General features: G+C 59.7%; 48 protein-coding genes and 2 pseudogenes (2 of these 50 cut by a window edge). 30 read left to right on the forward strand and 20 right to left on the reverse strand.

Annotated elements, in window-relative coordinates; genetic code table 11:
- The 5 genes from IC37_RS09680 to gpmI form a co-directional block, all read right to left on the reverse strand.
- On the reverse strand, positions 1 to 198 hold the beginning of the coding sequence (locus IC37_RS09680) for a serine protease (protein ID WP_030129282.1). The gene continues 1,041 nt to the left of window position 1, outside the view; only the first 198 of its 1,239 coding nucleotides appear in the window; it begins with the start codon at positions 196 to 198; the stop codon falls past the left edge of the window.
- A 90-nt stretch (positions 199 to 288) separates the two neighbouring features.
- Complete coding sequence (locus IC37_RS09685) at positions 289 to 1,086, reverse strand: divergent polysaccharide deacetylase family protein (protein ID WP_030129281.1); 798 nt, start codon at positions 1,084 to 1,086, stop codon at positions 289 to 291.
- Position 1,087: 1 nt separating this feature from the next.
- Complete coding sequence (locus IC37_RS09690; RefSeq protein WP_030129280.1) at positions 1,088 to 2,407, reverse strand: S41 family peptidase; 1,320 nt, start codon at positions 2,405 to 2,407, stop codon at positions 1,088 to 1,090.
- A 31-nt stretch (positions 2,408 to 2,438) separates the two neighbouring features.
- Positions 2,439 to 3,731, reverse strand: a complete 1,293-nt coding sequence (locus tag IC37_RS09695; protein ID WP_030129279.1) for a murein hydrolase activator EnvC — start codon at positions 3,729 to 3,731, stop codon at positions 2,439 to 2,441.
- A gap of 270 nt (positions 3,732 to 4,001) precedes the next feature.
- The gene (gene gpmI, locus IC37_RS09700; protein WP_030129278.1) at positions 4,002 to 5,531 is read right to left on the reverse strand and encodes a 2,3-bisphosphoglycerate-independent phosphoglycerate mutase; all 1,530 of its coding nucleotides are present in this window, start codon (positions 5,529 to 5,531) and stop codon (positions 4,002 to 4,004) included.
- Between the two features lie 153 nt (positions 5,532 to 5,684).
- Between gpmI and IC37_RS09705 the strand changes: the two genes are divergently transcribed.
- Genes IC37_RS09705 through secB form a run of 3 tightly spaced genes read left to right on the forward strand, consistent with a single transcriptional unit; the run spans position 5,685 to position 6,896 of the window.
- Positions 5,685 to 6,098: a rhodanese-like domain-containing protein gene (locus IC37_RS09705; protein WP_030129277.1), complete on the forward strand. Its 414-nt coding sequence runs from the start codon at positions 5,685 to 5,687 to the stop codon at positions 6,096 to 6,098.
- Between the two features lies 1 nt (position 6,099).
- A complete protein-coding gene (grxC, locus tag IC37_RS09710) occupies positions 6,100 to 6,354 on the forward strand; it encodes a glutaredoxin 3 (protein WP_007939440.1) in 255 nt (84 codons plus the stop codon).
- Positions 6,355 to 6,410: 56 nt separating this feature from the next.
- Positions 6,411 to 6,896: a protein-export chaperone SecB gene (gene secB / locus IC37_RS09715; RefSeq protein WP_030129276.1), complete on the forward strand. Its 486-nt coding sequence runs from the start codon at positions 6,411 to 6,413 to the stop codon at positions 6,894 to 6,896.
- Positions 6,897 to 7,068: 172 nt separating this feature from the next.
- Here secB and IC37_RS09720 read toward each other — a convergent pair whose 3' ends face one another.
- Positions 7,069 to 7,524, reverse strand: coding sequence for a tRNA (cytidine(34)-2'-O)-methyltransferase (locus IC37_RS09720; protein ID WP_007949025.1), 456 nt, complete (start codon positions 7,522 to 7,524; stop codon positions 7,069 to 7,071).
- On the opposite strand from IC37_RS09720, the gene IC37_RS09725 reads away from it, so the two are divergent.
- Complete coding sequence (locus IC37_RS09725) at positions 7,523 to 7,963, forward strand: hypothetical protein (protein WP_030129275.1); 441 nt, start codon at positions 7,523 to 7,525, stop codon at positions 7,961 to 7,963. The genes IC37_RS09720 and IC37_RS09725 overlap by 2 nt on opposite strands.
- A 646-nt stretch (positions 7,964 to 8,609) precedes the next feature.
- Here the strand turns inward: IC37_RS09725 and ntrC are convergent.
- The 6 genes from ntrC to glnA form a co-directional block, all read right to left on the reverse strand.
- Positions 8,610 to 10,046, reverse strand: a complete 1,437-nt coding sequence (gene ntrC / locus IC37_RS09730; RefSeq protein WP_030129274.1) for a nitrogen regulation protein NR(I) — start codon at positions 10,044 to 10,046, stop codon at positions 8,610 to 8,612.
- Positions 10,043 to 11,128: a nitrogen regulation protein NR(II) gene (glnL, locus tag IC37_RS09735; protein WP_030129273.1), complete on the reverse strand. Its 1,086-nt coding sequence runs from the start codon at positions 11,126 to 11,128 to the stop codon at positions 10,043 to 10,045. The genes ntrC and glnL overlap by 4 nt, the downstream gene beginning before the upstream one ends.
- A 383-nt stretch (positions 11,129 to 11,511) precedes the next feature.
- Entirely contained in the window at positions 11,512 to 12,111 is a 600-nt protein-coding gene (locus tag IC37_RS09740) for a DUF4124 domain-containing protein (protein ID WP_030129272.1), read from the reverse strand.
- A complete protein-coding gene (locus IC37_RS09745; protein WP_030129271.1) occupies positions 12,108 to 12,623 on the reverse strand; it encodes a DUF4124 domain-containing protein in 516 nt (171 codons plus the stop codon). Before IC37_RS09745 ends, IC37_RS09740 begins: the two co-directional genes overlap by 4 nt.
- Before the next feature lie 101 nt (positions 12,624 to 12,724).
- Positions 12,725 to 13,273 carry a chorismate mutase gene (locus IC37_RS09750; RefSeq protein ID WP_030129270.1) on the reverse strand — a complete coding sequence of 183 codons (549 nt, stop codon included), beginning with the start codon at positions 13,271 to 13,273 and terminating at the stop codon, positions 12,725 to 12,727.
- A 133-nt stretch (positions 13,274 to 13,406) separates the two neighbouring features.
- The gene (glnA, locus tag IC37_RS09755) at positions 13,407 to 14,813 is read right to left on the reverse strand and encodes a glutamate--ammonia ligase (protein ID WP_007907861.1); all 1,407 of its coding nucleotides are present in this window, start codon (positions 14,811 to 14,813) and stop codon (positions 13,407 to 13,409) included.
- A gap of 328 nt (positions 14,814 to 15,141) precedes the next feature.
- On the opposite strand from glnA, the gene thiI reads away from it, so the two are divergent.
- Positions 15,142 to 16,596, forward strand: a complete 1,455-nt coding sequence (gene thiI, locus IC37_RS09765; protein ID WP_030129269.1) for a tRNA uracil 4-sulfurtransferase ThiI — start codon at positions 15,142 to 15,144, stop codon at positions 16,594 to 16,596.
- Positions 16,597 to 16,733: 137 nt separating this feature from the next.
- Positions 16,734 to 18,554 carry a translational GTPase TypA gene (typA, locus tag IC37_RS09770; RefSeq protein WP_030129268.1) on the forward strand — a complete coding sequence of 607 codons (1,821 nt, stop codon included), beginning with the start codon at positions 16,734 to 16,736 and terminating at the stop codon, positions 18,552 to 18,554.
- A 225-nt stretch (positions 18,555 to 18,779) separates the two neighbouring features.
- Here the strand turns inward: typA and IC37_RS09775 are convergent, their stop codons facing one another.
- On the reverse strand, positions 18,780 to 19,217 hold the full coding sequence (locus IC37_RS09775) for a YkgJ family cysteine cluster protein (protein WP_030129267.1): 438 nt from the start codon (positions 19,215 to 19,217) through the stop codon (positions 18,780 to 18,782).
- A 256-nt stretch (positions 19,218 to 19,473) separates the two neighbouring features.
- On the opposite strand from IC37_RS09775, the gene IC37_RS09780 reads away from it, so the two are divergent.
- From IC37_RS09780 to IC37_RS09800, 5 genes are all read left to right on the forward strand, one after another.
- Complete coding sequence (locus IC37_RS09780; protein WP_030129266.1) at positions 19,474 to 21,924, forward strand: glycogen/starch/alpha-glucan phosphorylase; 2,451 nt, start codon at positions 19,474 to 19,476, stop codon at positions 21,922 to 21,924.
- Between the two features lie 304 nt (positions 21,925 to 22,228).
- Positions 22,229 to 25,816: a DUF2339 domain-containing protein gene (locus IC37_RS09785; protein WP_030129265.1), complete on the forward strand. Its 3,588-nt coding sequence runs from the start codon at positions 22,229 to 22,231 to the stop codon at positions 25,814 to 25,816.
- Complete coding sequence (locus tag IC37_RS09790; RefSeq protein WP_030129264.1) at positions 25,813 to 27,180, forward strand: DUF3999 domain-containing protein; 1,368 nt, start codon at positions 25,813 to 25,815, stop codon at positions 27,178 to 27,180. Before IC37_RS09785 ends, IC37_RS09790 begins: the two co-directional genes overlap by 4 nt.
- A 304-nt stretch (positions 27,181 to 27,484) precedes the next feature.
- On the forward strand, positions 27,485 to 28,495 hold the full coding sequence (locus IC37_RS09795) for a class 1 fructose-bisphosphatase (protein ID WP_030129263.1): 1,011 nt from the start codon (positions 27,485 to 27,487) through the stop codon (positions 28,493 to 28,495).
- A 3-nt stretch (positions 28,496 to 28,498) separates the two neighbouring features.
- Positions 28,499 to 29,101, forward strand: a complete 603-nt coding sequence (locus tag IC37_RS09800) for a DUF924 family protein (protein ID WP_030129262.1) — start codon at positions 28,499 to 28,501, stop codon at positions 29,099 to 29,101.
- A gap of 12 nt (positions 29,102 to 29,113) precedes the next feature.
- On the opposite strand, the gene IC37_RS09805 is transcribed toward IC37_RS09800, so the two are convergent.
- From IC37_RS09805 to IC37_RS30935, 4 genes and pseudogenes are all read right to left on the reverse strand, one after another.
- Positions 29,114 to 29,446 carry a type II toxin-antitoxin system RelE/ParE family toxin gene (locus IC37_RS09805; RefSeq protein ID WP_030129261.1) on the reverse strand — a complete coding sequence of 111 codons (333 nt, stop codon included), beginning with the start codon at positions 29,444 to 29,446 and terminating at the stop codon, positions 29,114 to 29,116.
- The gene (locus IC37_RS09810; RefSeq protein ID WP_030129260.1) at positions 29,443 to 29,715 is read right to left on the reverse strand and encodes a type II toxin-antitoxin system Phd/YefM family antitoxin; all 273 of its coding nucleotides are present in this window, start codon (positions 29,713 to 29,715) and stop codon (positions 29,443 to 29,445) included. Before IC37_RS09810 ends, IC37_RS09805 begins: the two co-directional genes overlap by 4 nt.
- Positions 29,716 to 29,944: 229 nt before the next feature.
- Complete coding sequence (locus IC37_RS30930; protein ID WP_371916317.1) at positions 29,945 to 30,709, reverse strand: methyl-accepting chemotaxis protein; 765 nt, start codon at positions 30,707 to 30,709, stop codon at positions 29,945 to 29,947.
- Positions 30,710 to 30,802: 93 nt separating this feature from the next.
- Positions 30,803 to 31,837 (reverse strand): annotated as a pseudogene (locus tag IC37_RS30935) (cache domain-containing protein); the annotation flags it as partial.
- Between the two features lie 280 nt (positions 31,838 to 32,117).
- Between IC37_RS30935 and IC37_RS09820 the strand changes: the two are divergent.
- Both IC37_RS09820 and IC37_RS09825 read left to right on the forward strand, forming a co-directional pair.
- A complete protein-coding gene (locus IC37_RS09820) occupies positions 32,118 to 32,372 on the forward strand; it encodes a hypothetical protein (RefSeq protein ID WP_008068804.1) in 255 nt (84 codons plus the stop codon).
- Between the two features lie 33 nt (positions 32,373 to 32,405).
- Positions 32,406 to 32,975, forward strand: a complete 570-nt coding sequence (locus tag IC37_RS09825) for a lipocalin family protein (RefSeq protein WP_030129258.1) — start codon at positions 32,406 to 32,408, stop codon at positions 32,973 to 32,975.
- A gap of 148 nt (positions 32,976 to 33,123) precedes the next feature.
- Here IC37_RS09825 and IC37_RS09835 read toward each other — a convergent pair whose 3' ends face one another.
- Positions 33,124 to 34,488 carry a formimidoylglutamate deiminase gene (locus tag IC37_RS09835; protein WP_030129257.1) on the reverse strand — a complete coding sequence of 455 codons (1,365 nt, stop codon included), beginning with the start codon at positions 34,486 to 34,488 and terminating at the stop codon, positions 33,124 to 33,126.
- Positions 34,489 to 34,634: 146 nt separating this feature from the next.
- On the opposite strand from IC37_RS09835, the gene hutC reads away from it, so the two are divergent.
- From hutC to mdoH, 17 genes are all read left to right on the forward strand, one after another.
- Complete coding sequence (hutC, locus tag IC37_RS09840) at positions 34,635 to 35,345, forward strand: histidine utilization repressor (RefSeq protein ID WP_177409387.1); 711 nt, start codon at positions 34,635 to 34,637, stop codon at positions 35,343 to 35,345.
- Positions 35,346 to 35,368: 23 nt separating this feature from the next.
- Positions 35,369 to 35,941 carry a HutD family protein gene (locus IC37_RS09845; protein WP_030129255.1) on the forward strand — a complete coding sequence of 191 codons (573 nt, stop codon included), beginning with the start codon at positions 35,369 to 35,371 and terminating at the stop codon, positions 35,939 to 35,941.
- Positions 35,942 to 36,439: 498 nt separating this feature from the next.
- Positions 36,440 to 38,128, forward strand: a complete 1,689-nt coding sequence (gene hutU, locus IC37_RS09850) for a urocanate hydratase (RefSeq protein ID WP_030129254.1) — start codon at positions 36,440 to 36,442, stop codon at positions 38,126 to 38,128.
- A gap of 121 nt (positions 38,129 to 38,249) precedes the next feature.
- Positions 38,250 to 39,218 (forward strand): ABC transporter substrate-binding protein, encoded by a 969-nt coding sequence (locus IC37_RS09855; protein WP_010464521.1) that lies wholly within the window; start codon positions 38,250 to 38,252, stop codon positions 39,216 to 39,218.
- Positions 39,219 to 39,289: 71 nt separating this feature from the next.
- Positions 39,290 to 40,141, forward strand: a complete 852-nt coding sequence (locus IC37_RS09860) for a proline/glycine betaine ABC transporter permease (protein ID WP_030129253.1) — start codon at positions 39,290 to 39,292, stop codon at positions 40,139 to 40,141.
- Complete coding sequence (locus tag IC37_RS09865) at positions 40,138 to 40,968, forward strand: glycine betaine/L-proline ABC transporter ATP-binding protein (protein ID WP_051414811.1); 831 nt, start codon at positions 40,138 to 40,140, stop codon at positions 40,966 to 40,968. The genes IC37_RS09860 and IC37_RS09865 overlap by 4 nt, the downstream gene beginning before the upstream one ends.
- Positions 40,969 to 41,137: 169 nt before the next feature.
- On the forward strand, positions 41,138 to 42,661 hold the full coding sequence (gene hutH / locus IC37_RS09870) for a histidine ammonia-lyase (protein WP_030129251.1): 1,524 nt from the start codon (positions 41,138 to 41,140) through the stop codon (positions 42,659 to 42,661).
- 131 nt (positions 42,662 to 42,792) lie between these two features.
- Entirely contained in the window at positions 42,793 to 44,325 is a 1,533-nt protein-coding gene (gene hutH, locus IC37_RS09875; protein WP_030129250.1) for a histidine ammonia-lyase, read from the forward strand.
- 149 nt (positions 44,326 to 44,474) lie between these two features.
- Entirely contained in the window at positions 44,475 to 45,884 is a 1,410-nt protein-coding gene (locus tag IC37_RS09880) for an amino acid permease (RefSeq protein WP_030129249.1), read from the forward strand.
- A gap of 17 nt (positions 45,885 to 45,901) precedes the next feature.
- Positions 45,902 to 47,107 carry an imidazolonepropionase gene (gene hutI, locus IC37_RS09885; RefSeq protein WP_030129248.1) on the forward strand — a complete coding sequence of 402 codons (1,206 nt, stop codon included), beginning with the start codon at positions 45,902 to 45,904 and terminating at the stop codon, positions 47,105 to 47,107.
- A gap of 10 nt (positions 47,108 to 47,117) precedes the next feature.
- Positions 47,118 to 47,921 carry an N-formylglutamate deformylase gene (gene hutG, locus IC37_RS09890; RefSeq protein WP_030129247.1) on the forward strand — a complete coding sequence of 268 codons (804 nt, stop codon included), beginning with the start codon at positions 47,118 to 47,120 and terminating at the stop codon, positions 47,919 to 47,921.
- Positions 47,922 to 48,233: 312 nt separating this feature from the next.
- On the forward strand, positions 48,234 to 49,181 hold the full coding sequence (locus IC37_RS09895; protein WP_030129246.1) for a choline ABC transporter substrate-binding protein: 948 nt from the start codon (positions 48,234 to 48,236) through the stop codon (positions 49,179 to 49,181).
- A 186-nt stretch (positions 49,182 to 49,367) separates the two neighbouring features.
- A complete protein-coding gene (locus tag IC37_RS09900; RefSeq protein WP_030129245.1) occupies positions 49,368 to 50,288 on the forward strand; it encodes an alpha/beta hydrolase in 921 nt (306 codons plus the stop codon).
- A 114-nt stretch (positions 50,289 to 50,402) separates the two neighbouring features.
- Positions 50,403 to 51,374 (forward strand): prolyl aminopeptidase, encoded by a 972-nt coding sequence (gene pip, locus IC37_RS09905; protein WP_030129244.1) that lies wholly within the window; start codon positions 50,403 to 50,405, stop codon positions 51,372 to 51,374.
- A complete protein-coding gene (gene dtd, locus IC37_RS09910; RefSeq protein WP_030129243.1) occupies positions 51,371 to 51,808 on the forward strand; it encodes a D-aminoacyl-tRNA deacylase in 438 nt (145 codons plus the stop codon). Before pip ends, dtd begins: the two co-directional genes overlap by 4 nt.
- Before the next feature lie 320 nt (positions 51,809 to 52,128).
- Positions 52,129 to 53,934: a glucan biosynthesis protein G gene (locus tag IC37_RS09915; RefSeq protein ID WP_030129242.1), complete on the forward strand. Its 1,806-nt coding sequence runs from the start codon at positions 52,129 to 52,131 to the stop codon at positions 53,932 to 53,934.
- The gene (mdoH, locus tag IC37_RS09920; protein WP_030129241.1) at positions 53,927 to 56,497 is read left to right on the forward strand and encodes a glucans biosynthesis glucosyltransferase MdoH; all 2,571 of its coding nucleotides are present in this window, start codon (positions 53,927 to 53,929) and stop codon (positions 56,495 to 56,497) included. Before IC37_RS09915 ends, mdoH begins: the two co-directional genes overlap by 8 nt.
- Before the next feature lie 182 nt (positions 56,498 to 56,679).
- On the opposite strand, the gene IC37_RS30940 is transcribed toward mdoH, so the two are convergent.
- Positions 56,680 to 57,552, reverse strand: coding sequence for a methyl-accepting chemotaxis protein (locus IC37_RS30940; RefSeq protein ID WP_371916318.1), 873 nt, complete (start codon positions 57,550 to 57,552; stop codon positions 56,680 to 56,682).
- Positions 57,538 to 57,671 (reverse strand): annotated as a pseudogene (locus IC37_RS30945) (methyl-accepting chemotaxis protein); its annotated part runs 925 nt beyond the window's last position; the annotation flags it as partial. The gene IC37_RS30940 and the pseudogene IC37_RS30945, both read right to left, overlap by 15 nt.

Genomic DNA, 57,671 nt, shown 5'->3' on the forward strand with positions numbered 1-57,671 from the left:
AACGGCGCTACAGGTTTCTCCCGATTGCAGGCTCAGGCGTCCGATGCCGCTCCAGAGTTCATAATGGTGCTCGCTGTTTTGCAGCGCTCTCGAAGTCGCGCCGTTGACGGCGCCTTCTCCAAGGTCGCGCGCCTGTACTGTGGTATTTGTTGCCAGGCCGATCAGGGCCGCCAGGTAAAAGTAGCTGAGGTATTTCATGGCCATTCCTTGGTGATGAAATTCAGGGTGCGCACTATCGTGGCACGGCGCTGAATACCAAGAGGCATAAATAGTTATCGAGAGTGTTGATTATTTGCCGGGCGGGAGACGGTATTGCCCGTCCTTGCCGTGAGCAGCTGTTGCGCGATTGCCGCGCACGCTGATCATCTGTTCGATGTCGATCCAGTCAATCCCCTGCGCCTTGAGTTTGGGCAGCTCACGCTCCAGCACGGCCAGCGTCTGCGGATACGGATGCCCGATCATCACCGCCGAACCCTGCTTGCGCGCCAGGCTTATTGCCGTCTGTAGTTGAGTGAAGATCGCCGTTTCAGTGGGCTCGTCATCCAGAAACACATCCCGCGAAACGCTCGCCAAACCAATCTTCTGCGCCTCGGCGGCTGCCACTGTTTGCGCACTGGTGCGGCTGTCGACGAAGAAACTGTGCCGACGCTGCAAGTTCGCCATCAGCCAGGCCATGGCCGGTTGCTGAACGGTCATGCGACTGCCCATGTGGTTGTTGATGCCGGCGGTGTGTGGCACTGCCTTGAACGCCGCGTTCAGGCGCTTCTCGAGTTCTTCGATGGCCAGGTCGGGATGCCAGGCGAACGGTCCGGTGGCCGGGGCCATGGGCATGTGCAGGATAACGATCTTGCCGGCGCGATGGGCTTCGCGGGCGAATTCGGTGGCGTGGGGCGTATCGGGCATGATGGCCGTGGTGACCGGGCCGGGCAGAGCCAGCACGCGGCGATCCTGGGGCAGGCTTTGCCCCAGGTCATCGATGATCAGGCTCAGATAAGCCTTCGCAGGTGTGGCCGCTGTTGTGGCAGGTGCCGCGTGAGCAACACCCGCCAGACAACAGAGCAGACCGAGGAGCAACCGCAGGCGCATCTCAGCGGCCGGAGGTGATGCTCAGCCCTTTGAGCAGGCTCAGGGCCTGGGCCAACTGATAATCGTCATCCTGCGGCATGGCTTTGGCTTTGCCAGCGGAACCGGTCGGTTTGTCGGCGCCGCCGTTGCCATTGCCCAGGTGGCCTTGCAGATCGGCTTCCTTGAAGTATTCGCCGTCCTGCTCGTTGGTGATTTTGGCCTTGCGTACTTCGATGTCCGGGACGATGCCCTGTGCCTGAATCGAGCGGCCGTTCGGCGTGTAGTACAGCGCCGTGGTGATTTTCAGTGCGCGTTCGTTGTTCAGCGGCAACACGGTCTGGACCGAGCCTTTGCCGAAACTGGTGGTGCCCATGACCACTGCGCGTTTCTGATCCTGCAGGGCGCCGGCGACAATTTCCGAGGCCGAGGCGCTGCCGCCGTTGATCAGCACGACCATTGGCACGGCTTCGCTTTCGTCCTTGCCGGTGGCGGAGAAGCGCAGTTCGGAGTTGGCGATGCGGCCCTTGGTGTAGACGATCAGGCCCTTGGTGATGAAGTGGTCGACCACTTCCACCGCCGATTGCAGCACGCCGCCCGGGTTGTTGCGCAGGTCGAGGACGATGCCGTTGAGCTTCTTGCCGTTGTCCTTGCGCAACTTGGCCAGGGCCTTGGAGACCTCTTCGCCGGTCTTGACCTGGAACTGGGTGATGCGGATGTAACCGTAGCCGGATTCCAGCAACTGGCTCTTCACGCTCTTCACTTGAATGATGGCGCGGACCAGGGTCACATCGAACGGCGCACCGCCGTCGCGGACCAGGGTCAGGGTGATCTTCTGGCCGATCTTGCCGCGCATCTTGTCCACGGCTTCGGTCATGCTCTGGCCGCGAGTCGGCTGACCATTGATCTTGACGATGAAGTCACCGGCCTGAATGCCAGCCTTGGAGGCCGGGGTGTCATCGATGGGTGAAACCACTTTGATGAAACCGTCTTCGGCGCCGACTTCGATACCCAGGCCGCCGAATTCGCCGCTGGTGCTTTCCTGCAATTCAGCGAAGTCTTCCGGGCCAAGGTATGCGGAGTGCGGGTCGAGGTTGCTGAGCATGCCTTTGATGGCGTTTTCCAGCAGGGTCTTGTCGTCCACCGGTTCTACATACGCTGCCTTGATCCGGTCCATGACTTCGGCAAAGGTGCGCAACTCGTCCAGCGGCAATGGCGCCTTGGTGGTTGCAGCGGTGCCGGCAGGCGCAACCGCCGGGGCCGGTTGGGCGGCAAGCGCCAGAGGCGCGCCGATCACCAGGGCAATCGTCAGGGCCAGCGAGGTAAGGCGGGACAAATACAGCATGTCGAACGAACTCCTGAATTAGGTAACGTGCTTATCCTTGCGCACGACACCATTGCGCTGGATCACTCGGGTGACCCTGCTGACGAATAGCGAAATACAGCGCAGGTGTGTCCTGCCCGCCACTGCTACCGACAGTGGAGATGGACTCACCGGCTTTTACCACGTCACCCGCAGACTTGAGCAGCGTCTGGTTGTGACCGTAAAGACTCAAAAAACCGTTGCCGTGGTCGAGGATCACCAGCAACCCGGCGCCTCGCAACCAATCGGCAAACACCACGCGACCGCCATGAACGGCATGCACCTGGCTGCCGGCGGAGGCGCTGATCATCACGCCGTCCCATTTGGCACGGGCGTCGTCGCCACGGCTTTCACCAAAGCGTGCCAGCAGCCGACCATCGACCGGCCATGGAAGTCTGCCTCGGGAGGAAGCAAACGGGCCGCCAAAAGTCTCGCCGGAACTTGAAACCAATGCGCCGGGTGTCGATTTAACGGTTCTGCGTGGGGCATCGGTGGCATCTGCTTCAGCCTGAGCCTCACGTAAACGCTTTTTTTCGGCTTCCTGCTGGGCGATCAGCGCTTTTTGTCGCGCTTCTTCTGCCTCACGAGCCTGGCGGGCCAAGGTTTCTTCGATGGTTTTAAGGACTTTAGACAGGTCCGCTTGATCCTGCTCACGGGCGGCCAGTTTCTGGTCGCGGGCCTTCACATCGTCGTTGAGCTTGGCCAGGACTTGCTGGCGCTCTTTGCGAACCTTGTCGAGTTCGTCGCGCTGGCTGTCGAGGCTGCTTTTCTGCACCAGCAATTGCGCCTGCTGCATGGCGATGTCGTTTTCGACATTGGCCAGTTGGCGCAGGGTTTCGTTGAAATTCTTCAGCTGCTCCAGGCGGGCCTGGCTCAGGTAGTCGTAATAGGTGAGGGTGCGGGCGAATTTTTCCGGGTTCTGCTGGTTGAGCAGCAGCTTCAGGTACTCCTGACGGCCATTCTGATAGGCCGCGCGGGCCTGGATGGCGATCAGTCGTTGCTGTTCAATACGCGCGCTCTGGAGTTTTTTTTTCTCGGCATCGAGTCGCTGTAGCTCGGATTCGCTTTTCTTCAGCTCTTTTTGCAGCGCTTCGACCTGCTTCTCGAGCTTGCCCATCTCGGTTTCGGTGCCTTTGAGGTCTTTCTGCACCCCGGACTTTTCTTCCTGGAGTTTACCCAGCAATTTTTTAAGCTCGGCAATGTCCTGACGCGTGGCGTCCAACTGTTGTTGGGTTTGCGTGCGCTCGTCGGCAAAGGCCGGTTGAAGCAGGCAAGTCAGGGCAAGGGCTATCAGGACGCGAAGCATAGAGGCGGGCGACACCAGGGAAAGGGACGGCCTAGTATGCCCGCCATGCGCAGCAAAAAAAATGCCCATTTGGGGGTGTGTGATAACTGGTGAGGGGTTCAGAGCGTTACGTTCTTCAAAAACACTGCAAAACCAATGTGGGAGCGGGCTTGCTCGCGAAGGGGGCATCACATTCAACATCGATGTTGAATGTCAGACCGCTTTCGCGAGCAAGCCCGCTCCCACAGTTGATTGGTGCTGTTTCGGGGGATTTGAGCAATCCCCCTATGATCACACCAGAATCGAAGTGCCCGTCATTTCCGCCGGCTTCTCAAGCCCCAGCAACATCAGCATGGTCGGCGCCACATCCGCCAGCACGCCGCCGTCGCGAACCTTGAAGTCACGCTTGCCAACATAGATGAACGGCACCGGCTCGGTGGTATGCGCGGTGTGCGCCTGGCCAGTGGATGCGTCGGACATTTGCTCGACATTGCCGTGGTCGGCAGTAATCAGGGCTTCGCCGCCGACTTTTTCCAGGGCATCGACGATACGGCCGACGCACAGATCCAGGCATTCAACCGCTTTGACTGCCGCGTCGAACACACCGCTATGGCCGACCATGTCGCCGTTGGCGTAGTTGACCACGATCACGTCGTAGCGCTGGTTTTCAATGGCATCGACGATGCGGTCGGTGACTTCCGGGGCGCTCATCTCGGGCTGCAAGTCATAGGTGGCGACTTTCGGCGACGGGATCAGGATGCGTTCTTCGCCCGGGAACGGTTCTTCGCGACCACCGGAGAAGAAGAAGGTCACATGGGCATATTTCTCGGTTTCGGCGATGCGCAATTGCGTCTTGCCGTTTTTCGCCAGGTAATCGCCCAACACGTTGTCCAGGCTGCTCGCGGCGAAGGCCGACGGCGCGGGGATGCTGGCGGCGTATTGGGTCAGCATGACGAAACCGGACAGTTTCGGCTGGCGAGCGCGTTCGAATTCCTTGAAATCGTCTTCGACGAACACGCGGGTCAGTTCACGAGCGCGGTCGGCGCGGAAGTTCATGAAGACTACGGCGTCGCCGTCTTCGACTTTCACCGGTTCGCCGATGGAGGTGGCTTTGACGAATTCGTCGCTCTCGCCACGTTCATAAGCGGCTTGCAGGCCTTCCTGCGCGGTGGCGGCATTGAATTCGCTGCTGCCATCGACAATCAGGTTGTAAGCCTGGGACACGCGATCCCAACGGTTGTCACGGTCCATGGCGTAGTAACGGCCAATGATGCTGGCGATCCGGCCTTTGCCGAGGGCCTGGAAGGTCGCGTCCAGCAACTCGATCGACGACTGGGCGCTTTTCGGTGGCGTATCACGGCCATCAAGGAAGGCGTGCAGGTAGATTTTTTCGGCGCCGCGCTTGTAGGCCAGTTCAGCCATGGCGACCAAGTGATCCTGGTGGCTATGAACGCCGCCATCGGACAGCAGGCCCATGAAATGCACGGCTTTGCCGGCAGCAACGGCTTTATCCACCGCAGCGCAGATGGTCGGGTTCTCGAAGAACTCGCCATCGCGGATCGCTTTGGTCACGCGCGTGAAGTCCTGGTACACCACGCGGCCGGCGCCAAGGTTCATGTGACCGACTTCGGAGTTGCCCATCTGGCCGTCCGGCAAGCCGACGTCCATGCCGCTGCCCGAGATCAGGCCGTTCGGCACGGTGGCCCACAAACGGTCCAATACAGGCTTTTTGGCCGCAAAGATGGCGTTGGATTCAGGGCTCTCACTGTGACCGAAGCCGTCGAGAATAATCAGGACCAAAGGTTTAGGCGTCGTAGTCATGGATTCCACTCGTGGCTGAGTTAAAAGAAGGCGATGGAAAAGGGAGTGGCAGTTTAAAGCGAAGTTCCGACCGCGTCACCGCCGGACGGGGTTTGGCCGACCATAGCGGCTGTGTATACTGGCCGACATTTTAACGCCCTGGAACCTCCTTCGATGGTTGCTCACCTGATTGAATTTGCCACTAACCACTATTTGCTCGTCGGTATCTTCGTCGTACTGCTGGCGTTGCTGATCGCTTATCAGATGCAGGGCGGCGGTCGCAGCCTGAGCACTGGTGAACTGACCGGGCTGGTCAACAAGGATGCAGGCGTGGTGATTGACATTCGTCCGACCAAGGATTTCGCCGCTGGTCACATCGTTGGCGCGTTGAACATTCCTCAGGACAAACTGACCGCTCGCGTCGGCGAACTGGAAAAGCACAAGGCCAAGACCATTATCCTGGTCGACGCCATGGGCCAGACTGCCGGCACTCATGCCCGCGAACTGATGAAATCCGGCTTCACCGCCGCCAAGCTGTCCGGCGGTATTTCCAGCTGGAAGGCCGACAATCTGCCGCTGGTGAAGTGATATGAACAATGTCGTCGTCTATTCCAGCGATTACTGCCCTTATTGTTCGCGAGCCAAGTACTTGCTCGAGAACAAAGGCGTAGCCTTCGAAGAGATCAAGGTCGATGGCAAGCCGCAGGTGCGTGCCGCGATGGCTCAGAAGGCCGGGCGTACGTCCGTGCCGCAGATCTGGATCGGCAGCACCCACGTTGGCGGTTGTGATGATTTGTTTGCCCTGGAGCGCGCCGGCAAGCTCGACGCCATGCTCAAGGCCTGACTGCCTTACTTGAAAATAGCCAACCCTAAAAGACCCGAGATCAGAAAGGATCTGAGATGACTGACCAACAGAACTCTGCAGCTAGCGAAGAAGAAACCGCACCGCAATTCTCCTTGCAGCGCATCTACGTACGCGACTTGTCCTTCGAAGCCCCGAAAAGCCCGGCGATCTTCCGCCAGCAGTGGGAGCCGAGTGTCGGTCTGGATCTGAACACCCGTCAGAAGGCACTGGAAGGTGACTTCCACGAAGTCGTGCTGACCCTGTCGGTCACCGTGAAAAACGGTGAAGAAGTGGCGTTCATCGCTGAAGTGCAACAGGCCGGGATCTTCCTGATCAAGAACCTGGACGACGCTTCGATGAGCCACACGCTCGGCGCGTTCTGCCCAAACATCCTGTTTCCGTACGCTCGCGAAACCCTGGACAGCCTGGTGACCCGCGGTTCGTTCCCGGCCCTGATGCTGGCCCCGGTGAACTTCGATGCGCTGTACGCACAAGAGCTGCAACGCATGCAGGCCGCGGGCGAAACCCCGACTGTGCAATAAGCGTTCGATGCAGAAACGAAAAAAGCGCCGTAACAGGCGCTTTTTTCTTGGGCGGGAGATGATCGTTCCCACGCTCTGCGTGGGAATGCCTCTAGGGACGCTCCGCGTCCAGTGACGCGGAGCGTCACGGGCTGCATTCCCACGCGGAGCGTGGGAACGATCAGTCGCGGGGTTACTTGAACCCGAGCTGGCGCCAGCCTTCGTACACGGCGACGGCCACGGTGTTGGACAGGTTCAGACTGCGACAGCCTTCACGCATCGGCAGGCGCAGGCGCTGTTCGCCGGGCAGGGCATCGAGTACTTCTGCCGGCAAACCACGGCTTTCCGGGCCGAACAGGAAGGCATCGCCCTCGGCGAAGCTGGCGTCGTGAAATGGCCGCGAGCCCTTGGTGGTAAAGGCGAACAGCCGTGGATGGCCGAGGCTTTCCAGGCAGCTGGCGAGGTCTGCGTGGCGTTGCAGGGTGGCATACTCATGGTAATCGAGGCCGGCCCGGCGCAGACGCTTGTCGTCCATCTCGAAGCCCAGCGGTTCGATCAAATGCAGGTGGCAGCCACTGTTGGCGCACAGCCTGATAACGTTGCCGGTATTCGGCGGAATTTCTGGTTGGAAAAGGATGACGTGAAACATGCACGGCTCCGAAGATAAAGATGACGGGCATTCTACGCCGCCAAAGGATCCTCGTTCGAAACTATTCCCGCGGGTGATGGCTTCGCTGGCGATTGTCGGGGTGATGGTGGGTCTGATGATTGGTCGCCTGACCGCGCCCGACCCCAGCGTTTTACAGCAAGTCGAGGTGACGAACGATGGGCTGGTGGTGTGGTTCAACAACGAACCCAAAACCCACGGCGAGCTGGTCGACGGCAGCGTGGCGCTGTTGTTCGAGGCGCAAGGCCGTGCGCAGAAAGGTCAGCTCAAGCTCAACGGCAAGGACGTGAGCTGGCGAACGCGGTTGAGTGATGGCGGATTGTTGCTGACGGTGGTGGCGGCCCGGCCGCTGCAGGGCGAGTGGGCCGGTAGCGAGGTCGATGACCGCTGGCGGCTGGAGATCCATCTCCGAGAGCAATAAAAGAGGGAATCCCCGGCCTGCCTGTACCAAGGTTCCCAAAACGGCAGGGCTCGCGCATTACGTCGTGAGCCCGGTGTAAAGAAGGAATCCCCGGCCTGCCTGTACCAAGGACCCCAAAGCGGGATGGGCTCGTCGCAGTTGCGGTATGAGCCCGGTGTAAAGAAGGAATCCCCGGCCTGCCTGTACCAAGGACCCCAAAACGGGATGGGCTCGTCGCAGTTGCGGTATGAGCCCGGTGTAAAGAGGGGAATCCCCGGCCTGCCTGTACCAAGGTCCCCGAAACTGGGTAGTGAATCGAATCACTGATTGGACTATTGCAGGGGGCGTGCCAGTTTTTAACAAGTTGCAACAGAATGTCGCGCTGAAACGTCGAAAGCCCCGTATTCCGGGGCTTTCGTGTTTTTTCGATAGGGGTTCGATTGCGAACGCAGGCGGGATTTCGGATCTGTTGCCGTGCGCGATTGCGGTTCACGGTGCATTGCGGCGGTGCACAGAGGGTCTATTGGATCGTTCCCACGCTCTGCGTGGGAATTGCAGCCCGGGACGCTCCGCGTCCCTGCCGAAGCGGACGCGGAGCGTCCATTGAGGCATTCCCACGCGGGAGCGTGGGAACGATCAGGTGAACGACGAAGATTGAAAGCACTAACTAGCCCTCATCCCCCTCATCATCATCCCCACTATCAACCTTCATCCCCAATTCCTTGATCTTGCGCGTCAGGGTATTACGCCCCCAGCCCAGCAACACGGCGGCATCGCGGCGGCGGCCGGCGGTGTGTTTGAGGGCGGTTTCGATCATTATCCGCTCGAAACTCGGCACGGCGCTGTCGAGCAGACTCGACTGACCGCGAGCGAGAGCCTGATCAGCCCACTGGCGCAGCGCTTGCTCCCAGTTGGTCACCGGCGCCGAATCCTGCGGCAGGCTCAGCAGCTCCGGCGGCAGATCGCTGATGTGTACTTCGCGACCCGAAGCCATCACCGTGATCCAGCGGCAAGTATTCTCCAGCTGACGCACGTTGCCTGGCCACGGCAGGTTCTTCAGGTATTCCTCGGTTTCGCTTTTCAGCAGCTTTGGTTCCACTGCCAGTTCTTGCGCGGCGCGGCCAAGGAAGTGCTTGGCCAGGGTCGGGATGTCTTCGCGACGGTCCGACATTCGTGGAATGTGGATGCGAATCACGTTGAGGCGGTGAAACAAGTCCTCACGGAATTTTCCGGCATGCACCAGGGTTTCCAGATTCTGGTGTGTCGCGGCGATGATTCGCACATCGACCTTCACCGGCACATGGCCGCCGACACGATAGAACTCGCCGTCTGCCAATACCCGCAGCAAACGGGTCTGAGTGTCCGCCGGCATGTCACCGATTTCATCGAGGAACAGCGTGCCGCCATCCGCCTGCTCAAAACGCCCACGACGCAGGTTGGCCGCGCCAGTGAATGCGCCTTTTTCATGGCCGAATAGTTCGGACTCCATCAGGTCCTTGGGGATCGCCGCCATGTTCAGCGCAATGAATGGCGAGGCCGCCCGTGGGCTATGGCGGTGCAGGGCATGCGCCACCAGCTCTTTACCGGTACCGGATTCGCCGTTGATCAGCACGGTGATGTTGGAGTGGCTCAAGCGCCCGATGGCGCGAAACACTTCCTGCATCGCCGGTGCTTCACCGATGATTTCTGGCGTACGGGTCAGGGCGACCGGGACTTCCAGGCCTTGCTGTTCCTGAGCGTGCTGGTTGGCGCGCTTGACCAGCGACACGGCTTCGTCGACATCGAACGGCTTGGGCAGGTATTCGAACGCGCCGCCCTGATAAGACGCGACAGCGCTGTCCAGATCGGAGTGCGCGGTCATGATGATCACCGGCAGCCGTGGGTGTTGTTCGCGAATCCGTGCCAGAAGGTCCAGACCGCTGGCACCCGGCATGCGGATGTCGGAGATGATCACGTCCGGCTGCTGACGCGCCAGGCGGCTCATCACGCCATCGGCGCTGTCGAAGCTTTGCGTGGTCATGCCTTCCTGCTGCAAGGCTTTTTCCAGGACCCAACGGATAGAACGGTCGTCATCGACGATCCACACGGTTTCACTACGGCTCATGTCGATGTGGCTCCTTGTTCCAGTGGCAGAAAGATCGAGAACGTGGTGTGGCCTGGATGGCTGTCACATTCGATCAGGCCCTGGTGCTGGCTGATGATGTTCTGGGTAATGGCCAGGCCGAGCCCGGTACCGTCCGGGCGGCCGCTGACCATGGGGAAGAAGATGGTTTCCTGCAACTCGGCGGGGATCCCCGGGCCGTTGTCGATGATTTCGATCTTGGTCACCAGGCGATGACGCACGTGGCCGATGGTGAATTGGCGCATGGCGCGGGTACGCAAGCTGATGCGGCCAAGGCGCAGTTCGTTCTGGCTGCTGATTGCCTGCATCGCGTTACGCACGATGTTCAGCACGGCTTGAATCATCTGTTCGCGATCAATCAAGACATCCGGAATGCTTGGATCGTAGTCGCGCACCAAAGTGATGCGGCCCTGACTCTCGGCCTCTACTAACTGACCCACGCGCTCCAGCACTTCATGGACGTTGCACATGGCCAATGACGGCAGTTTGTTGGAACCGAGCATGCGATCCACCAGATTGCGCAGGCGATCGGCTTCTTCAATGATGACGTTGGTGTAATCGCGCAGGCTTTCTTCCGGCAATTCACGGGCGAGCAGCTGAGCCGCGCCACGAATCCCGCCGAGAGGGTTTTTGATTTCATGGGCGAGGCCGCGTACCAGCATCTTGCTGGTTTCCTGTTTCGACAGTTGCGCCTCTTCCTTGGTGATCCGCAGCAAGCGGTCACGCGGGTGAACCTCCAGCAGCAGCAGCGTAGCGCCATTGCTCAGGATGGGCGTCACGGCGTAGTCGACGGTCAGGGTCTGGCCGGTGAGGGCGGTGAGCATCGCTTCACGTTTGGTGAACGGATGCGCCTGCTCGACCGCCTGGCGCAGGGAATTCAGCGCTTCGGTGGACTCGGTGAACAACTCGCTGATGAACTGCCCATGGCTTCGCTGACCGCTGATGGCCAGTAGCATCTCCGCCGCCGGGTTCATGTACTCAAGACGCAGTTCGGCGTCGAGCAGAATGGTGGCGGTGGTCAGGTTGTCGAGTAGCAAGCGGTGTAGTGCGTCGCTAATGGTCATCAGGACCTCTTTTGGAGCAGGGCATGCGCATGAATAACGCGCCGATACGGGGAAAATGCAAAAACCAAACCAAGGCTCCGAAAAGAAGCGTTTGGAGCCTGAAACAGGCGTTTGACGCTCATTTGCGTGGCGTTCTGCCAGCTTTTGCGGGTACTTTCGAACCAAAATGGGTTGGGATGTGAGTACTGTGCACTCTCTTGCACCAATATAGTGCGCAAAGCTGAACGAAGTAAAAGAAGCTCAGTCAGCACAGATGCGAAACCTGTGGGTGCGGGCTTGCTCGCGAAAGCGGTATGTCAGGCGACATCAATGCTGACTGTGCCGCCGTCTTCGCGAGCAAGCCCGCTCCCACATGGGTTGCGCTTAATTGACTGGCATCAACGTCAGAAGAAGCTTTTTTCTTCTTCGGGTTTGTCTTTGAGGGGACATTCCGGCCGTTGGCCGTAGTCGGTAAGGACGCAGGGTTTGACCTGACGTTTCTGCGCGAGGGAAATGCGCTGCATGTGGAACGGTTGATTGGCCGTGCGTTCGACGGTACGGCCCTGTTCGTCGAGGATTTCCACCGACAGGTGATGGCTGCCGCGGTCGATGTTGCTCAGGGCGAACACCGGGCTTGGGCCGGGCTCGGCGGTGGGTTGGCCATCCAGCAGCAGACGATAGCGATGGCCCTGTTGCAGGCCGGGTTCGCTGGTAACGCTGACGATCAATTCACCGGCGGTGCTACGGATCGTGGCATCCGGGTCCGGCACCAGCACACGAAGCATGTCGTAATGAAACAGGGGTTTGGCTTTCGTGGCTGTCATTGGCGCGGCGCCGCTCGGGTTGGCCGACATTCGATTGCTGGTCGCCAGTGGCACACGTTTGGCGTTACGGGTGCCTGGCTGATCGGTGAAAACCCGGTTGCCTTGGGCATCGATGTAGGTGAAGACCTCGGCCGTTGCCGGCAGGCTGATCAGGCAGGCGACCAACAGCCAGAACCTCAAGGCTTATGCACCCGTTGTACGGTGAAAGTCACGGTGGGGCTCTGCTGCACGACATTTTGCCCATCGATCACCTGAACCGCGAGGCGGTGTTCGCCACGGTCGATGTTCACCAGTTGCAGAATCGGGACGTTGCTCGGTTGGCCGTAAGGTTGATCGTCCAGGAACAACCTCAATCGATGAGGGCCTTGCAGGCGCGGCTGGATCAATACGCCAACCGTGAACGTGCCGTTGTTCGCGCGCAAGGCTTCTTCGGTGGGCAGACCGGTCAGCTCCAGCACCTGATAGGCGCTGTTGGGCTGTTCACGGCGACTGGATTGCGCAGGCGCTACTGGCTCACTCGGTGGTTGAAGCTCGACGCTGTTGAGCGGTGGCAACTCCACGGGCTGAGCCTTTACGCCATCGGGCGGTTGATTGCTGTAGGCGGTATTACCGTTGGCGTCGATGTATTTGTAGATCTGCGCGGTGGCGGGCAGGGCGATCAGCACAAGCAGGCATAACAACAATGAGCGCATTGCAGGCTTCCATTGGCCGTTGGGCAAGTGTCCGGCCCTGTTCCGTTCATGGCGACTAAGCGCTGAGCATAGAGCACTTCAGCGCACATCGGCAGGTCGGTTCAACGGCTGGCGCTGCACAACTCAGCGGTGGCACGTACCTGGGCAAGCTCACGCAATGGCGCTTGGTTGCCGGTTTTATTGGCCTTGGTCAGCCAGGACGGACACTGCGGGTCGTTGCGATAAGGGCTGAAATCGGCCAGTTGTTGCAGCAGGCGTTTTTGTAACTCATCGAGTTGCGGGCGGATCTGCCCGACGAGATCGGGGCGAGGATCGTTGGGCGCCTTGCCTTGAGCATGCCAGTCAGACAGGTGCGCATATTGCACCAGTTTGTTGGCCTCGATCTGCGCCGAGAAGAACTGTTCGACAGCTTCGTTGCTCAATTTATAGGCAGGTGCCAGGGCGACAGCGCCGGCAATGACCTCGCGCTCGCGCTGACGGTCTTCGACCGGTTTACCGCTGTCCCATTTGCTCAGCGCGACCTGATCGGCAATTGCCAGGCGTTCTTCGATGGTGCCAAGCAGCGGGGCGAGGGCGGCAGGTGCCGGGCTGGCAAAAGCGCTGTTGGTCAGCAGGGCGGTGAGCAGGGCAAGGCATGGGCGTAGGCGCACGGGGCATCTCGGCTTTATCGGATGAAGGCCATGATGCACGCAACCGGGCATCCGATGACAGACGGTCGCCCATAAAAAAGGCCTACCGAAGGAGGCCTCTTTTTGTCACGCCGCGTGTCGCAGCGCTACCGGATCAGCAGCTGTAGTACAGCTCATATTCCAGTGGGTGTACGAAGGTACGAACCTTGATTTCTTCTTCGCTTTTCAGGGCGATGTAAGCGTCGATGAAGTCGTCGCTGAAAACGCCGCCTTTGGTCAGGAACGCACGACCTTTGTCCAGCTCTTCCAGGGCTTCTTTCAGGCTACCGCAAACTTGTGGGATCTCTTTCGCCTCTTCAGGCGGCAGGTCGTACAGGTTTTTGTCAGCGGCGTCGCCTGGGTGGATCTTGTTCTGGATGCCGTCCAGGCCAGCCATCAACAGTGCAGCGAAGCCCAGGTACGGGTTAGCTGCTGGATCCGGGAAGCGAGCTTCGATACGGCGAGCGCGAGGGCTGGACACGTAAGGAATACGGATCGAAGCCGAACGGTTGCGAGCCGAGTAGGCCAGCATCACTGGCGCTTCGAAACCTGGGACCAGACGCTTGTAGGAGTTGGTCGACGGGTTGGTGAAGCCGTTCAGCGCCTTACCGTGCTTGATGATGCCGCCGATGAAGTACAGAGCGGTATCGGACAGGCCGGCATAACCTTCGCCAGCGAAGGTGTTCTTGCCATCTTTGGCGATGGACAGGTGAACGTGCATACCCGAACCGTTGTCGCCGTACAGAGGCTTAGGCATGAAGGTCGCGGTGCGGCCGTATGCGTCAGCAACGTTGTGTACGCAGTACTTCAGGGTTTGAACTTCGTCAGCCTTGGCCACCAGGGTGTTGAACTTCACGCCGATTTCGTTCTGACCGGCAGTCGCCACTTCGTGGTGGTGAACTTCGATGACCAGGCCCATTTCTTCCATGGCGTTGCACATGGAGGTACGGATTTCGTGGTCGTGGTCGAACGGCGGAACAGGGAAGTAGCCGCCTTTGACGCCTGGACGGTGGCCTTTGTTGCCGCCTTCCACGTCCTGGTCAGACATCCACGAACCCTGTTCGGAGAAGATTTTGAACATGGAGCCGGAGATGTCGGACTTGAACTTCACTTCGTCGAAGATGAAGAACTCAGGCTCTGGACCTACGAATACAGTGTCGCCGATACCGGTGGACTTCAGGTATTCCTCGGCACGCTTGGCGATCGCACGTGGGTCACGGTCGTAGCCTTGCATGGTCGAAGGCTCGATCACGTCGCAAACCAGGATCAGGGTCGGCTCTTCGGTGAACGGGTCGAGAACGGCAGTGCTGTCGTCCGGCATCAGGATCATGTCGGAGGCTTCGATGCCTTTCCAGCCGGCGATGGAGGAACCATCGAACATTTTGCCTTCTTCGAAGAAAGCTTCATCCAGCCCATCGCGAGCCGGCATGGTCACGTGGTGCTGAGTGCCTTTGGTGTCCGTGAAGCGCAGATCAATCCACTTGACGTCATGATCTTTGATGAGTTGAACCGACTTCGACATAGTGTCCTCCGGGTGGCTTAGGGCTAGTAGTGGATGCCCTTAAATGTGGGTGATGCCGGCGCGAATACTCTGCCAAGGCAACCTGCCTCACAAGGGAGCAAATTGCATGCCAGTGCCCCACCATGGGTTTTTTGCCCCAATATCACGCTTATAAAGGTGCAAAGCCTCAAAAAGCGCCAAACACCGCCCTGTAATGTAGCGTTGAAATCCATAAATGACCTGTTTTGGTGCGCGCAAAACCTTCTGCACATTAACTGGTTAAACCTTGAGCAATTTCCGCTATAATCCGCGCCCCCCTTTTTCGGCTGGCCCAGCGCGCGCTGTTTTCATGAAACTAATCGTAAAAGTCTTCCCCGAGATCACCATCAAGAGCCGCCCGGTACGGATGCGTTTCATCCGCCAGTTGGCCAAAAACATCCGTACCGTGCTCCGCGATCTGGACCCGGCTGTGGTGGTGAACGGTGTGTGGGACAATCTCGAGCTGGAAACCCGCGTCAGCGAGCCGAAAGCCCTGAGGGAGATGACCGAGCGCCTGAGCTGCATGCCGGGCATCGCGCATTTTCTGCAGGTCGATGAATACCCGCTGGGTGACTTCGACGACATCGTCGCCAAGTGCAAACAGCATTTCGGTGACTCGTTGGCCGGGAAGATCTTTTCGGTGCGCTGCAAGCGTGCCGGCAAGCACGAATTCAGCTCCATGGATGTCGAGAAATACGTCGGCAGCCAGTTGCGTCGTCAGTGTGGTGCCTCCGGAATCTCGCTCAAAGAGCCTGAAATCGAAGTTCGCATCGAAATTCGCGACAAACGGTTGTTCGTGATCCACAGCCAGCACAACAGCATCGGCGGTTACCCGCTGGGTGCCCTGGAACAGACACTTGTACTGATGTCCGGCGGCTTCGACTCCACTGTCGCCGCCTACCAGATCATGCGCCGCGGGCTGATGAGCCATTTCTGCTTCTTCAATCTGGGCGGACGTGCCCACGAACTGGGCGTCATGGAAGTCGCGCACTTCATCTGGAAGAAGTACGGCAGCTCCCAACGCGTGTTATTTGTCAGTGTGCCGTTCGAGGAAGTACTGGGAGAAATTCTCGGGAAAGTCGATAACAGTCATATGGGTGTAGTTTTGAAGCGTATGATGTTGCGCGCTGCTTCCCGTATTGCCGATCGGCTGGACATCGAAGCGCTGGTCACCGGCGAAGCGATTTCCCAGGTGTCGAGTCAGACGTTGCCGAACCTGTCCGTGATCGACTGCGTAACCGACAAGCTGGTCTTGCGTCCGCTGATCGCCAGTCACAAGCAGGACATCATCGACCTGGCCAACGAAATCGGCACCGCCGACTTCGCCAAGCACATGCCGGAATACTGCGGGGTCATCTCGGTGAACCCCAAGACTCATGCCAAGCGCCATCGCGTGGAGCATGAAGAGAAAGAATTCGATATGGCGGTACTCGAGCGTGCGCTCGAGAACGCCAAACTGGTGCCGATCGATCGCGTGATCGACGAATTGGGCCAGGACTTGCAGATTGAAGAAGTCAGCGAAGCGCTGGCGGGGCAAATCGTCATCGACATCCGTCATCCTGATGCCGCTGAAGACGACCCCCTTACGCTTTCTGGCGTCGAGGTACAAACGATGCCGTTTTATGCACTGAACGCTCGTTTCAAGGAACTGGACCCTACTCGCCAGTACCTGCTCTATTGCGACAAAGGCGTGATGAGTCGCCTGCATGCCCACCATTTGCTCAGTGAGGGGCATGCCAATGTGCGCGTTTATCGACCGAGCTAAGTGCCCGGGGCTGTTTGCCTGTGGCCTGCGTCACCGGCCCCCCGACGCCGCCGTCAAGCTGTAACGGCTTTACGGACGCAACGTTAATCGCTGCCAAGACTTGTCAGCACACCGAATCCTCTGATCGAGATACACAAGTGATCGAAAATCTACGCAACATCGCCATCATTGCTCACGTTGACCATGGTAAAACCACCCTGGTAGACAAACTCTTGCGTCAATCCGGCACCCTGGAGCGCAACGAGCTCAACGACGAGCGCGTGATGGACTCCAACGACCAGGAGAAAGAGCGCGGTATTACCATTCTGGCGAAAAACACCGCCATCAACTGGAACGGCTACCACATCAACATCGTGGACACCCCGGGCCACGCCGACTTCGGCGGCGAAGTTGAACGCGTAATGTCGATGGTTGACTCCGTTCTGCTGCTGGTTGACGCTCAAGACGGCCCTATGCCGCAAACCCGTTTCGTGACCAAGAAGGCTTTCGAAGCCGGCCTGCGTCCAATCGTGGTCATCAACAAGGTTGACCGTCCAGGCGCGCGTCCGGACTGGGTTCTGGACCAGATCTTCGACCTGTTCGACAACCTGGGTGCTACCGAAGAACAGCTGGATTTCAAAGTCGTCTACGCCTCGGCCCTGAACGGTATTGCTGGTCTTGACCACACCGACATGGCTGAAGACATGACCCCGCTGTACCAGTCGATCGTCGACAACGTACCTGCGCCGAAAGTCGACCGTGACGGTCCGTTCCAGATGCAAATCTCCGCTCTGGACTACAACAGCTTCCTGGGTGTTATCGGCGTTGGCCGTATCGCTCGTGGTCGCATCAAGCCGAACACTCCGGTTGTTGCTATCGACGCCGACGGCAAGAAGCGTAACGGTCGTATCCTGAAGCTGATGGGTCACCACGGCCTGCACCGCATCGACGTTGAAGAAGCAGCTGCCGGCGACATCGTCTGCATCAGCGGTTTCGACCAGCTGTTCATCTCCGACACTCTGTGCGACCCAACCGCTGTTGAAGCGATGAAGCCGTTGACCGTCGACGAACCAACCGTTTCCATGACCTTCCAGGTAAACGACTCGCCTTTCTGCGGTAAAGAAGGCAAGTTCGTCACCAGCCGTAACATCAAAGAACGTCTGGACAAAGAACTGCTCTACAACGTTGCTCTGCGCGTTGAAGAAGGCGACTCGGCTGACAAGTTCAAAGTTTCCGGCCGTGGTGAGCTGCACCTCTCGGTACTGATCGAAACCATGCGTCGCGAAGGCTTCGAAATGGGTGTTGGTCGTCCGGAAGTGATCATCCGCATGGTTGACGGCGTCAAGCACGAACCGTACGAAAACGTGACCATCGACCTGCCAGAAGAATCGCAAGGTTCGATCATGGAACAGATCGGTATCCGTAAAGGCGACCTGACCAACATGGTTCCGGATGGCAAGGGCCGTGTGCGCCTTGAGTACAACATCCCGGCTCGTGGCTTGATCGGTTTCCGTAACGAGTTCCTGACCCTGACCTCCGGTGCAGGCATCCTGACCTCGATCTTCGACCGTTACGACGTGATGAAGTCCGGCGACATGTCCGGCCGTCAGAACGGCGTGCTGGTTTCGGTTGCTACCGGTAAGGCGCTGACTTACTCGCTGGAAACCCTGCAAGCTCGCGGCAAACTGTTCCTGGGTCACGGTGAAGACGTGTACGAAGGTCAAATCGTCGGCATCAACAGCCGCGACAACGATCTGGGCGTCAACCCAACCAAAGGCAAGAAGCTCGACAACATGCGTGCTTCGGGTAAAGACGAAACCATCGCTCTGGTTCCGCCTATCCGCTTCACCCTGGAGCAGGCTCTGGAATTCGTTCAAGAAGACGAATTGTGCGAAGTCACTCCTAAGTCCATCCGTCTTCGTAAGAAGATCCTGGGCGAAAGCGAGCGTACCCGCGCTGCCAAGAAAGCGGGTAACTGAGTTTCGACTTAGTTAGCGCTTAAAAAAACGCCCCCGATCGTAAGGTCGGGGGCGTTTTTGTTTGTCTGGGTTTTTTGCAGCGTTTGGCAGGGCCCCTTCGCGAGCAAGCCCGCTCCCACACTGAATCTCGGTCGTACACAAACTTTGTGTACGCTGGAGATTGAAGGTGGGAGCGGGCTTGCTCGCGAAAGCGGTTTGTCAATCGCTGAAGAACTCTACGATTGTTTAGAACTTGTCCAGCGTCCGCGGATTGCTCTCGCGCACCACTTCTTTGGGCTTGTACGCGCAATACCCCGGCCGCGGTCCGATCTTCGGGTGGTTGCGGCAGGTGTCCGGGCGCTTATCATAAATAGTGCACAAACGGCTCTTACGATCCAGGTACAGGCAATCGTTGTTGCTCATGCGCTGAAGGGTGAAGATCTCGGACTTCTGGTTATAGCGCTCGACGATCCCTTCCTTCTGCAAACGCTTGGCGATGTTCTTCGGCGGGTCGCCACGCTCGAATTCGTCGACGATGCCGATACGGATCAGATCCTTGATCTTGACCTCGACCGGCAAGGTGCAGCAGCTGGAAACGCAGGAACCGCACATCGGGGCAGAGTACTTGGCCCAGGTATCGAGGCGATCGATCTCCGCGGCGGCGATCAGGTTGGGCTTCATCATCGGTTGTTACCAGCGTGTGCATCAGGGCGCGCGATGATACCGGGACTGGTGGATTTTTGAACAACCTTTCGCCAGATTTTTTCGCTTGGCGCAAAATTATCCCTGTGTCCGGCACGGCCCCTGCATTGTTTCTGGCACGCGACAACGTAATGTCGATCTATCTCGCACTAACAGGGAAAACTGCCGAACCAGAGTCTCAATGGTCTGTCAGACCGACTAGGCTCAGACAACTTCACGCTCGCTCGAGGTCCTATCGATGACTCAAGAACCACTTGTTCGCGAAGCAGAGGTGGCCGCATTCCGCGACGCCGTCTTGACCAAGCTTACCTACGCGGTGGGCAAAGACCCGGATCACGCCTTCGACCACGACTGGTTCGAAGCCATCGCCCTGGCGGCGCGCGATCACATGGTCGAGCACTGGATGGACCACACCCGGCAGATCTACCGTAATGGTCAGAAGCGGGTCTATTACCTCTCCCTTGAATTCCTTATCGGCCGCTTGCTCTACGACAGCCTGAGCAACCTCGGCCTGCTCGATGTGGCTCGCGAGGCCATGACCGAGCTTGGCGTCGACATCGAACGCATTCGTCTGCTGGAGCCCGATGCGGCACTGGGCAACGGAGGCCTCGGACGTCTGGCGGCGTGCTTCATGGAAAGCATGTCGACCCTTGGCATCGCCGGCCATGGTTACGGCATTCGTTACGAACACGGTTTGTTCCGCCAGGCCATCGTCGACGGCTGGCAGCAGGAGCAGACCGAACACTGGCTGGATTTCGGCAACCCGTGGGAGTTCGAACGGCCGGAGGTCGCCTACCCGATCGGCTTCGGCGGTAGTGTCGAAACCGTGACCGATGAAAGCGGCAAATCCAGGCAAGTCTGGTCCCCGGCGGAAACCGTGCGGGCCATTGCCTATGACACTCCGGTGGTCGGTTGGCAAGGCGCGAGTGTCAACACGCTGCGGCTGTGGCGTGCCCGGGCCATGGAGGAGTTGCACCTGGAACGCTTCAACGCTGGCGACCATCTGGGCGCGGTAGCAGAAGTGGCCCGGGCCGAAAGTATCTCCCGCGTGCTCTACCCGGCGGACAGCACCGAGGCCGGGCAGGAGCTGCGCCTGCGTCAGGAATACTTCTTCGTCGCTGCATCCCTGCAGGATTTGCTGCGCCGCCATCGCAACATGCACACCTCGGTGCTGACCTTGGGTGATCACGCGGCCATTCAACTCAACGACACTCACCCCTCGATTGCCGTGGCCGAGTTGATGCGTCAGTTGGTCGACGTTTATGACGTGGCGTGGGATGCGGCGTGGCAGGTCACTGTCGACACGCTGTCGTACACCAACCACACGCTGTTGCCGGAAGCGCTGGAAACCTGGCCGGTCGGTTTGATGGAGCGGATGCTGCCACGGCACATGCAGATCATTTATTTGATCAACGCCCAGCACATAGACTCATTGCGGGCCAAGGGCGTTCACGATTTCGACGTGTTGCGTGCGGTGTCGCTGATCGAGGAGGACAACGGTCGTCGTGTGCGCATGGGCAACCTGGCATTCCTTGGTTCTCACAGCGTCAACGGCGTGTCTGGCCTGCACACGCAGCTGATGCGCAGCACGGTGTTCTCCGAACTGCATAAACTCTATCCGGAGCGGATCAACAACAAGACCAACGGCATTACCTTCCGCCGCTGGCTCTATCAGGCCAACCCCGAGCTGACCTCGATGATGGTCGACGCCCTCGGCCCGGATCTGCTGGATAACCCCGAAGAACGCCTGATCGGGCTGGAACCGTTTGCCGAGAAGACTGCTTTCCGCAAACAGTTCGCCGAACAGCGGCTGCACAGCAAGAAAGCCCTGGCGTACCTGATTCATGAACGGCTGGGGGTCGCGATCAACCCGGCGGCAATGTTCGATGTGCAGGTCAAGCGAATCCACGAATACAAACGTCAGTTGCTCAACCTGCTGCACACCGTCGCGCTGTATCAGGCGATTCGTGCCGAACCGGAAATCGACTGGGTGCCGCGGGTGAAAATCTTCGCCGGCAAAGCGGCGGCCAGTTATCACCAGGCCAAGTTGATTATCAAGCTGACCAACGACATCGCCCGGGTGGTCAACAACGACCCGACCGTGCGTGGTTTGCTCAAAGTGGTGTTCTTGCCCAACTACAACGTCAGCCTGGCCGAAAGCATCATTCCGGCGGCGGATTTGTCGGAACAGATTTCCACCGCCGGCTTCGAAGCCTCGGGCACCAGCAACATGAAATTCGGCCTCAACGGCGCGCTGACCATCGGCACCCTGGACGGGGCCAACGTGGAGATGAGCGAGCGCATTGGTGTCGAACACATGTTCATCTTCGGCCTTAGCGCCGAGCAAGTGGAGGCGCGCAAGTTCAACCATGAGTTCAACGCGGCACCGGACATCGCCGCCTCCCATCGACTCAACGATGTGCTGCAAGCGATTCGCGGCGGGGTGTTCTCACCGGACGATCCGTCCCGCTACACCACGCTGATCGATTCGCTGGTGGACTACGACCGCTTCCTGGTCTGCGCCGATTTCGACTCTTACTGGAACGCTCAGATGCGGGTCGAGGCTCATTGGCACGACTCCAAAGAATGGTGGCGCTCGGCGGTATTGAGCAGCGCGCGGATGGGCTGGTTCTCGTCCGACCGGACCATTCGCGAGTACGCCACGGATATCTGGAAAGCGTTGGAGTAACTTTTAGCGACAAATGTGCGTAAGGCCCAACGTCCGTTGGGCCTGATCGATATACTAAGCACCAACTTGACCCTTGTGGGAGCGGGCTTGCTCGCGAAGAGGGCCTGACATTCAACATCAATGTCGAATGTCAGGCCCTCTTCGCGAGCAAGTCGGATCGCCGCACCGCCGCTCCCACATTGGATTTGTGGTGCAGATGCAATCTGCTCTCACACTGGACTCCGGGTGTCTTCTCACTAGACTGAGCCTTGACGCTATATCGCCCGGATTTGCCCCACCGCGGGGCTGCTTAGGGATATCGACCATGCAATGGATGTTCATGCTGATTGGGCTGCTGCTCGGCTGGATGCTTGACGAGTCGTTCAGCGATGCGCTGTTGGGCGCTTTGCTCGGGCTGGGTATTGGCCAAGCCATTCGCATCGGCCGCTTGACTACTCAAACCGCCGAGCAGCGGCGCTTGCTCGATCAGGCGCAGGTTGCGCTGAATGCGGTCGAGCAGCGATTGGCGTTGCTGGAAGTGTCGGGCGTCAAAACACCTGAAGCCAGTGAACCTGCGACCAGCGAACCGGTTCCATCCCCTGAAATCATTCTCGAGCAAGTCCCTGTCGCCTCCCCGGAGCTGATCTGGGAGCTACCGCCCGAATTCGAACCCATCACAGCGGCTGCCGCCGAAACCAGTCGTCCACTGCCCGATGATCTCTGGAAACCCGAACCGGTTACCCGTGAACCGCAACAACCTGCGGCGCCTCGTGGCCCGAACTTCATCGAGCGCGCCATCAGCGGCGCGCGTTACTGGTTGTTCGGCGGCAATACCGTGCTGCGGGTTGGCGTGGTGCTGTTGTTTCTCGGTTTGGCCTTCCTGTTGCGCTACGCCACTGAAGGCGTGGTGGTGCCGGTCGAGTTGCGTTACGCCGGTGTCGCGGCGGCGGCCTTGGGCTTGCTCGCGCTGGGCTGGTGGTTGCGCCTGCGCAACAGCAATTACGCACTGATGCTGCAAGGCACCGGGATCGCGGTGCTGTACCTGACTGTATTTGCCGCGATGCGTTTGCACCCGCTGCTCGACCCGACGGCGGCACTGGGGCTGCTGGTGGTGGTGACGGTGTTCTCGGCGATTCTCGCCATTACCCAAAACGCCCTGGGCCTGGCCGCCGCTGCCGCGCTGGGCGGTTTCGCCGCGCCGATCCTGACCTCTACCGGCGCTGGCAACCATGTCGCGCTGTTCAGCTATTTTGCCTTGCTCAATGCCGGCATCCTCGCCATCGCGTGGTTCAAGGCCTGGCGGCTGCTTAACCTGATCGGTTTTGTCGGCACCTTCGGCATCGGGTTGGCCTGGGGCCTGCGTTCCTATACGCCGGAATTGCTGTGGAGTACCGAGCCGTTCCTGATTCTGTTTTTCCTGATGTACCTGGCCATCGGTTTGTTGTTTGCTCGGCGCAAGCTGCTGGAAATGAGCGACGCGCCCGAGGACGACAGCCGCGATGCACTGCTGCACTGGTCGGCGCGCAAGGGCGATTACGTCGACGGCACCATGTTGTTCGCGCCACCGCTGGTGGGTTTCGGTTTGCAGTTCGCGCTGGTGGAACATCTGGAATTTGCCGCTGCTTTCAGCGCCTTGGCCCTGGGCATTATTTACATGGGGCTGGCCCGGTTGCTGATGGGCGGTCGAGCGCTGTTGTTGGCGGAAACCTGTCTGGCGCTAGGGGTGATCTTCGCCAGCCTGGCGATTCCCTTGGGGCTCGACGCGCGTTGGACTGCAGCTGCCTGGGCGGTGGAAGGCGCGGGGATTTTCTGGCTCGGCCTGCGTCAACAACGACCACTGGCGCGAGCCTTTGCCTTGCTGCTGCAACTGGGCTCGGCACTGGCCTTCCTCAGTGAGCTGCGGATCGGCGAGAGCAGCCTGCTCGATGGCGCACCGCTGGGGGCGTTGATGCTCGGCGTGGCGCTGCTGTTCAGCTTCTACCAATTGCGCAAAGCGTTGCCTGAACAGGCGTCGCAGTGGGAGCGCCAAGCGCTACCGGTGCTGGCCTGTCTGGGGCTGACGTTCCTCTATCTGCTGGCGCCGCTGTTCTTCTTCACTCATGGCACGGCGATCAGCTGGGCGCTGGCCGGGTTGGCGACGCTGTTTGTCGGCCTGCGTCTGCAATCGCGAACCTTTCTGTTCACCGCGTTCGCTGTGCAACTGCTCGGCGGTGCGTTGTTCCTGTTACGACTGCAAGGGGCGGGCGGTGAGTCTGCCGCCGTGTTCAGTGCCGGTTGGAGCGGTTTGCTCAGCGCGTCCCTGATCGGGCTGGCGTTGATCGCCGGGATGTTGCTGGCGGCCCGCGACGAAATGGTGCGCCGTGACGTGCGTTTGCTGCGCGGCTTGTCGGTGGTGTTGCTGGCCGGTCTGGTGCTGATCAACCTCGCGGTGTTGTTCGTGTTGCCATGGCAAACCGCGAGCGCGGTGTGGGCCGCCAGTGGTTTGTTCATCATCTGGCTGAGCCTGTACCTGAAGCAGCGCGTGAGTTTTGTCTTTGGTCTGCTGTTGCAGGTGATCGGTGGCGCTGCGTTCCTGTTCGCCGGGCCGGACCTGCTCGGCCCGCTGCTCAGCGAAGGGTTGCGACCGCTGGCGCATAGCGGTTTCTGGACGCCACTGGTGCTGGGTCTGGCTGCGTTCGTCGGGGCTTGGCGTTTGCAGCTCGGCAATCATGCTTCGGCCTTCGATGGGTTGAGCCTGCAGCGCTTGTCCGAAGTGTTGCTGGTATGGGGCGCGGGTTGGTGGGTGCTGGCGTGGGTCAGCGAAGTGCTGCGCTTTGCGCCGTTGAATCTGCAAGCCACTTTGTTGCTGGCCGTCGCCGCCGTGAGTGTCACGCTGTGGACGGTATTGGCGCTGCGCCTGAAGTGGTCGTCGCTGGGCTTGCTCTGCACCTTGCTGATTCCCGCAGCAGGTCTGGTGCTGCTCGCGGCCTGGCATTCGCGTTATCACCCGGCCGCCAACGTCGGCTGGCTGGTTTGGGCTGCGGTGTTTGTGGTGCATTTCATCTCGCTGCGGCGTCTGGCGCCGACGCTGCCCGCAACAGCCCTGAGCACCGCCCATGTGCTCGGCTGCTGGCTGTTGATCGGCGTGTTGGCCCTGGAACTGCGTTACGGTCTGCTGCTGTTGTCGGAGCAGTACAACGCCTGGCGCTGGCTGGGCTGGGCGATTCTGCCGAGCCTGTATCTGGTGCTGATGGCCGCACCGCGGGCGTGGCCATGGCCGGTGTCGGAGTATCCTCGCGAGTATCGGGTCTATGCCGCTGCGCCGTTGGCCTTGTTGATGCTCGGCTGGTTCTGGTTGGCGAACATCGCCAGTGACGGCACCGCTGAGCCATTGCCGTATGTGCCGCTGATCAACCCGCTGGAGCTGGGCCTGTTGTTTGCTTTGTTTGGCGTTTACGTCTGGTCTCGCAGCGCTGTGACGCAACTGGCGATACGCAAGGAGTACACCGATAACGCCACGCAAGTGATTGCCGGGGTTTCGCTGTTCGTCTTTTTCACCGCGCTGGTGATGCGCACGGCCCATCATTGGGGCGGCGTGCCGTACGCGCTGGATCTGCTGCTTGAGTCGATGCTGGTGCAGGCGGGCCTGTCCATCGTCTGGACCCTGATGGCCCTGAGTCTGATGATCGGTGGGCATCTGCATCATCGCCGCGAAGTCTGGCTGATCGGCGCGGCGCTGATCGCGCTGGTGGTCGCCAAGCTGTTCTTCGTGGAACTGAGTAACCGTGGCGGGCTGGCGCGGATCGTGTCGTTTATCGGCGTTGGCGTGTTGCTGTTGGTGGTGGGGTATTTCGCTCCGTTGCCGCCCAAGCGTGCCGAAGCTGTGCCGGATGTTGAAAAACCGGCCCCTGAAACCGAAGGAGTGTCGTCTTGAGTCAGAAGCTGAACCTGGGGTGGTGGGGTGCTGTGGTGCTGGGTGTGACGCTGTCGGCCGGCGCGCAGGAAAAACCGCCGGACTTTGCCACGCAGGTGCCGTTGTCGGTGAGTGGCGAGGGCCCGTGGTATCGCCTGGAATTACCCTTGAGCGTGCAACTGAAAGCGCGGCAAACCGATCTCAGCGATCTACGCGTGTTCAACGCCGCCGGTGAGCCTCAGGCTTATGCTCTGGCCCGGGAACCCGCGCAGACCCGCGAAAACCGCACGCTGAACGACGTGAAGTGGTTCCCGTTGTACAACTCGGCGGATGCCACCGAACGCGCGCCGAGTGTGCGCGTGCAATCGAACACCAACGGCACGTTGATCGAAGTGCAGCCGCCCAGCCAGTTGGAGGCGGGCGAAGAAGAGCTGCGCGGCTGGTTGCTCGACGCCAGCAGCATCAAGGCGCCGTTACAGCAATTGATCCTCGATTGGACCAGCGATCGCGACGGTTTCCAGCGTTTCAGCATTGAAGCCAGCGACGATTTGCAGCATTGGCAGTCGTGGGGTGAAGGGCAGGTGGCACGTCTGACGTTTGCCGACGAACGTGTCGAGCAACATGAAGTCGGCCTGCCGGGGCAATCGGCGCGCTATTTGCGCTTGCTGTGGAGTTCACCGCAGTCGGCGCCGGTGCTGACTTCGGCACAACTGGAAAGCGCCAACCCGCGCACCTTGCCGCTGCCGTTGGTCTGGTCGCAACCGTTGGCTGGCACCAGCGTGAAGGCCGGTGAGTACATCTGGCAATTGCCGATGGGGCTGAATGTCCAGCGCTTGCAGATCGAACTGAGTCAGCCCAACAGCCTGGCGCCGGTGACGTTGTCGGGTCGCAGGGAGACCAGCCTGCCGTGGCAACCACTGACCAGCGGTTTGCTTTATCGCCTGACCCAGAATGGCCAGGACGTGGTGCAAAATGAATTGCAGCTGCCGGGCCAGACCGTGCAGCAATTGAAGCTGACGGTGGATGAGCGTGGCGGCGGCTTGGGCGCCGAAGCGCCGACCGTCCGATTTGCCGTGCGCTCCACGCAACTGGTGTTCCTGGCACGCGGGGCCGGGCCTTATACGCTGGCGCTGGGGAGTGCGACGGTGAAGGCGGCGAGCTTGCCATTGTCGACGCTGATTCCGGATTACAGCGCTGCGAAGTTGGCGGCGTTGGGCAAGGCAACGGTTGAGGGTGGGGTCGTGGTGACACCGGCGGCGACAGCGCCAACGGTGGCGGACACGAACTGGAAGAAATTCGGGTTGTGGGCGGTGCTGTTACTCAGCGTGCTGGTTCTGGGGGCCATGGCGTTCAGTTTGCTGCGCAAACCTGCTGTTAAATCCTGAGGATGGCTGGCGCTGCGCGCCATTCGCGAGCCAGCCCGCTCCCACACTGGATCTCGGTCGTACACAAACGTTGTGGCCGCTGAAGATCTACTGTGGGAGCGGGCTTGCTCGCGAAAGCGATCTATCAGCCACAAAAAAACCTCAATCTGCCACTGATCCACAAGCCACATCGGCCCCATTTCGAACTACGCTCTACCCCGCACATGAACTCTATTGGGTGTATCACGTCTGATAGGAGGAAATGCGCCCCGACTCGCGCTAAACTGCGCGGGTTTTTAGCCCCCCCATTCCACCGGAGCCGTCCATGTCCCGCGTTACCTTGAGTCGCTATTTGATTGAGCAGACCCGCAGCAACAACACTCCTGCCGATCTGCGCTTCCTGATCGAAGTGGTGGCGCGTGCCTGCAAGGAGATCAGCCACGCCGTGTCCAAAGGCGCCCTGGGTGGCGTTCTGGGCAGCATGGGCACTGAAAACGTCCAGGGCGAAGTGCAGAAGAAGCTCGACGTGATCTCCAACGAAATCCTGCTCGAAGCCAACGAATGGGGCGGTCACCTGGCCGGCATGGCGTCCGAAGAAATGGACAACGCCTACCAGATCCCGGGCAAATACCCGAAAGGCGCGTACCTGCTGGTATTCGACCCGCTGGACGGTTCGTCGAACATCGACATCAACGCCCCGGTCGGCACCATCTTCTCGGTACTGCGTTGCCCGAACGAATACCTGACCCAGAACGAGCCCTTGAATGAAAAGGCCTTCCTGCAGCCAGGTACCCAGCAAGTGGCCGCCGGCTACGCGATCTACGGTCCGCAGACCATGCTGGTGCTGACCTTGGGTGATGGCGTGAAAGGCTTTACCCTGGACCGTGAAATGGGCAGCTTCGTACTGACCCATGAAGACATCAAGATCCCGGAGTCCACTCAGGAATTCGCGATCAACGCGTCCAACCAGCGTCACTGGGAAGCTCCGGTACAACGCTATGTCGGCGAATTGCTGGCTGGCGATGAAGGCCCACTGAAAAAGAACTACAACATGCGCTGGGTTGCCGCGATGGTTGCCGACGTGCACCGCATCCTGACCCGTGGCGGCCTGTTCATGTACCCACGCGACAGCCGCGAGCCATCGAAGCCAGGCAAACTACGCTTGATGTACGAAGCAAATCCGATGTCGTTCTTGGTTGAGCAGGCGGGCGGCGCGTCCACCGATGGTCACCAGCGCATCCTCGACATTCAGCCTGAAGGCCTGCACCAGCGCGTAGCGGTGTTCCTCGGCTCGAAAGAAGAAGTCGCACGCGTCACGGCTTACCACAAGGAATAAACCATGACCGCGCCCTGGCAGCCGTTACTCGAATGGTGGTTCGGATCTTTCGAATCACCCAACGAAATAGCGGCTGACAAGGGCAAGTTATGGTTCGGCAAACGTGACAGCCAGGACCTCGAAGCGCGTAAGCGATTCGGGGACCAGGTCGAACAGGCACTGGCCGGCGGATTGACCGAATGGGTGCAATGCCCTGAAGGTTGGCTGGCCCTGGTGCTGCTACTCGATCAACTTCCGCGAATGATCTTTCGCGATACTCCCAAATCCTTTTCAGGCGATCTCAGGGCTCAGGCACTGGTAGCGCAAGGCATTGCTGCGGATTTCGATCGGCAACTGCGCCCGATCCAGCGGGTGTTTATCTATCTGGTGTTCGAGCACTGCGAAAATCTGGCAGTGCAGAACGAAGCGGTTTCGCGGTTTCTTGATCTGGTTGAACAGCAACCGGAGGCGGATCGGGCGGTGTTTGCCGACAACCTGGATTATGCCGAGCGGCATCAGAAGATCATTGCGCGGTTTGGACGGTTTCCCCATCGCAATGCGGTGTTGGGGCGTGAATCTACGGGTGAGGAAATTGAGTTTTTGAGTGGGCCGGGATCGCGGTTCTGATGGGCTGTAAACTCACGGATTTCCTTGTAACAGTCGCTTCATCAGCAGTATCGGTAAGTTTTTCCGCGTATCGGCAATGATGTGGACGTAGATCGTTTGCCCCCGCACTTCATAAATGATCCGGTTCATTCCAGAGAGAGTTTGTCGATATTGGCTGAGATTCAGCTTCTCAATCTCTTCCGGGACTGACCCGGCATAGGGCTGGCTTCCCAACTGACGGATGGCTGCTTTCAGATTGGCGTAGGTGTTTTGCCATGTCTGTGTAGAAAATTGTTTGGTGAGATAGGTACGAATTTCTTTGAGGTCTGTTTCGGCGGACTGAAGAATGACGACCTTTAAGCTCATTGATGGTCGGCCTTGTCCATTTCTGCGAAGACGTCTTCGGCATCCCGAAACTTGCCCTCCTCAATCTCCCGATTACCCATTGCCAAGAGCTTTAAAAGAGCCATTGTGTCTTCTTGCTCTTCAAAGCTTTTCACATCCATGACCACAAGCTTCGCTTCACCGTTTTGGGTGATCACCAAGGGTTCACGGCTCTCGGTGAGCGTTTTAACGATTTCCGCAGTGTGGCTTTTCAGGTAACTGATCGGCTTGATTTGAGATGAAAGCTTCATGGAATGAGCCTCGTCAGATTGAATAGGACTGAGTTTAGTCTTAATTCAGTCCTGCGTCAGGCTGCACCGACCAACGTTTCCAGTAGAGTCAGGTCTCGGTTTTAGATTTTCGTTGCAGCCAATGCCGTCTTCGCGGGCAAGTCGGACCGCCGCACCGCTCGCTCCAGGTTATGCGCGGTGCGCCAATACCCTGTAGCGAGGCTTGCTCGCGAAGGGGCCCTTGAAAACACTAGATCCTGAAACTTCCAACCAACTGCTTCAACCGCGCCGCCTGCTGCTCAAGATCAGCACACGCACGCAACGTCGACTGCAAGTTCTCCACACCTTCCTGGTTCAGCGTGTTGATTTCGGTGATGTCGACGTTGATCGACTCGACCACGGCAGTCTGCTCTTCGGTCGCAGTCGCCACGGACTGGTTCATCCCGTCGATCTCACCGATGCGCTGCGTCACGCTGCCCAGGCGTTCGCCGGCCTGGTTGGCGATGCCGACGCTGCTTTCGCTCTGGCGCTGGCTGTCGGTCATGGTGCTGACCGCTTCTCGGGCGCCGACTTGCAGTTCTTCGATCATCTTCTGCACTTGCTGCGCCGAATCCTGAGTGCGGTGGGCGAGGTTGCGCACCTCATCCGCGACCACGGCAAAACCACGGCCGGCTTCACCGGCACGGGCTGCTTCGATGGCCGCGTTGAGTGCCAGCAGGTTGGTTTGCTGCGAGATGCTGGTGATCACTTCCAGAATCTGGCCGATGTTCACCGTGTTGCTGTTCAGGGTTTCGATGTTGCCGCACGAATCGCTGATCTTCGCCGACAGCTGCTGCATCGCGGCGATGGTTTTATCCACCACGTGCTGACCGTCTTCAGCCAAGGCGCGGGCGTCGCTCGAGTGTAGCGAGGCGAGGGCGGCGTTCTGGGCGATTTCCTGAGCGGCGGCGCCGAGTTCGTTGATCGCCGCAGCCACGCTGCTGGTGCGTGAGGCTTGTTGATCGGAATTGAACATCGACGAATTAGAAGCGGCGACGACCCGCAAGGCGACTTCGTTGACCTGGCCGGTGGCTGAGGACACTTCGCGGATCGAGGTATGAATACGTTCCACAAAACGGTTGAACGAGGTGCCCAGCGCACCGAATTCGTCCTGGCCGTGAATGGTCAGACGCTTGGTCAGGTCACCTTCGCCCTCGGCGATGTCATGCATGGCGCGGCCCATGGTCAGCAGTGGTTGCATCAGCACGCGGATCAACATGCTCAGCAGCGCGATGATGATCACCACGGCGATGATCATGGCGATGATCGCCGAGGTGCGGAATTCGCTGAGCATCGAGAATGCGGTTTCCTGATCCAGCACCAGCGCTACGTACCAATCCGCCGATGGCACACCGTTGATGTGAGTGAAGGAAATGAACTGGGTTTTGCCGTCCAGTTCGACTTCCTTCAGGCCCTGACTGATTTTCGGCGCACCGTTAGGGTAGGCGTCGGCCAGGTTCTTGAGCACCAGTTTGCTGTCCGGGTGGATCAGGATCTTGCCGTCGGCGCTGACGATAAACGCATGGCCATGACCGCCGAAATTCAGCGAGTTGATAATCGCGCTGACGCTGGACAGGTCGATATCTGCGCCGGCGACGCCGATCATTTGATTCTGATGCTTCACTGGCGTGGCAACGGTGATCACCAGTTTGCCCGACGATGCCGCGATGTAGGGTTCGGTGACGATGGTCTGTTGCGCGTTGTTGGCCGCCTTGTACCAGCCACGGGCGCGGGGGTCGTAGTCTGCGGCGCGATTGCCGGCCGGGACCGAGAACATTACACCGTCGGTCCCGCCGAAGTAGCTCAGCTGGAAGTTGCTGGTGTAGGCCGGCAGGTCGATGGCACGTTTGAGGTTGGCTTGGGCGCTGCCGTCCACGGCGATCTGCTGGGACAGCGATTGCAGCAATTGAATGCGGCTTTCCAGCCAGGTCTGGATGTTGCTGGTGGTCAGGCTGCCGAGTTCCTGCATCGAGGACTCGGTACTGCTGAGCAGGGTCTGCCGCTGGCGGTAATCGTTGAACAGAATGAAACAGGCGAATGCAACGGCCACCACTAGAGCGGCTGCCAACAGGATTTTGTGGCTGAACTTCATGTTTCTGATCATTAAATGAGCTACCGCGAAGGGCTGGTCAACAAGGGGTGTCGATTCGCCGCAGTGGAAGGCTTTGCACTGCTTCTTATGTCGACTGGCCGGCGCCAAAGATTAGGCGGTTTCTGCGAAAACCGACGAAATACTCAACGGCGCGAAACAGTGGCTGATTTATCGTAAAAGGCAGACGGGCGGCCGAACAAATAGCCGAATACTCAGGGAACCAGACAGGGGTTTTCTCTTCTAAGCTTCAGCTTGGCAGCCATGCCATTCCCTTCGCCCCAGGAGTTACACCATGTCGCTGCGTTCTATCGCCTTGCTCTCGTTCTGCGTGTTGTTGGCAGCGTGCGGCAAGATCAATCAGGAAAATTACTCCAAGCTGTCGACCGGCATGCCCAAGGCCGAGGTTGAAACCTTGCTGGGCAAACCTGCCGATTGCTCGGGCGCGCTTGGCATGTCCAGTTGCACCTGGGGTGACAAAAACAGCTTTATCAGCGTGCAGTATGCCGGTGACAAAGTGCTGATGTTTTCTGGCCAAGGCCTGAAGTAAACCGGGGCTATTCGCCTACGGGAGAAAAAAATAATGAAGCGGTTACTGATCGTTCTTTTTGCCGGCCTGGTATTGGCTGGCTGCGCCACTTCTGGCGTAGATTCGTTGGCACCCAAGACCGTCAACACGGTCAACCTCAAGCGTTACCAGGGAACCTGGTACGAGTTGGCGCGTCTGCCGATGTATTTCCAGCGCAACTGTGCGCAATCCGAGGCCCATTACACCCTCAAGCCTGATGGCGACATGGCAGTGCTGAATCGCTGCCTGACGTCGGACTGGCAATGGGAAGAGGCCAGAGGCACGGCTTATCCACAGGTGCCCGGCAAGGCTGACAAGCTGTGGGTCGAGTTCGATACCTGGTTCTCGCGACTGATACCCGGTGTGGCGAAGGGAGAATACTGGGTGTTGTACGTCAGCGATGATTACAAGACCGCGATTGTCGGCGACCCGGGCCGGCGTCACCTCTGGCTGCTGTCACGGACCCCGACGGTCAATGGTGTAGTGCGCGAAGAACTGCTGAGCAAGGCGCGTCAGCAGGGGTATGACACGACGCGGCTGATCTGGCGTACGTCGGATACCAAGATGGCGAAGACTTCGAACTGATTGCCAACGAAAATCAAATGTGGGAGCGGCGGTGCGACGATTCGACTTGCTCGCGAAAGCGGTCTGTCAGTCAACAATTGTGTTGAAGATGACGGCCCCTTCGCGAGCAAGTCGAATCGTCGCACCGCCGCTCCCACATTTTTTTGTGTCAGCCCAAGAGATCGCGCAGAACCTGGGTAAAGGCGCGGTTGCTTTCTTCTTCCCCGGCATGCCGCCCATCACGCACAACCCACTGGCCGTTCACCAGCACATCCCGCACCTGACGATCACCACCGGCAAACAGCCAACGATTGAGAATTCCGTCGCCACTGGCCGTTGCCAGATACGGATCGTTGCCATCGAGCACCAACCAATCCGCGCGCTTGCCGACTTCCAGGGCGCCAATCGGCTGCCCCAATGCCTGGGCACCGCCATCCAGCGCGGCGTCGAACAGTGTGCGGCCAACCATCGGCTGGTCCGCGCCATACAAACGATTACGCCGCTGATCGCGCAGCCGCTGGCCGTATTCCAGCCAGCGCAATTCTTCCACCACGCTTAACGACACATGGCTGTCGGAACCGATGCCCATGCGCCCGCCCTGCGCCAGGAAGTCCACCGCCGGAAAAATCCCGTCGCCGAGGTTGGCTTCGGTGGTCAGGCACAGGCCGGCGATGGCGCGGCTCTTGGCCATGAGCGTGACTTCTTCCGGGTTGGCGTGGGTCGCGTGGACCAGGCACCAGCGCTGATCGACTTCATTGTTTTCGTACAGCCATTGCAGCGGACGGCGACCGCTCCAGCTCAGGCAGTCATCGACTTCCTTCTGCTGTTCGGCGATGTGAATGTGTACCGGGCACTGCTTGTCGCTGGCCGCCAGCACTTCACTGATCTGCTGCGGTGTGACCGCACGCAATGAGTGGAAACACAAACCCAGGGCCTGGGCCGGTTGCTGTGCCAGGATCGGCTGCAAGCGCGACTGAAGTTTCAGGTAGTTTTCGGTGCTGTTGATAAAGCGGCGCTGACCTTCGTTCGGGGCTTGGCCACCGAAACCGGAGTGGCTGTAGAGCACTGGCAGCAGGGTCAAACCAATACCGGCGGAGCTGGCTGCCTGGCTGATGCGTAGCGCCAGTTCGGCCGGGTCCGCGTAAGGCTGGCCGTTGGTGTCGTGGTGTACGTAGTGAAATTCCGCGACCGAGGTGTAACCGGCCTTGAGCATTTCGATGTACAGCTGACGGGCGATGACGCCGAGTTGATCCGGGCTGATTTTTCCGACGAGCCGGTACATCAAATCGCGCCAGGTCCAGAAACTGTCGTTCGGATTACCCGCCACTTCCGCTAAACCGGCCATGGCTCGCTGGAAGGCGTGGGAGTGCAAATTCGGCATCCCCGGCAGCAGCGGACCGCTCAGCCGCTCGGCGTCATCTGCGTGAGAATCGGCCTGGATATGGGTCAGCACGCCATCGGCGCTGACCTCAAGACGTACATTGTTGGCCCATCCACTAGGCAGCAGCGCGCGTTCGGCAAAGAAGGCGGACATGGTTCAGCACCCCATCGTGTGTTATTTGTATATACATATACAGACGTTTGCCTGCTCGGTAAACTCCGGCAAGCTAGCAACTCCTACTAATCGAACAAGGATCAACCGTGCCGACTCCGCCTGCAGTCTCCCCGTTGGCCGCACACATGGGCGACAGTCCGGCGCCCTTGTACGCCCGCGTGAAACAGATGATTACCCAGCAGATCGACAGTGGAAACTGGCCGCCGCACTACCGCGTTCCGTCGGAAAGCGAGTTGGTCAATCAGCTGGGTTTCAGCCGCATGACCATCAACCGCGCCCTGCGCGAGATGACTGCCGATGGCTTGCTGGTGCGTATGCAAGGCGTCGGAACATTCGTCGCCGAACCGAAAAGTCAGTCTGCCTTGTTTGAAGTGCACAACATCGCCGACGAGATCGCCTCCCGTGGCCATCGTCACACCTGCAAGGTGATCACCCTCGAAGAAGAGGCCGCCGGTTCCGAGCGGGCCCTGGCCCTGGACATGCGCGAAGGCCAGAGGGTTTTCCATTCGCTGATCGTGCATTTCGAAAACGATATTCCAGTGCAAATCGAAGACCGTTTCGTCAACGCACTGGTGGCGCCGGACTACCTCAAGCAAGACTTCACCCTGCAAACGCCTTACGCCTATCTGAACCAGGTCGCACCGTTGACCGAAGGCGAGCATGTGGTCGAAGCGATTCTTGCCGAACCGTCCGAATGCAAATTGCTGCAGATTGAAAAGGGCGAACCGTGCCTGCTGATTCGTCGCCGCACCTGGTCCGGCCGTCAGCCAGTGACCGCCGCCCGTTTGATCCACCCCGGTTCCCGTCATCGTCTGGAAGGACGGTTCCACAAATAAAGAGCCATAAATAAAGAGCCCTAATGAGCCAGTTGAAAGTTTTACGCGCGGCCGATTACCCGCGCATGCCGTGGAAAAACGGCGGCGGCAGTACCGAAGAAATCACCCGCGATACTGGTGTAGGCCTTGATGGTTTTGGCTGGCGCCTGTCGATTGCCGACATCGGTGAGTCGGGCGGATTTTCCATCTTTGCCGGCTATGAGCGGGTGATCACTGTGCTGCAAGGCGAGGGCATGACCTTGCGCATCGATGGTCAGGACACACGACCGTTGTTACCGCTGGACCCGTTTGCTTTCAGTGGCGAGAGTCATGTGTCCTGCACATTGCTCGGTGGCTCGATTCGCGACTTCAACCTGATTTATGCGCCGGACCGTTACCACGCGCGGTTGCAGTGGCTGGAGGGCGAGCAGCGGTTTTTCAGCTCGGCCGGCACCGTGTTGGTGTTCAGTGTGGCTGAACAGCTTGAAGTGACGGTGGGTAACAACGCCTCTCAGCTAGGGCGCCATGATTGCCTGCAGCTGGACGGTAACGTTGGCCTGCTGGATATCTCCATCAAGGGTCAGTGCTGTGTGATCGAGCTGATCGCACGCGGTTAACTGTGGCGAGGGAGCTTGCTCCCGCTGGGCTGCGCAGCAGTCGTCAATGCAGTATCCCGGTTCTTCTGACACACCACTTGCTCCGGTTTTTGGGTCTGCTTCGCAGCCCAGCGGGAGCAAGCTCCCTCGCCACAAAAGCAGTAGCCCATACCGTTTCCCATTGCGCACCACTTTGTTACCGAACGCCCCAGCGTGGCGCAAAACCACGTTCAAGTAACAGCTGTCCTTCCCCGCGAAAATCCCCCCAAAAAATTTCATCTTCCTCAAGGCCCTTGATCTACAGCCTTTCCAGCCCTTTCAAAAATTTTGTTGAATGCTCATCCAGCAAGTTGGCCGCTTGATTGCATATGCTTGTATGTACAAGTAAAGACGTATGCGTATGAGTCGATTCGAGACTCCTCGCAGCGTCCACTGATTCGCTTGTGGCGCTTTGACGCGCACAGGCTGGCTTGCCCATTGCCAGGGCTGGTTTGAATTGATCGCTGAGGAGTCTTTTTCGTGACTGACAATACCCAGAAACCTACTAAATACCGCAATGTCGAAATCCGTGCTGCTCGCGGTAACAAGCTGACCGCCAAGAGCTGGCTGACTGAAGCGCCGCTGCGCATGCTGATGAACAACCTCGACCCGGAAGTCGCCGAGAACCCTAAAGAGCTGGTGGTTTACGGTGGTATCGGTCGTGCGGCACGTAACTGGGAATGCTACGACAAGATCGTCGAAAGCCTGACCAACCTGAACGACGACGAGACCCTGCTGGTGCAATCCGGCAAGCCGGTCGGCGTGTTCAAGACCCACAGCAATGCCCCGCGCGTGCTGATCGCCAACTCCAACCTGGTGCCGCACTGGGCGAGCTGGGAACACTTCAACGAACTCGACGCCAAAGGCCTGGCCATGTACGGCCAGATGACCGCTGGTAGCTGGATCTACATCGGCAGCCAGGGCATCGTCCAGGGCACCTACGAAACCTTCGTCGAGGCCGGTCGCCAACACTATAACGATGACCTGAAAGGTCGTTGGGTCCTGACTGCAGGCCTCGGCGGCATGGGCGGCGCTCAACCATTGGCCGCAACCCTGGCCGGCGCTTGCTCGCTGAACATCGAATGCCAGCAGGTCAGCATCGATTTCCGCCTGAACAGCCGCTATGTCGATGAGCAAGCCACCGACCTCGACGACGCGCTGGCCCGCATCGCCAAATACACCAAAGAAGGCAAAGCGATTTCCATCGCCCTGCTGGGCAACGCAGCTGAAATTCTGCCTGAACTGGTCAAGCGTGGCGTGCGCCCGGACATGGTCACCGACCAGACCAGCGCCCACGACCCGCTCAACGGCTACCTGCCGGCCGGCTGGACCTGGGAAGAGTACCGCGCTCGCGCCAAGACCGAGCCTGCTGCCGTGGTCAAAGCCGCCAAGCAGTCCATGGCCGTGCACGTTAAAGCGATGCTCGACTTCCAGAAAATGGGTATTCCGACCTTCGACTACGGCAACAACATCCGTCAGATGGCTCAGGAAGAAGGCGTTGAAAACGCGTTCGACTTCCCGGGTTTCGTACCGGCTTACATCCGTCCGCTGTTCTGCCGTGGCATCGGCCCGTTCCGTTGGGCTGCGCTGTCGGGCGATCCGCAGGACATCTACAAGACCGACGCCAAAGTAAAAGAACTGATCCCGGACGATGCCCACCTGCACAACTGGCTGGACATGGCTCGCGAGCGCATCAGCTTCCAGGGTCTGCCGGCACGTATCTGCTGGGTTGGCCTGGGCCTGCGCGCCAAGCTCGGTCTGGCCTTCAACGAGATGGTTCGCAGCGGTGAATTGTCCGCACCGATCGTAATTGGTCGCGATCACCTGGACTCCGGCTCGGTATCCAGCCCGAACCGCGAAACCGAATCGATGCAGGACGGCTCCGACGCCGTGTCCGACTGGCCACTGCTCAACGCTCTGCTCAACACCGCGAGCGGCGCGACCTGGGTTTCCCTGCACCACGGCGGCGGCGTCGGCATGGGCTTCTCCCAGCACTCGGGCATGGTGATTGTCTGCGACGGTACTGACGAAGCGGCCGAGCGTATCGCCCGCGTGCTGCACAACGACCCGGCCACCGGTGTCATGCGTCACGCCGATGCGGGTTACCAGATCGCAATCGACTGCGCCAAGGAACAAGGGCTGAACCTGCCGATGATTACCGGCAAGTAATACCGAGCCCTGTGGGAGCAAGCCCGCTCCCACAAAAGAGCCGTGTTCAAGCAGGACGTTGATTCGGGCTGGAGGCCCTCTTGACTGCCGTAAGCCCAATCATGATTAGGAGCGTCAAACAATGAAATCGAACAAGACCCTGCTGACCACATTGCTTTCCATGGGCCTGCTGGCCAGTGCTGGCGCCACTCAGGCGGCTGGCTGGTGCGAATCGGGCAAACCGGTGAAATTCGCCGGCCTGAACTGGGAAAGCGGCATGCTGCTGACCGACGTGATGCAAATCGTCTTGGAGAAAGGCTACGACTGCAAGACCGACAGCCTGCCAGGCAACTCCATCACCATGGAAAACGCCCTGAGCAGCAACGACATTCAAGTGTTTGCCGAAGAGTGGGTCGGGCGTAGCGAGGTCTGGAACAAGGCCGAGAAGGCCGGCAAAGTCGTCGGCGTCGGCGCTCCGGTTGTTGGTGCCATCGAAGGCTGGTATGTGCCGCGTTACGTGATCGAAGGCGATGCCAAGCGCAAGCTGGAGCCAAAAGCCCCGGACCTGAAAGCGATCGCCGATCTGGGCAAATACGCTGCCGTGTTCAAGGATCAGGAAGAGCCATCCAAGGGCCGTTTCTACAACTGCCCGGCCGGCTGGACCTGTGAGCTGGATAACAGCGAAATGCTCAAATCCTATGGCCTGGAAAGCACCTACACCAACTTCCGTCCGGGCACCGGTCCGGCGCTGGATGCCGCGGTGCTGTCGAGCTACAAACGTGGCGAGCCGATCCTGTTCTACTACTGGTCGCCAACCCCGCTGATGGGCCAGGTCGACCTGGTCAAACTCGAAGAGAAACCAGGCGTGAACAAGGAAGTGACCATCAAGGTCGGCCTGTCCAAGACCTTCCACGAGCAAGCCCCGGAACTGGTGGCCGTGCTGGAAAAGGTCAACCTGCCGATCGACCTGCTGAATCAGAACCTCGGGCGCATGGCCAAAGAGCGGATCGAATCGCCAAAACTGGCGAAGATCTTCTTGAAGGAACATCCTGAAGTCTGGCACGCATGGGTGAGCGAAGACGCAGCCAAAAAGATCGACGCGGCCTTGTAGGTCGAGTGTCTCCGACTGTCGCCAACGGCAGTCGGATGCTTGATCGCAACCCCTTGATTGAGAGTCTTTTTATGTTTCCCGAAAGCTTTACCTTTTCCATCGCCGACTGGGTCAACAGTTGGGTCGATTCGCTGGTCACCAACTACGGCGATGTGTTCCGCAGCATCTCCGACACCCTGTTGTGGGCCATCGTCAATCTCGAAGGGCTGCTGCGTGCGGCGCCCTGGTGGCTGATGCTGGCGATCGTGGCGGGCGTTGCCTGGCACGCGACCCGAAAAGTCGTGACCACGTCGGTCATCGTCGGTCTGCTGTTCCTGGTGGGGGCGGTCGGCCTCTGGGACAAGCTGATGCAGACCCTGGCGTTGATGATGGTGGCGACGGTCATTTCGGTGTTGATCGGCATTCCGCTGGGCATTCTTTCGGCACGCAGCAATCGCCTGCGTTCGGTGCTGATGCCGCTGCTGGACATCATGCAGACGATGCCGAGTTTCGTGTACCTGATCCCGGTATTGATGCTGTTCGGCCTGGGCAAGGTCCCGGCGATTTTCGCCACGGTGATCTACGCCGCGCCGCCGCTGATCCGCCTGACCGATCTGGGTATTCGTCAGGTCGACGGTGAAGTGATGGAAGCGATCAACGCCTTCGGCGCCAATCGCTGGCAACAACTGTTTGGCGTGCAACTGCCGCTGGCCCTGCCGAGCATCATGGCCGGGATCAACCAGACCACCATGATGGCCCTGTCGATGGTGGTCATCGCCTCGATGATCGGTGCCCGTGGCTTGGGTGAAGATGTGTTGGTGGGGATTCAGACCCTCAACGTCGGACGTGGGCTTGAGGCCGGTCTGGCGATCGTGATTCTGGCAGTGGTCATCGACCGCATTACTCAGGCGTATGGTCGGCCACGGCATGAGGTGAGCAAATGAGCAACGAAGCCATCAGCAAGATCGAAGTCAAAAACGTCTTCAAGATTTTCGGCAGCCGTTCCAAGGATGCGCTGGGCATGATTGGCCAGGGCAAAACCAAAGACCAGGTATTGGCCGAAACCGGCTGCGTGGTCGGCGTGAACGACCTGTCGCTGAGCATCGGCACCGGCGAGATCTTCGTGATCATGGGCCTGTCGGGTTCCGGCAAGTCGACCCTGGTGCGCCACTTCAATCGCCTGATCGACCCCACCAGCGGCGCGATCCTGGTGGACGGCGTGGACATCCTGCAATACGACATGGAAGCCCTGCGCGAATTTCGCCGGCACAAGATCAGCATGGTGTTCCAGAGCTTCGGCCTCCTGCCGCACAAGACAGTGCTGGATAACGTCGCCTACGGCCTGAAAGTGCGTGGCGAGAGCAAGCAGATGTGCGCCGAGCGCGCGCTGCACTGGATCAACACCGTGGGCCTCAAGGGCTACGAAAACAAATACCCGCATCAGCTTTCCGGCGGTATGCGCCAGCGTGTGGGCCTGGCTCGCGCCTTGGCGGCGGACACCGACATCATCCTGATGGACGAAGCCTTCAGCGCCCTCGACCCGCTGATCCGCGCCGAAATGCAGGACCAGTTGCTGGAACTGCAAAAGACCCTGCACAAGACCATCGTCTTCATTACCCACGACCTCGACGAAGCCGTGCGCATCGGCAACCGCATCGCGATCCTCAAGGATGGCCGACTGATTCAGGTCGGCACGCCACGAGAGATCCTGCATTCGCCGGCGGATGAGTATGTGGACCGGTTTGTACAGCGGCGGGCTGCGGTGGTTTAAAGGTTTGCGGTGTCTGTGCTGGCCTCTTCGCGAGCAAGCCCGCTCCCACATTAGATCGGTGTTGAACACCAATTTTGGATACATCAGAAATCCAATGTGGGAGCGGGCTTGCTCGCGAAGGCGTCGGCAAAGCTGCATCAATATTCAGGTTGTACGCATGAGGTCAAAGATGTCCCAGGCTGAAAAAATCGTTATCGCCGACGCCCCGCTGCGCTGGCAGGATGTGGTCGCAGTCGCCCGTCATGGCGCGCAGCTTGAGCTGTCGCCTCTGGTGTGGACTCGGATCGAGAATGCCCAGGCGATCGTCCAGCGCATCGTCGCCAGCGGCGAGCGTGCCTACGGCGTCAACACCGGACTCGGTGCGCTGTGCAACGTCTCGCTCAAAGACGAACAACTCAGCCAACTGTCGCGCAACACCTTGCTCAGTCACGCCTGTGGCGTCGGTGCACCGCTGGCCGACGAGCAGACCCGTGCAATCATGTGTGCGGCAATCCGGAATTACAGCCATGGTAAATCCGGCATTCATCGTCGGGTGGTCGAAGCCTTGCTGGCGCTGCTCAACCGTGGCATCACTCCGCAAGTGCCTTCCCAGGGTTCGGTGGGTTACCTGACCCACATGGCCCACATCGGAATCACTCTGCTGGGTATCGGCAATGTCAGCTATCGCGGGCAGATCGTTTCCGCACAGCAAGCCCTGGTCGAAGAAGGTCTGCAACCGGTTCAGTTGGGCGCTAAAGATGGCTTGTGCCTGGTCAACGGCACGCCGTGCATGACCGGTCTCAGCTGTCTGGCAATTGCCGATGCGACGCGTCTGGTGCAGTGGGCCGACGTGATTGGTGCCATGAGCTTCGAAGCTCAGCGTGGCCAGATTGCCGCGTTCGACGCCGAGATCATCGCGCTCAAACCCCATCCGGGCATGCAGCAGGTCGGTATCAATCTGCGGGCATTGCTCGAGGGCAGTGAAGTGATTGCCAGCAGCAAGGGCATTCGTACTCAAGATGCGTTGAGCATCCGTTCGATCCCGCAAGTTCACGGTGCCGCCCGCGATCAACTTGAGCACGCAAAAAAGCAGATCGAAACCGAACTCAACTCTGTCACCGACAACCCGATGCTGCTGGGCACGCCGGACAACTTCCGGGTGGTTTCCCAGGCCAACCCGCACGGTCAGTCGGTGGCATTGGCGGCGGATTTGCTGGCGATTGCCATGGCGGAAATCGGCTCTATCGCCGAGCGCCGCCTGGACCGTTTGATCAACCCGCACGTCAGCGGTCTGCCGGCGTTTCTGGTGGCCAATCCGGGAGTGAACTCCGGGATGATGATCGTGCAATACGTTGCCGCTTCCCTGTGTGCGGAAAACCGCCAGTTGGCGCAACCAGCGGTGCTCGACAACTTCGTCACTTCGGGCTTGCAGGAAGACCACCTGAGCATGGGCACCAACGCCGCGCTGAAGCTGCATCGCGCGCTGGAAAACTGCACGCAGATCCTCGCCATTGAATATTTGCTGGCATCCCAGGCGTTTGAATTCTTGAAAGAGCAACGTTTTGGTACTGGCACCGCTGCCGCTTGGCGCCTGTTGCGCGAGCGGGTTCCGGCCTATGACCAGGACCGCTGGCTGGCACCGGATATCGCCGCCGCTGCCAGTGTTTTGAAAGACCCGATTTTGTTGCACAAGGCTTTACCGAATCTGAACTGATTTTCACAACACCAGCGTGCCAAGGCGCGGCCCCCCCAAAAGGCGGGAAGCGACGGACAACGGACATTTCCGGAGCGTCTGGTGAGTCCTCTTCATTTATGAAGAATAAAAACTCTCAAAAGGAGCACAAAATGACTGCGCTTAACCTGATTCCCGGCCAACTGAGCCTTGCCCAACTGCGTGATGTTTATCAGCAACCGGTCAAAATCACCCTCGACAACAGTGCCTCGGCCCAGATCGAAGCCAGCGTTGCCTGCGTGGAACAGATCCTCGCCGAGAACCGCACTGCTTATGGCATCAATACCGGTTTCGGCCTGCTAGCCTCGACCCGCATCGCCAGTGAGGACCTGGAAAACCTGCAGCGCTCGCTGGTGCTGTCCCACGCCGCCGGTGTCGGGGAGCCGATCAGCGACGCGCTGGTTCGATTGGTCATGGTGCTCAAGGTCAACAGCCTGAGCCGTGGTTTCTCCGGCATTCGTCGCGTAGTGATCGACGCGCTGATCGCGCTGATCAACGCCGAGGTTTACCCGCACATTCCATTGAAAGGTTCGGTGGGTGCATCCGGTGACCTGGCGCCTTTGGCCCACATGTCCCTGGTGCTGCTGGGCGAAGGTAAAGCTCGCTACAAAGGCGAGTGGATGGAAGCAACCGAAGCGCTGAAAGTCGCCGGTCTGACCCCGTTGACCCTGGCTGCCAAAGAAGGTCTGGCGCTGCTCAACGGCACTCAGGTTTCTACCGCTTATGCATTGCGCGGCTTGTTCGAAGGTGAAGATCTGTTCGCCGGCGCCTTGGCCCTTGGCGGTCTGACGGTCGAAGCGGTACTGGGCTCGCGCTCGCCATTCGACGCACGCATTCATGCGGCGCGCGGCCAGAAAGGCCAGATCGACGCCGCTGCCGCGTACCGCGATCTGCTGGGCGAGCGCAGCGAAGTGTCCGACTCGCACCAGAACTGCGAAAAGGTTCAGGACCCGTACTCCCTGCGCTGCCAGCCGCAAGTCATGGGCGCCTGCCTGACCCAGTTCCGCCAGGCCGCCGAAGTGCTCGCCATCGAAGCCAACGCCGTATCGGACAACCCGCTGGTGTTCGCCGCTGAAGGTGACGTGATCTCGGGCGGTAACTTCCACGCCGAGCCGGTGGCCATGGCCGCCGACAACATGGCGTTGGCCATCGCCGAAATCGGCTCCCTGAGCGAACGTCGCATCTCGCTGATGATGGACAAACACATGTCGCAACTGCCGCCATTCCTGGTGGCCAATGGCGGCGTGAACTCCGGCTTCATGATCGCTCAAGTAACCGCTGCGGCTCTGGCCAGTGAAAACAAGGCCTTGTCCCATCCACACTCGGTGGACAGCCTGCCGACGTCGGCGAACCAGGAAGACCATGTGTCCATGGCCCCGGCGGCGGGCAAGCGTCTGTGGGAAATGGCGGAAAACACGCGTGGGGTTCTGGCGGTGGAATGGCTGGCGGCGGCTCAGGGCCTCGACCTGCGTGAAGGTCTGAAAACCTCGGCCAAACTGGAAAAGGTCCGGGCGATTTTGCGGGCTGAAGTGCCGTTTTATGAGAAGGACCGGTTCTTTGCGCCGGACATCAATGCGGCCAGTAAGTTGTTGGCCACCCGTTGCCTGAATGAGCTGGTTACGGCGAAGTTGCTGCCTAGCCTGTAATGGCTCCTTCTCTGATGATCGTTCCCACGCTCTGCGTGGGAATGCCTCTAGGGACGCTCTGCGTCCAGTGACGCGGAGCGTCACGGGCTGCATTCCTTTGCTGCGCGTGGGAACGATCAGTCGCCAATAAAAATAATTAAGGACGAGAAATGCAACAGCCAGCAAAAGGTTTGAAACGCGGGCTCTCTGCCCGACATATTCGCTTCATGGCGCTGGGGTCGGCGATCGGCACCGGGCTGTTCTACGGTTCTGCCTCGGCCATTCAAATGGCCGGGCCGGCGGTACTGCTCGCTTACCTGATCGGTGGCGCGGCGGTGTTCATGGTCATGCGCGCCCTCGGTGAGATGGCGGTGCACAACCCGGTGGCCGGCTCTTTCGGTCAGTACGCCAGCACCTACCTGGGGCCGATGGCGGGGTTCATCCTCGGTTGGACTTACGCGTTTGAAATGGTCATCGTCGGCATGGCCGACGTCACCGCGTTCGGTATTTACATGGGCTTCTGGTTTCCGGAAGTCGACCGCTGGATCTGGGTGCTGGGCATCGTGTCGGTGGTCGGTGGCTTGAACCTGTGCAACGTCAAGGTCTTCGGTGAAATGGAGTTCTGGTTGTCGCTGCTCAAGGTCGCGGCCATCGTTGCGATGATCCTGGGTGGCTTCGGCATCATGCTGTTCGGTATCAGCACCGCGCCCGGCGCCCAGGCGACCGACATCAGCAACCTCTGGAGCCATGGCGGCTTCATGCCCAATGGCGTGGGCGGCCTGATCGCATCGTTTGCGGTGGTGATGTTTGCGTTTGGCGGCATTGAAATCATCGGCGTGACTGCCGGTGAGGCCAAAGACCCGCAGCGCGTGCTGCCCAGAGCGATCAATGCCGTACCGTTGCGTATCCTGCTGTTCTACGTGCTGACGATGTTTGTGCTGATGTCGATCTTTCCTTGGCAACAGATTGGCAGCCAGGGCAGTCCATTCGTGCAGATTTTCGACAACCTGGGGATCAGCTCGGCGGCGACTATTCTCAATATCGTGGTGATCTCGGCAGCGGTGTCGGCGATCAACAGTGACATCTTCGGCGCTGGCCGGATGATGTACGGGTTGGCTCAGCAAGGGCACGCACCCAAAGGCTTCGCCCGCCTGTCGGTCAATGGTGTGCCATGGATGACCGTAGTGGTGATGAGTGCCGCGCTGCTGCTGGGCGTGCTGCTGAACTACCTGATTCCGGAAAACGTGTTTCTGTTGATCGCCTCCGTCGCGACCTTTGCCACGGTGTGGGTCTGGCTGATGATTCTGTGCACCCAGGTGGCTATGCGTCGCTCCATGAGCGCCGAGCAAGTCGCACAACTGAAATTCCCGGTGCCTTTCTGGCCTTACGCACCGATGGCGGCGATTGCCTTCATGTTGTTCATTTTCGGCGTGCTGGGCTACTTCCCGGACACCCAGGCGGCGCTGATCGTCGGCGTGGTCTGGATCGTGCTGTTGGTGCTGGCCTACCTGATGTGGGTGAAACCGGCGGCAGGTCAGGCAGCCTTGGTGGCACGAGACCCTGTTTTTTCTCATCGATAACCTAACGGAGGCCAAGGATGAAAACGCTCTGGCAACACTGCCACGTCGCAACTATGGTGCAAGGCGTCTACTCGATCATCGAGGACGCGGCCATCGTGACGTCAGGTGCGCACATTGAGTGGATTGGCCCGCGCGGTGAGTTGCCGGCGGGTGAGTACCCGGCCGTCAACGATCTTAAAGGCGCCTGGGTCACCCCTGGGCTGATCGACTGCCACACCCACACGGTGTTCGGCGGCAACCGCAGCGGTGAATTCGAGCAACGCCTGCAAGGCGTCAGCTATGCGGAAATCGCCGCCGCCGGCGGTGGCATCGCCAGCACTGTGCGCGCGACCCGCGCCGCCAGCGAAGACGAGCTGTTCGCCAGCGCCGCCAAGCGCCTGAAGAGCCTGATGCGCGACGGCGTGACCACGGTCGAGATGAAGTCCGGCTACGGCCTGGACCTGGCCAGCGAACGCAAGATCCTGCGGGTCATCCGCCGTCTCGGCGCCGAGCTACCAGTCAGCGTGCGCAGCACCTGCCTGGCCGCCCACGCTCTGCCGCCGGAATACGCTGATCGCGCCGACGACTACATCGATCACATCTGCAGCGAAATGCTCCCGGCCCTGGCGGCCGAAGGGCTGGTGGATGCGGTGGATGCTTTCTGCGAATACCTGGCGTTTTCGCCGGAGCAGGTCGAACGGGTTTTCGTCGCCGCGCAGAACCTTGGCTTGCCGGTGAAACTACATGCCGAGCAATTGTCGTCGCTGCACGGTTCGAGTCTGGCGGCGCGCTACCACGCGTTGTCCGCCGATCACCTGGAATTCATGACCGAAGACGACGCCATCGCCATGGCCAAGTCCGGCACCGTCGCGGTATTGCTGCCCGGCGCGTTCTACTTCCTGCGGGAAACCCAATTGCCGCCGATGGAAGCCCTGCGCAAACACGGCGTAAAAATCGCCATCGCCAGCGACCTCAATCCCGGCACTTCGCCGGCGCTGTCGTTGCGCTTGATGCTGAACATGGCCTGCACCTGTTTCCGTATGACCCCGGAAGAAGCTCTGGCGGGTGCAACGATTCATGCCGCCACCGCGCTGGGCATGGGCGAGACTCACGGTTCGCTGGAAGCCGGCAAAGTCGCCGACTTTGTCGCCTGGCAGATTGATCGACCGGCCGACCTGTCGTACTGGCTGGGCGGCGACCTGGAAAAACGCGTCGTGCGTCACGGCGTCGAAACGAGCGTTTAGGAGAGCAGTTGTGGATAAGGTTCTGAACTTCAAACAAGGCCGCGTGCCGCTACTGATCAGCATGCCTCACGCCGGTCTACGCCTGACCCCAGCGGTCGAAGCGGGATTGATTCCCGACGCGAAAAGCCTGCCGGACACCGACTGGCACATTCCCAGACTTTACGAATTCGCCACCGAGCTGGGCGCCAGCACTCTGGCGGCCGAGTACTCGCGGTTTGTCATCGATCTGAACCGACCGTCCGACGACAAGCCTTTATATGTCGGCGCCACTACTGGTCTGTACCCGGTGACGTTGTTCGACGGTATTCCGTTGTTCCGCGAAGGGTCGGAGCCCTCGGCCACAGAGCGGGCGAATTATCTGGAGCAAATCTGGACGCCGTACCACCGCACCTTACAGGAGGAGCTGGCACGGCTGAAGGCCGAGTTCGGCTACGCGCTGCTATTCGATGCACACTCGATCCGCTCGATAATCCCACACCTGTTCGACGGCAAGCTTCCGGACTTCAACCTAGGCACCTTCAATGGCGCCAGTTGCGATCCACAATTAGCCAGTCAACTGGAAGCCATCTGCGCGCAACACGGCGATTACAGCCATGTGCTGAACGGTCGATTCAAGGGCGGGCACATCACCCGGCATTACGGCAACCCGGCCGAGAACATCCATGCCGTGCAACTGGAGTTGGGTCAGTGCACGTACATGGAAGAGTTCGAGCCGTTCCGTTATCGCCCGGACCTGGCGGCACCGACGCAAGTGGTGCTCAGGGAATTGCTGCAAGGGTTGTTGGCGTGGGGCGAAAAGCACTACAGCGCATAACCCTGTGGCGAGCGGGCCTTTGTGGCGAGGGAGCTTGCTCCCGCTCGGCGGCGAAGCCGTCGTAAACCCGGCTGGTCGGGCGTATCTGATAAAACTCGGTTGAATGGTTTGGGGGCTGCTTCGCAACCCAGCGGGAGCAAGCTCCCTCGCCACAGATTGGTGTTCGCCTTGATAACGCATCAGGACAGTCGCCACCGTGCAAAACACGGTCGCCACAGGGCGCTTTTGCCGTCTCGGCGCTGCGTAATGTTCTGGGCACGGTGCATGAAGACACCGGGCCCATAATAATCTGCTGCCGAGCGAGCCTTCCCGATGAAACGACTGTTCAACCGCTGTCTGTTAATCCTCACCGGCACTGCTCTTCTGAGCACCAGCGTTTTCGCCAACGACCCCGCTTCCTGCAAGACCGTACGCATGGGCGTGGTCAACTGGACTGACGTGATCGCCACCAGCGGCATGGCTGACGTATTGCTCAATGGCCTCGGCTACGAAAGCAAGCAAACCAGCGCCGTGCAGCAAATCATTTTCGCCGGCATCCGCGACAAACGCCTCGATATCTTTCTCGGTTACTGGAAACCGGCGATGGATAAAAACATCGCTCCGTTCGTGGCGGCCAATCAGGTGAAGGTCATGGACAAACCGAGCCTGGCCGACGCCCAGGCGACGCTCGCCGTGCCTGACTACGTGGCTGCCGCCGGCCTGAAAACCTTCGCCGACATCGCCAGATTCAAGGATCAGCTTGGCGGCAAGATCTACGGCATCGAACCGGGCAGCGGCGCCAACACCACGATCAAAACCATGATCGAGGCCAATCACTTTGGCTTGAAGGACTTCAAACTGATCGAGTCCGGTGAGGCCGGGATGCTCGCCGCGGTGCAGCGGGCGGTCAATCGCAAGGAGTTCGTGGTGTTCGTCGGCTGGACCCCGCATCCGATGAACATCAACATGAACATCGCCTACCTGAGCGGCAGCGAAGACGTCTACGGGCCGAACGAAGGCGCTGCGACCGTTTCCACCGTGACCGCGCCGGACTATGCCGAGCGCTGCCCGAACGTGAACCGCCTGCTGGAAAACCTGACTTTCACCGCCGCGCAGGAAAGTCAGTTGATGGTGCCGATCATGGAGCGCAAGACGCCACAGGAGGTCGCCAGGCAATGGCTGCGTGATCATCCCGAAGATCTTCAACGCTGGCTGGCGGGTGTCAGCAGTTTTGATGGCAAGGAGGGGGTGGCAGCCGTTCAGGCCAGTTTGAAAAACTGACTGGTTGAGCGGGATCACTGTGGCGAGGGGGGGCGCAGAACCTGTGGGAGCGTGGCTTGCCCGCGAAGAACGATGACGCGCAATACCTGAAAAACCGCGGTGCATTCTTCGCGGGCAAGCCACGCTCCCACAGGATTTGCGTCGTTCAAGTTTTTTGACTTCCTCTATTTGGCTGGCTGCAAGCTCATGGCTTCTTATCCACTCTCCGAACACATGGCGGCTTTCGTCGAGAAAACCCTCAGCTTCAACAGCACCGACAGCAGCCTCACCGGTTTGCGTCAGGCCTACAGCGAGATGTGCCGGGCGTTTACCCCGCCGCGTCCTGCGGGGCTTGAAGTGGTCGACTTCCAATTGGCAGGCGTGGCCGTGCGTTCCTGGCAACCGCCGGTCACGCCACCGACCAACGGTTGGCCGTGCATTGTGTACCTGCACGGCGGTGGTTGGGTGGTGGGGGATCTGGATTCCCACGCCTTCATCTGCGCCGAGCTGGCGTCGGTGCTCGGGGTGCTGGTGATCGCCGTCGATTATCGGCTGGCACCGGAGCACCCGTTCCCGGCGGCGTTCGATGACTGCCTGAGTGTCTGGCGCGCGCTGCGCACAGGACCGTTTCAGCTCGATCAGGCGCGCACCCTGGTGGCAGGCGACAGCGCTGGCGGCAATCTCGCCGCTGCGTTGTGCCTCGCGTTGCGCGATGCCGGTGAGCCAATGCCATGCGCGCAAGTTCTGATCTATCCGGGACTGGGCGGCGATCACCGATTGCCGTCGCGCAGCGAATGCGCCGATGCGCCATTGCTCAGCAGCAGCGATCTGGATTGTTATCACGCGTTGTATTTAGGCGGTACCAGACAACCGGGTGCCTATGCGATGCCCTTGCTCGCCGACGACTTCAGCGGTCTGCCACCGGCGTTGATCGCCGTGGCGCAGTTCGATCCGCTGTGCGATGACGGCGTGCTTTACGCCGAGCGACTCAACGCCGCAGGCGTGAGCGCAACGCTTTATTACGGGGAGGGGCTGGTTCACGGCTGTTTGCGGGCGCGGGGGCAGGTCGCCGAGGTCGACCGACTCTATGAAATCCTGTTCGGCTATTTGGCTGAAAAAACGGGCTGACAAACTCTGACGCTGCAGGGGCATGCTCATTGAAGTAATTCGGGTTTATGATGCCGGACGGCAGAATAATAGAAGTCCCCCCAGGGATGACCTCGACCCCTTACGGAGCGCGCAATGCAGACTTTGTACCCGCAGATCAAACCCCACGCCCGGCACGATCTGGCCGTCGATAAAACCCACACGCTGTACGTCGACGAAAGCGGTTCGCCGGAAGGTTTGCCGGTGGTGTTCATCCACGGCGGCCCCGGCGCCGGGTGTGATGCCCAGAGCCGCCGGTATTTTGATCCGAACCTGTATCGCATTGTCACCTTCGACCAGCGCGGTTGCGGTCGCTCCACGCCCCACGCCAGCCTGGAAAACAACACCACCTGGGATCTGGTCGCCGACCTCGAGCGGATTCGCAAACACCTGGGTATCGACAAGTGGGTGCTGTTCGGCGGCTCCTGGGGTTCGACCTTGGCCCTGGCCTACGCGCAAACCCATCCGGAGCGCGTGCACGGTTTGATTCTTCGTGGGATTTTTCTTTGCCGTCCCCAGGAAATCGAATGGTTCTACCAGTGTGGCGCCAGTCGGCTGTTTCCCGATTACTGGCAGGACTACATCGCCCCGATCCCGCAGGACGAACGCCACGACTTGCTCTCGGCGTTCCACAAACGCCTGGTCGGCAACGATCAGATCGCCCAGATGCACGCGGCCAAGGCCTGGTCCATGTGGGAAGGCCGCACCGCCACCCTGCGGCCGAATCCGCTGGTGATCGACCGTTTCTCCGAGCCTCAGCGTGCGTTGTCCATCGCCCGTATCGAGTGCCACTACTTCACCAACAATGCTTTCCTCGAGCCGAACCAACTGATTCGCGACATGGCCAAGATCGCCCATCTGCCGGGCATTATTGTCCATGGTCGCTACGACGTGATCTGTCCGCTGGACAACGCCTGGGAACTGCATCAGGCCTGGCCGAACAGCGAATTGCAGGTGATTCGCGACGCCGGCCATGCGGCGTCCGAAACAGGTATCACTGATGCCTTGGTACGCGCCGCTGATCAGATGGCCCGTCGTATGCTCAACCTGTCGCCTGACGAAGCATGAAGGGCCTGCTGCAACGCGTGCGTGGCGCGCGAGTCGAGGTTGCGGGGGAGGTGGTTGGCGCGATAGATCAGGGGTTGCTGGTGTTGGTCGCAGTCGAGCCCGACGATACTCGGGCCAGCGCCGACAAACTTCTGCATAAACTGCTTAACTATCGAGTATTCAGTGACGCCGAGGGCAAGATGAATCTGTCCTTGGCGGACGTAGGCGGTGGGTTGCTGCTGGTCTCACAGTTCACCCTGGCCGCCGACACCAAAAACGGGTTGCGCCCAAGTTTTTCGACTGCGGCTCCTCCTGCTTTGGGCGAGGAGCTGTTCGGCTATCTATTGGGTAAAGCGAAACAGGTGCATGGCACTGTGGCATCAGGTAGATTCGGCGCGGATATGCAGGTGCACCTGGTCAATGATGGCCCGGTAACCTTCCTGTTACAGACGTGAAAGCGCTTGAAACATCTTTTTAAGTGCATTTCGGCTGAAAACGGGGGCTTTTCCCGATAAATACTTGGTTCCCCCTGATGCGTTGTAACGCGGCCTGCTAGATAATCGCGCGCTACGGGGATCAGCGTTCGTTGGTCCGTTTTGACTTAGGTAGAGACTTGTCCGAGACCTGTTGGGGAATCATTTTGCCCCATAGGAGTCGGAACAATGCTCGCCAACTTGGCAAGAGTCGTTCGCAGGGTCGGTTTTTTCCACCGCACACCGTGCTGGCACTTTAACTGGCCGTTGGTTTTTTGATCTGTTTTCGGCGAGGGTTGCTCGTGATTGTTAGTCCCTGTAATGCACCAAAATTGTCTGCCAAACGGTTTCGAAGCGCTCTGGTAGCAGGCTCTGCACTGCTCTGCCTGTTCAGCGCCGGCCAGCTTTGGGCATTCAATCTGGATGACGTATCGGTCAAGGCAAAAGAGCTGGCCGGGCAAAAATACGAAGCCCCGCGCAGTAACCTGCCGAATGAATTTCGCGAGATGAAATTCGCGGACTATCAAAAAATCCGGTTCCTCACGGAAAAAGCCGAATGGGCGAACCAGAAAACCCCCTTCAAGCTTTCGTTCTATCACCAGGGTATGCACTTCGATACGCCGGTGAAAATCAACGAAATCACGGCCAACACCGTCGAAGAGATCAAATACGACCCAAGTCGTTTCGATTTCGGCGACGTGAAGTTCGATCCTAAAGCCACCGAACAACTGGGTTATGCCGGTTTCCGTGTGCTGTACCCGATCAACAAGGCCGACAAGCAAGACGAAATCATGACCATGCTCGGCGCGAGTTATTTCCGCGTCATCGGCAAAGGTCACACTTATGGCTTGTCCGCTCGCGGCATGGCCATCGATACCGCACTGCCGTCCGGCGAAGAGTTCCCGCGCTTCACCGAGTTCTGGATTCAACAGCCCAAGCCGGGCGACAAGCATCTGGTGATCTTCGCCCTGCTGGATTCGCCGCGTGCCACCGGTGCCTATCGCCTGACCCTGCGTCCGGGCAGCGACACGGTCGTCGACGTCAAGGCCAAGATGTTCCTGCGTGACAAGGTCACCAAACTCGGCGTTGCACCGCTGACCAGCATGTTCCTGTTCGGCGCCAACCAGCCGTCGAAAGTGCTGAACTATCGTCGCGAACTGCACGACTCCAGCGGTCTGTCGATTCATGCTGGCAACGGCGAATGGATCTGGCGTCCACTGAACAATCCGAAACACCTGTCCGTGAGCAACTTCTCGATCGAGAACCCGCGCGGTTTCGGCTTGCTGCAACGTGGCCGTGACTTCAGTCACTACGAAGACCTCGATGACCGCTATGACAAGCGCCCAAGTGCCTGGATCGAACCGAAAGGCGATTGGGGCAAAGGCTCCGTCGATCTGGTAGAGATTCCTACGGCCGACGAAACCAACGACAATATCGTCGCTTTCTGGAGCCCGGAAAAACTGCCTGAGCCTGGCCAGTCCCTGGACGTTGCATACCGCATGCACTGGACCATCGACGAAGCCTCCCTGCATTCGCCGGACAGCGCCTGGGTTCAACAGACCCTGCGTTCCACGGGTGATGTCAAGCAGTCGAACCTGATTCGTCAGCCGGACGGCAGCGTGGCCTATCTGGTGGATTTCGAAGGCCCCTCCCTGCAAGTCCTGCCGGAAGATGCCGAAGTACGCAGCCAGGTGAGCGTTGGCGACAACGCAGAACTGGTCGAGAACAGCGTCCGTTACAACCCTGAAACCAAGGGCTGGCGCTTGACCCTGCGGATGAAGATCAAGGATCCGAGCAAATCCACCGAGATGCGTGCAGCGCTGGTCAAGAACGTCTCGCCTGCCGAGGCGCTCAAGACCGCGGCGCCAGCATCCACTTCTTCCGTTGCCAAGGCCGACAAGATCGCCGCCCGCCAGCAAGAGAAGAAGGACAAGGAAGCCAAGCAGACTGAAGCACAAGCCCAGCAAGTCAAGGATACCAAGGACAAGGACAACAAAGACGCCAAGCAGCCTGTCGCTGCCGAAGCGGCCCCAGCCACAACGGAATCGGAACCGACTGAACAAGTCCTGACCGAGACCTGGAGCTATCAGTTGCCCGCCGATGAGTAATTTACAAGTACAGCCACAAACGCTTGCCGAGTACCTGGCGCATTTGCCGATGAGCGACGAGCAGCGCGCGGAACTCGCGGGCTGCAAGTCTTTCAGTGAACTGCACGAACGTCTGTCGTCCTCGACGTTCGACGCGCCGACCGAGGCTGCTCAAGCCTCTGTCGGCCGGCGCCTGACCCTGAACACCGCAGAAGAACTGGCGGATGCGCAAATGCTGGTGCTCGACGCCAGTGGTCGGGTTTGCCTCAAGGCAACCCCGCCGATCCGTCGGACCAAAGTCGTGCCGGAGCCGTGGCGCACCAACATTCTGGTGCGTGGCTGGCGTCGGCTGACCGGTCGCACCAATCCGCCGGCCCCGCCGAAGGATGAGAACGTGCTGCCGGCGGCTCGCTGGCGCACCGTCGGTTCGATCCGCCGCTACATTCTGCTGGTGCTGATGCTCGGTCAGACCATCGTCGCCGGCTGGTACATGAAAGGCATCATGCCGTACCAGGGCTGGTCGTTCGTCGATCTTGAAGAAGTCCTGCATCAACCGCTGACCCAAACCGCCACGCAAGTGCTGCCATATGCCTTGCAAACCAGCATTCTGATCATGTTCGGGATTCTGTTCTGCTGGGTCTCGGCCGGCTTCTGGACCGCGCTGATGGGCTTCCTTGAGTTGATCACCGGCCGTGACAAGTACCGCATTTCCGGCGCCAGCGCCGGCAACGAGCCGATCGCCAAGGACGCACGCACCGCATTGGTGATGCCGATCTGTAACGAAGACGTGCCGCGGGTGTTTGCCGGTTTGCGGGCGACCTTCGAATCGGTTGCGGCCTCGGGTAACCTGGATCGCTTCGACTTTTTCGTGCTCAGCGACAGTAACGACGCCGACATCTGCGTTGCCGAGCAGCAGGCCTGGCTGGATGTCTGCCGTGAAGCCAAAGGTTTCGGCAAGATCTTCTATCGTCGCCGTCGCCGCCGCGTAAAACGTAAAAGCGGCAACCTCGACGACTTCTGCCGTCGTTGGGGCGGTGACTACAAGTACATGGTCGTGCTCGACGCCGACAGCGTGATGAGCGGCGAATGCCTGAGCAGTCTGGTGCGCCTGATGGAAGCCACGCCGGATGCCGGGATCATCCAGACCGCGCCGCGAGCGTCGGGCATGGACACCCTTTATGCGCGTATGCAGCAGTTCGCCACCCGTGTGTACGGTCCGTTGTTCACCGCCGGTCTGCACTTCTGGCAGTTGGGCGAATCCCACTACTGGGGCCACAACGCGATTATCCGCATGAAGCCGTTCATCGAGCACTGCGCCCTGGCGCCGTTGCCTGGTAAAGGCGCGTTTGCCGGTGCGATTCTGTCCCACGACTTCGTCGAAGCTGCGCTGATGCGCCGTGCCGGCTGGGGCGTATGGATTGCCTACGACTTGCCGGGCAGCTACGAAGAACTGCCGCCGAACCTGCTGGACGAACTCAAGCGTGACCGTCGCTGGTGCCACGGTAACTTGATGAACTTCCGGCTGTTCCTGGTCAAGGGCATGCACCCGGTGCACCGTGCGGTGTTCCTGACTGGCGTGATGTCGTACCTGTCTGCGCCGTTGTGGTTCTTGTTCCTGGTGTTGTCGACGGCCTTGCTGGCGGTCAACACGTTGATGGAGCCGCAATACTTCCTGGAGCCGCGTCAGCTCTATCCACTGTGGCCACAATGGCAGCCGGACAAGGCAATTGCGTTGTTCTCGACGACCATCGTGCTGCTGTTCCTGCCGAAATTGCTGAGCATCATCCTGATCTGGGCCAAGGGCGCGAAAGAGTTCGGTGGCAAGTTCAAGGTGACGCTGTCGATGCTGCTGGAGATGTTGTTCTCCATGCTGCTGGCGCCGGTGCGGATGATTTTCCACACCCGTTTCGTACTCGCCGCGTTCCTCGGCTGGGCCGCGACCTGGAACTCGCCGCAACGTGACGATGACTCCACGCCGTGGAGCGAAGCGGTCAAACGCCACGGCCCGCAAACCTTGCTGGGCTTCTTCTGGGCGCTGTTGGTGATCTGGCTGAACCCGAGCTTCCTCTGGTGGCTGGTGCCGATTGTCGGTTCGCTGATGCTGTCGATCCCGGTATCGGTGATCTCCAGTCGTGTCGGCCTGGGCCTGAAGTCTCGTGACGAAAGCCTGTTCCTGATTCCTGAGGAATACAATCCGCCACAGGCGTTGCTGGCGACCGACCAGTACACCCACGAAAACCGTTGGCATGCGCTGAACGACGGCTTCGTCCGGGCAGTGGTCGATCCACAGCAGAACGCGTTGGCCTGTGCACTGGCGACGTCTCGTCACCGTCAGGCCGAGCCGATCGAATGGCTGCGCATCGAGCGGGTTCGCCATGCGATGAAGGTCGGGCCTGCCGGGCTGACCAACAACGAGCGCGTGGCCCTGCTGAGTGATCCGGTGGCACTGGGTCGCTTGCATGAGCAGGTCTGGAACGAAGGCCATGCCGAGTGGCTGCAAGCCTGGCGCACATCGGTGGATGCCGATCCCCATGCGCCGCTGCTGCCGCTCAAGCCTGTGAGCGTGCAGCCTCAGTTGGCCTAATGAAAAACCCCGCGAAAGCGGGGTTTTTTTGTGCTGATGGTCATTCCCACGCGCTGCCGGGAACGCCTCATACAGTTGATCTGACTGAACCCAACTTTGTGTTCGGCACGGATCCTGTGGGAGCGGGTTTGCCCGCGATTGCATCACCCCGGCTTCAAGCGAACCGGGATACCCACATCACCTCAAACCTTGAACCGCCCCACCAGCATCTGCAAATGCGTCCCCAGCCGCGCCAGCTCGACGCTGGAGGCCGCGGTCTCTTCACTTGCGGCCGAGGTCTGCTCGGACACATCACGCACGTTCAGCACGCTGCGGTTGATCTCCGCGGCCACTGCGCTCTGTTGCTCGGCAGCGGCGGCGATCTGCTGGTTCATCGACTGGATCGCCGACACGGTGCGGGTGATGCTTTCCAGTGAGCTACCGGCGCGGCGAGTCAGTTCGACGCTGCTGTCGGTCAGGCTGCGGCTATTGTCCATGATGGTCGCGACTTTCTGAGTGCCGGTCTGTAGGCCGACGATCAGCTCTTCGATTTCTTCGGTGGACTTCTGGGTGCGCTGGGCCAGGCTGCGAACTTCGTCAGCGACCACCGCAAAACCGCGCCCGGCTTCACCGGCGCGGGCAGCTTCGATGGCGGCGTTGAGCGCCAGCAGGTTGGTTTGCTGGGCCACGGACTTGATCACATCGAGCACGCTGCCGATCTTGTCGCTTTCGCGCTTCAGATCGCCCATGGCGACGGTGGAGTTGCCGACTTCGGTCGCCAGGCGTTCGATCTGGGCGATGGCTTCGCCAACCACCTTGTCACCCTCGCGGGCCTGCTGGTCGGCGGCAACGGCAGCTTCGGACGCTTCCTCGGCGTTACGCGCGACCTCTTGCACGGTGGCGGTCATTTCGTGCATCGCGGTGGCCACCTGATCGGTTTCGACCTTTTGGCTGTTGACCCCGGCGCTGGTCTGCTCGGTGACGGCGGACAGCTCTTCAGCGGCACTGGCGATTTGTGTCACGCCATCGCTGATGCCGCCGATCAGTTCCCGCAGGCCCAGGGTCATGCTCTGCATGGCGCGCTGTAGCTGACCCAATTCGTCCTGGCGTTCGGAAGTCAGGTTGTGAGTCAGGTCGCCCGCGGCGACACGTTCGGCCACTTTGAGGGTCTGGCTCAGAGGAATGACGATCTGGC

This window comes from Pseudomonas sp. QTF5, from assembly GCF_000512695.2.
In the GTDB taxonomy this organism is placed as follows: Bacteria; Pseudomonadota; Gammaproteobacteria; order Pseudomonadales; family Pseudomonadaceae; genus Aquipseudomonas.

Bases quoted from the DNA above. Each gene is read 5' to 3' on its own strand.
- hutI (WP_030129248.1), top strand. From the start codon at position 45,902: ATGAAAACGCTCTGGCAACACTGCCACGTCGCAACTATGGTGCAAGGC.
- IC37_RS09800 (WP_030129262.1), top strand. From the start codon at position 28,499: ATGACCGCGCCCTGGCAGCCGTTACTCGAATGGTGGTTCGGATCTTTC.
- glnA (WP_007907861.1), bottom strand. From the start codon at position 14,813: ATGTCGAAGTCGGTTCAACTCATCAAAGATCATGACGTCAAGTGGATT.
- IC37_RS09690 (WP_030129280.1), bottom strand. From the start codon at position 2,407: ATGCTGTATTTGTCCCGCCTTACCTCGCTGGCCCTGACGATTGCCCTG.
- IC37_RS09895 (WP_030129246.1), top strand. From the start codon at position 48,234: ATGAAACGACTGTTCAACCGCTGTCTGTTAATCCTCACCGGCACTGCT.
- IC37_RS09820 (WP_008068804.1), top strand. From the start codon at position 32,118: ATGTCGCTGCGTTCTATCGCCTTGCTCTCGTTCTGCGTGTTGTTGGCA.
- thiI (WP_030129269.1), top strand. From the start codon at position 15,142: ATGAAACTAATCGTAAAAGTCTTCCCCGAGATCACCATCAAGAGCCGC.
- IC37_RS09685 (WP_030129281.1), bottom strand. From the start codon at position 1,086: ATGCGCCTGCGGTTGCTCCTCGGTCTGCTCTGTTGTCTGGCGGGTGTT.
- IC37_RS09825 (WP_030129258.1), top strand. From the start codon at position 32,406: ATGAAGCGGTTACTGATCGTTCTTTTTGCCGGCCTGGTATTGGCTGGC.
- IC37_RS09720 (WP_007949025.1), bottom strand. From the start codon at position 7,524: ATGTTTCACGTCATCCTTTTCCAACCAGAAATTCCGCCGAATACCGGC.
- IC37_RS09900 (WP_030129245.1), top strand. From the start codon at position 49,368: ATGGCTTCTTATCCACTCTCCGAACACATGGCGGCTTTCGTCGAGAAA.
- mdoH (WP_030129241.1), top strand. From the start codon at position 53,927: ATGAGTAATTTACAAGTACAGCCACAAACGCTTGCCGAGTACCTGGCG.
- IC37_RS09810 (WP_030129260.1), bottom strand. From the start codon at position 29,715: ATGAAGCTTTCATCTCAAATCAAGCCGATCAGTTACCTGAAAAGCCAC.
- hutH (WP_030129251.1), top strand. From the start codon at position 41,138: ATGTCCCAGGCTGAAAAAATCGTTATCGCCGACGCCCCGCTGCGCTGG.
- IC37_RS09780 (WP_030129266.1), top strand. From the start codon at position 19,474: ATGACTCAAGAACCACTTGTTCGCGAAGCAGAGGTGGCCGCATTCCGC.
- pip (WP_030129244.1), top strand. From the start codon at position 50,403: ATGCAGACTTTGTACCCGCAGATCAAACCCCACGCCCGGCACGATCTG.
- IC37_RS30930 (WP_371916317.1), bottom strand. From the start codon at position 30,709: ATGTTCAATTCCGATCAACAAGCCTCACGCACCAGCAGCGTGGCTGCG.
- IC37_RS30940 (WP_371916318.1), bottom strand. From the start codon at position 57,552: ATGCAGAGCATGACCCTGGGCCTGCGGGAACTGATCGGCGGCATCAGC.
- IC37_RS09805 (WP_030129261.1), bottom strand. From the start codon at position 29,446: ATGAGCTTAAAGGTCGTCATTCTTCAGTCCGCCGAAACAGACCTCAAA.
- IC37_RS09835 (WP_030129257.1), bottom strand. From the start codon at position 34,488: ATGTCCGCCTTCTTTGCCGAACGCGCGCTGCTGCCTAGTGGATGGGCC.
- IC37_RS09745 (WP_030129271.1), bottom strand. From the start codon at position 12,623: ATGCGCTCATTGTTGTTATGCCTGCTTGTGCTGATCGCCCTGCCCGCC.
- glnL (WP_030129273.1), bottom strand. From the start codon at position 11,128: ATGACCATTAGCGACGCACTACACCGCTTGCTACTCGACAACCTGACC.
- hutC (WP_177409387.1), top strand. From the start codon at position 34,635: ATGGGCGACAGTCCGGCGCCCTTGTACGCCCGCGTGAAACAGATGATT.
- IC37_RS09775 (WP_030129267.1), bottom strand. From the start codon at position 19,217: ATGATGAAGCCCAACCTGATCGCCGCCGCGGAGATCGATCGCCTCGAT.
- IC37_RS09865 (WP_051414811.1), top strand. From the start codon at position 40,138: ATGAGCAACGAAGCCATCAGCAAGATCGAAGTCAAAAACGTCTTCAAG.
- grxC (WP_007939440.1), top strand. From the start codon at position 6,100: ATGAACAATGTCGTCGTCTATTCCAGCGATTACTGCCCTTATTGTTCG.
- IC37_RS09725 (WP_030129275.1), top strand. From the start codon at position 7,523: ATGCACGGCTCCGAAGATAAAGATGACGGGCATTCTACGCCGCCAAAG.
- IC37_RS09855 (WP_010464521.1), top strand. From the start codon at position 38,250: ATGAAATCGAACAAGACCCTGCTGACCACATTGCTTTCCATGGGCCTG.
- IC37_RS09845 (WP_030129255.1), top strand. From the start codon at position 35,369: ATGAGCCAGTTGAAAGTTTTACGCGCGGCCGATTACCCGCGCATGCCG.
- IC37_RS09785 (WP_030129265.1), top strand. From the start codon at position 22,229: ATGCAATGGATGTTCATGCTGATTGGGCTGCTGCTCGGCTGGATGCTT.
- IC37_RS09860 (WP_030129253.1), top strand. From the start codon at position 39,290: ATGTTTCCCGAAAGCTTTACCTTTTCCATCGCCGACTGGGTCAACAGT.
- hutH (WP_030129250.1), top strand. From the start codon at position 42,793: ATGACTGCGCTTAACCTGATTCCCGGCCAACTGAGCCTTGCCCAACTG.
- IC37_RS09705 (WP_030129277.1), top strand. From the start codon at position 5,685: ATGGTTGCTCACCTGATTGAATTTGCCACTAACCACTATTTGCTCGTC.
- IC37_RS09795 (WP_030129263.1), top strand. From the start codon at position 27,485: ATGTCCCGCGTTACCTTGAGTCGCTATTTGATTGAGCAGACCCGCAGC.
- secB (WP_030129276.1), top strand. From the start codon at position 6,411: ATGACTGACCAACAGAACTCTGCAGCTAGCGAAGAAGAAACCGCACCG.
- gpmI (WP_030129278.1), bottom strand. From the start codon at position 5,531: ATGACTACGACGCCTAAACCTTTGGTCCTGATTATTCTCGACGGCTTC.
- IC37_RS09880 (WP_030129249.1), top strand. From the start codon at position 44,475: ATGCAACAGCCAGCAAAAGGTTTGAAACGCGGGCTCTCTGCCCGACAT.
- dtd (WP_030129243.1), top strand. From the start codon at position 51,371: ATGAAGGGCCTGCTGCAACGCGTGCGTGGCGCGCGAGTCGAGGTTGCG.
- IC37_RS09695 (WP_030129279.1), bottom strand. From the start codon at position 3,731: ATGCTTCGCGTCCTGATAGCCCTTGCCCTGACTTGCCTGCTTCAACCG.
- ntrC (WP_030129274.1), bottom strand. From the start codon at position 10,046: ATGAGCCGTAGTGAAACCGTGTGGATCGTCGATGACGACCGTTCTATC.